54 protein-coding genes, 5 pseudogenes and 1 riboswitch (2 of these 60 only partly in view) are annotated in these 55,770 nt (G+C 58.7%); of the genes and pseudogenes, 28 read left to right on the top strand and 31 right to left on the bottom strand.

All coding sequences use genetic code 11. The features are described 5' to 3' along the window. The 4 genes in view from QZ862_RS05345 to QZ862_RS05330 are tightly spaced (at most 5 nt apart) and all read left to right on the top strand, a layout consistent with a single transcriptional unit that may run on beyond the window. Positions 1-1,345, top strand: the 3' portion of a protein-coding gene (locus QZ862_RS05345; protein ID WP_296097976.1) for an amidohydrolase family protein. 29 nt of this gene lie to the left of the window's left edge; only the last 1,345 of its 1,374 coding nucleotides appear in the window; the start codon falls outside the window, past its left edge; the stop codon is at positions 1,343-1,345. A 2-nt stretch (positions 1,346-1,347) separates the two neighbouring features. Further along, positions 1,348-2,274, top strand: a complete 927-nt coding sequence (locus QZ862_RS05340; RefSeq protein WP_296097974.1) for a dihydrodipicolinate synthase family protein — start codon at positions 1,348-1,350, stop codon at positions 2,272-2,274. Then, positions 2,274-3,032, top strand: a complete 759-nt coding sequence (locus QZ862_RS05335; protein ID WP_296097972.1) for an SDR family oxidoreductase — start codon at positions 2,274-2,276, stop codon at positions 3,030-3,032. Before QZ862_RS05340 ends, QZ862_RS05335 begins: the two co-directional genes overlap by 1 nt. A 5-nt stretch (positions 3,033-3,037) precedes the next feature. Beyond that, on the top strand, positions 3,038-4,195 hold the full coding sequence (locus tag QZ862_RS05330; protein WP_296097969.1) for a PatB family C-S lyase: 1,158 nt from the start codon (positions 3,038-3,040) through the stop codon (positions 4,193-4,195). A gap of 263 nt (positions 4,196-4,458) precedes the next feature. On the opposite strand, the gene QZ862_RS05325 is transcribed toward QZ862_RS05330, so the two are convergent. The 9 genes from QZ862_RS05325 to QZ862_RS05285 form a co-directional block, all read right to left on the bottom strand. Then, positions 4,459-5,220: an SDR family oxidoreductase gene (locus QZ862_RS05325; RefSeq protein ID WP_296022473.1), complete on the bottom strand. Its 762-nt coding sequence runs from the start codon at positions 5,218-5,220 to the stop codon at positions 4,459-4,461. A gap of 4 nt (positions 5,221-5,224) precedes the next feature. After that, positions 5,225-6,907, bottom strand: a complete 1,683-nt coding sequence (locus QZ862_RS05320) for an SMP-30/gluconolactonase/LRE family protein (RefSeq protein WP_296022476.1) — start codon at positions 6,905-6,907, stop codon at positions 5,225-5,227. Next, positions 6,904-7,887, bottom strand: a complete 984-nt coding sequence (locus QZ862_RS05315; RefSeq protein WP_296097967.1) for an NAD(P)-dependent oxidoreductase — start codon at positions 7,885-7,887, stop codon at positions 6,904-6,906. The genes QZ862_RS05320 and QZ862_RS05315 overlap by 4 nt, the downstream gene beginning before the upstream one ends. Further along, positions 7,884-8,966 (bottom strand): sn-glycerol-3-phosphate ABC transporter ATP-binding protein UgpC, encoded by a 1,083-nt coding sequence (ugpC, locus tag QZ862_RS05310; RefSeq protein WP_296097965.1) that lies wholly within the window; start codon positions 8,964-8,966, stop codon positions 7,884-7,886. Before ugpC ends, QZ862_RS05315 begins: the two co-directional genes overlap by 4 nt. Positions 8,967-8,968: 2 nt before the next feature. Further along, the gene (locus QZ862_RS05305) at positions 8,969-9,799 is read right to left on the bottom strand and encodes a carbohydrate ABC transporter permease (protein WP_062597666.1); all 831 of its coding nucleotides are present in this window, start codon (positions 9,797-9,799) and stop codon (positions 8,969-8,971) included. Positions 9,800-9,809: 10 nt separating this feature from the next. Beyond that, positions 9,810-10,736 carry a sugar ABC transporter permease gene (locus QZ862_RS05300; RefSeq protein ID WP_296022483.1) on the bottom strand — a complete coding sequence of 309 codons (927 nt, stop codon included), beginning with the start codon at positions 10,734-10,736 and terminating at the stop codon, positions 9,810-9,812. 70 nt (positions 10,737-10,806) lie between these two features. Continuing rightward, on the bottom strand, positions 10,807-12,078 hold the full coding sequence (locus QZ862_RS05295) for a sugar ABC transporter substrate-binding protein (protein WP_296097963.1): 1,272 nt from the start codon (positions 12,076-12,078) through the stop codon (positions 10,807-10,809). A 24-nt stretch (positions 12,079-12,102) separates the two neighbouring features. Beyond that, the gene (locus QZ862_RS05290; RefSeq protein ID WP_296097961.1) at positions 12,103-13,269 is read right to left on the bottom strand and encodes a mandelate racemase/muconate lactonizing enzyme family protein; all 1,167 of its coding nucleotides are present in this window, start codon (positions 13,267-13,269) and stop codon (positions 12,103-12,105) included. Next, positions 13,266-14,174, bottom strand: coding sequence for a dihydrodipicolinate synthase family protein (locus QZ862_RS05285; protein ID WP_296037347.1), 909 nt, complete (start codon positions 14,172-14,174; stop codon positions 13,266-13,268). Before QZ862_RS05285 ends, QZ862_RS05290 begins: the two co-directional genes overlap by 4 nt. 89 nt (positions 14,175-14,263) lie before the next feature. Between QZ862_RS05285 and QZ862_RS05280 the strand changes: the two genes are divergently transcribed. The 4 genes from QZ862_RS05280 to QZ862_RS05265 all read left to right on the top strand — a co-directional run bounded on the left by QZ862_RS05280 (position 14,264) and on the right by QZ862_RS05265 (position 18,395). Beyond that, positions 14,264-15,202: a 2-dehydro-3-deoxygalactonokinase gene (locus QZ862_RS05280; RefSeq protein WP_296097959.1), complete on the top strand. Its 939-nt coding sequence runs from the start codon at positions 14,264-14,266 to the stop codon at positions 15,200-15,202. 66 nt (positions 15,203-15,268) lie between these two features. Further along, entirely contained in the window at positions 15,269-15,895 is a 627-nt protein-coding gene (locus QZ862_RS05275) for a GDSL-type esterase/lipase family protein (RefSeq protein ID WP_296097957.1), read from the top strand. A gap of 1,662 nt (positions 15,896-17,557) precedes the next feature. Beyond that, positions 17,558-17,974, top strand: a complete 417-nt coding sequence (locus QZ862_RS05270) for a VOC family protein (RefSeq protein WP_296098107.1) — start codon at positions 17,558-17,560, stop codon at positions 17,972-17,974. Between the two features lie 178 nt (positions 17,975-18,152). Beyond that, positions 18,153-18,395 carry a WGR domain-containing protein gene (locus QZ862_RS05265; RefSeq protein WP_296037335.1) on the top strand — a complete coding sequence of 81 codons (243 nt, stop codon included), beginning with the start codon at positions 18,153-18,155 and terminating at the stop codon, positions 18,393-18,395. 81 nt (positions 18,396-18,476) lie between these two features. Here QZ862_RS05265 and QZ862_RS05260 read toward each other — a convergent pair whose 3' ends face one another. From QZ862_RS05260 to QZ862_RS05220, 9 genes are all read right to left on the bottom strand, one after another. Further along, positions 18,477-18,953 carry a DUF736 family protein gene (locus QZ862_RS05260; protein WP_296097956.1) on the bottom strand — a complete coding sequence of 159 codons (477 nt, stop codon included), beginning with the start codon at positions 18,951-18,953 and terminating at the stop codon, positions 18,477-18,479. Between the two features lie 511 nt (positions 18,954-19,464). Then, positions 19,465-19,737 (bottom strand): type II toxin-antitoxin system RelE/ParE family toxin, encoded by a 273-nt coding sequence (locus QZ862_RS05255; RefSeq protein ID WP_296037329.1) that lies wholly within the window; start codon positions 19,735-19,737, stop codon positions 19,465-19,467. Further along, on the bottom strand, positions 19,734-19,919 hold the full coding sequence (locus tag QZ862_RS05250) for a hypothetical protein (RefSeq protein WP_296097953.1): 186 nt from the start codon (positions 19,917-19,919) through the stop codon (positions 19,734-19,736). Before QZ862_RS05250 ends, QZ862_RS05255 begins: the two co-directional genes overlap by 4 nt. A gap of 113 nt (positions 19,920-20,032) precedes the next feature. Continuing rightward, positions 20,033-20,818, bottom strand: a complete 786-nt coding sequence (locus QZ862_RS05245) for a hypothetical protein (protein WP_296097952.1) — start codon at positions 20,816-20,818, stop codon at positions 20,033-20,035. Between the two features lie 78 nt (positions 20,819-20,896). Continuing rightward, a complete protein-coding gene (locus QZ862_RS05240) occupies positions 20,897-22,024 on the bottom strand; it encodes a site-specific integrase (RefSeq protein WP_296037321.1) in 1,128 nt (375 codons plus the stop codon). Continuing rightward, a complete protein-coding gene (locus QZ862_RS05235; RefSeq protein ID WP_296037319.1) occupies positions 22,021-22,269 on the bottom strand; it encodes a prevent-host-death family protein in 249 nt (82 codons plus the stop codon). The genes QZ862_RS05240 and QZ862_RS05235 overlap by 4 nt, the downstream gene beginning before the upstream one ends. A 9-nt stretch (positions 22,270-22,278) precedes the next feature. Further along, entirely contained in the window at positions 22,279-22,656 is a 378-nt protein-coding gene (locus QZ862_RS05230; protein WP_296037318.1) for a type II toxin-antitoxin system VapC family toxin, read from the bottom strand. Then, a complete protein-coding gene (locus QZ862_RS05225; protein WP_296037315.1) occupies positions 22,653-22,946 on the bottom strand; it encodes a type II toxin-antitoxin system prevent-host-death family antitoxin in 294 nt (97 codons plus the stop codon). Before QZ862_RS05225 ends, QZ862_RS05230 begins: the two co-directional genes overlap by 4 nt. 207 nt (positions 22,947-23,153) lie before the next feature. After that, entirely contained in the window at positions 23,154-24,287 is a 1,134-nt protein-coding gene (locus QZ862_RS05220; RefSeq protein ID WP_153312717.1) for a tyrosine-type recombinase/integrase, read from the bottom strand. A gap of 125 nt (positions 24,288-24,412) precedes the next feature. Here QZ862_RS05220 and QZ862_RS05215 point away from each other — a divergent pair, with 125 nt between their 5' ends. From QZ862_RS05215 to QZ862_RS05165, 11 genes and pseudogenes are all read left to right on the top strand, one after another. Further along, positions 24,413-25,366, top strand: coding sequence for a DUF1403 family protein (locus QZ862_RS05215; protein WP_296097950.1), 954 nt, complete (start codon positions 24,413-24,415; stop codon positions 25,364-25,366). A 2-nt stretch (positions 25,367-25,368) separates the two neighbouring features. Continuing rightward, entirely contained in the window at positions 25,369-26,055 is a 687-nt protein-coding gene (locus QZ862_RS05210; RefSeq protein ID WP_296097949.1) for an SMC-Scp complex subunit ScpB, read from the top strand. Between the two features lie 31 nt (positions 26,056-26,086). Beyond that, positions 26,087-26,200, top strand: a pseudogene (locus QZ862_RS05205) (cytochrome b); the annotation flags it as partial. Between the two features lie 72 nt (positions 26,201-26,272). Next, a riboswitch (Fluoride riboswitch) is annotated at positions 26,273-26,352 on the top strand. Between the two features lie 95 nt (positions 26,353-26,447). Further along, positions 26,448-28,265: a voltage-gated chloride channel family protein gene (locus tag QZ862_RS05200; RefSeq protein ID WP_075627910.1), complete on the top strand. Its 1,818-nt coding sequence runs from the start codon at positions 26,448-26,450 to the stop codon at positions 28,263-28,265. 10 nt (positions 28,266-28,275) lie between these two features. Then, positions 28,276-28,665, top strand: a complete 390-nt coding sequence (crcB, locus tag QZ862_RS05195) for a fluoride efflux transporter CrcB (protein ID WP_075627911.1) — start codon at positions 28,276-28,278, stop codon at positions 28,663-28,665. After that, positions 28,662-29,099: an EamA family transporter gene (locus QZ862_RS05190; protein WP_296097947.1), complete on the top strand. Its 438-nt coding sequence runs from the start codon at positions 28,662-28,664 to the stop codon at positions 29,097-29,099. The genes crcB and QZ862_RS05190 overlap by 4 nt, the downstream gene beginning before the upstream one ends. Before the next feature lie 10 nt (positions 29,100-29,109). Beyond that, entirely contained in the window at positions 29,110-29,301 is a 192-nt protein-coding gene (locus QZ862_RS05185) for a hypothetical protein (protein WP_075627913.1), read from the top strand. A gap of 15 nt (positions 29,302-29,316) precedes the next feature. Then, a complete protein-coding gene (locus QZ862_RS05180; protein WP_075627914.1) occupies positions 29,317-30,123 on the top strand; it encodes a universal stress protein in 807 nt (268 codons plus the stop codon). A gap of 176 nt (positions 30,124-30,299) precedes the next feature. After that, positions 30,300-30,722, top strand: coding sequence for a hypothetical protein (locus QZ862_RS05175; RefSeq protein ID WP_075627915.1), 423 nt, complete (start codon positions 30,300-30,302; stop codon positions 30,720-30,722). A gap of 57 nt (positions 30,723-30,779) precedes the next feature. Continuing rightward, positions 30,780-31,286 carry a sigma-70 family RNA polymerase sigma factor gene (locus QZ862_RS05170; protein WP_075627972.1) on the top strand — a complete coding sequence of 169 codons (507 nt, stop codon included), beginning with the start codon at positions 30,780-30,782 and terminating at the stop codon, positions 31,284-31,286. Continuing rightward, positions 31,286-32,062 carry an anti-sigma factor gene (locus QZ862_RS05165; RefSeq protein WP_236769786.1) on the top strand — a complete coding sequence of 259 codons (777 nt, stop codon included), beginning with the start codon at positions 31,286-31,288 and terminating at the stop codon, positions 32,060-32,062. The genes QZ862_RS05170 and QZ862_RS05165 overlap by 1 nt, the downstream gene beginning before the upstream one ends. 99 nt (positions 32,063-32,161) lie before the next feature. Here the strand turns inward: QZ862_RS05165 and QZ862_RS05160 are convergent, their stop codons facing one another. From QZ862_RS05160 to QZ862_RS05135, 6 genes are all read right to left on the bottom strand, one after another. After that, complete coding sequence (locus QZ862_RS05160; protein WP_296097944.1) at positions 32,162-33,538, bottom strand: YncE family protein; 1,377 nt, start codon at positions 33,536-33,538, stop codon at positions 32,162-32,164. Further along, a complete protein-coding gene (locus QZ862_RS05155; protein WP_075632868.1) occupies positions 33,535-33,936 on the bottom strand; it encodes a DUF305 domain-containing protein in 402 nt (133 codons plus the stop codon). The genes QZ862_RS05160 and QZ862_RS05155 overlap by 4 nt, the downstream gene beginning before the upstream one ends. Before the next feature lie 420 nt (positions 33,937-34,356). Continuing rightward, positions 34,357-34,977 carry a thioredoxin domain-containing protein gene (locus QZ862_RS05150; RefSeq protein WP_075632869.1) on the bottom strand — a complete coding sequence of 207 codons (621 nt, stop codon included), beginning with the start codon at positions 34,975-34,977 and terminating at the stop codon, positions 34,357-34,359. Between the two features lie 65 nt (positions 34,978-35,042). Further along, entirely contained in the window at positions 35,043-36,185 is a 1,143-nt protein-coding gene (locus tag QZ862_RS05145) for a TDT family transporter (RefSeq protein ID WP_078057769.1), read from the bottom strand. Positions 36,186-36,248: 63 nt separating this feature from the next. Continuing rightward, a complete protein-coding gene (locus QZ862_RS05140; RefSeq protein ID WP_075627920.1) occupies positions 36,249-36,875 on the bottom strand; it encodes a uracil-DNA glycosylase family protein in 627 nt (208 codons plus the stop codon). Between the two features lie 5 nt (positions 36,876-36,880). Beyond that, on the bottom strand, positions 36,881-37,759 hold the full coding sequence (locus tag QZ862_RS05135; RefSeq protein WP_075627921.1) for a LysR family transcriptional regulator: 879 nt from the start codon (positions 37,757-37,759) through the stop codon (positions 36,881-36,883). 126 nt (positions 37,760-37,885) lie between these two features. Between QZ862_RS05135 and QZ862_RS05130 the strand changes: the two genes are divergently transcribed. Together QZ862_RS05130 and QZ862_RS05125 are read left to right on the top strand one after the other, a co-directional pair. After that, on the top strand, positions 37,886-38,647 hold the full coding sequence (locus QZ862_RS05130; protein ID WP_075627922.1) for a substrate-binding domain-containing protein: 762 nt from the start codon (positions 37,886-37,888) through the stop codon (positions 38,645-38,647). A gap of 30 nt (positions 38,648-38,677) precedes the next feature. After that, a complete protein-coding gene (locus tag QZ862_RS05125) occupies positions 38,678-39,649 on the top strand; it encodes a malate dehydrogenase (RefSeq protein ID WP_296097941.1) in 972 nt (323 codons plus the stop codon). A 114-nt stretch (positions 39,650-39,763) separates the two neighbouring features. Here the strand turns inward: QZ862_RS05125 and QZ862_RS05120 are convergent, their stop codons facing one another. The 4 genes and pseudogenes from QZ862_RS05120 to QZ862_RS05110 all read right to left on the bottom strand — a co-directional run bounded on the left by QZ862_RS05120 (position 39,764) and on the right by QZ862_RS05110 (position 43,170). Beyond that, positions 39,764-40,045, bottom strand: a complete 282-nt coding sequence (locus QZ862_RS05120; RefSeq protein WP_236769788.1) for a hypothetical protein — start codon at positions 40,043-40,045, stop codon at positions 39,764-39,766. 123 nt (positions 40,046-40,168) lie between these two features. Continuing rightward, positions 40,169-40,600: pseudogene (locus QZ862_RS21300) on the bottom strand (TniQ family protein); the annotation flags it as partial. Positions 40,601-40,620: 20 nt separating this feature from the next. Next, positions 40,621-41,499: a TniB family NTP-binding protein gene (locus tag QZ862_RS05115; protein ID WP_075627925.1), complete on the bottom strand. Its 879-nt coding sequence runs from the start codon at positions 41,497-41,499 to the stop codon at positions 40,621-40,623. A 6-nt stretch (positions 41,500-41,505) separates the two neighbouring features. Beyond that, on the bottom strand, positions 41,506-43,170 hold the full coding sequence (locus QZ862_RS05110; protein ID WP_078057771.1) for a Mu transposase C-terminal domain-containing protein: 1,665 nt from the start codon (positions 43,168-43,170) through the stop codon (positions 41,506-41,508). 54 nt (positions 43,171-43,224) lie between these two features. Here QZ862_RS05110 and QZ862_RS05105 point away from each other — a divergent pair, with 54 nt between their 5' ends. After that, positions 43,225-44,340 (top strand): RHE_PE00001 family protein, encoded by a 1,116-nt coding sequence (locus QZ862_RS05105; RefSeq protein ID WP_296097939.1) that lies wholly within the window; start codon positions 43,225-43,227, stop codon positions 44,338-44,340. Between the two features lie 579 nt (positions 44,341-44,919). Continuing rightward, positions 44,920-45,264 (top strand): transposase, encoded by a 345-nt coding sequence (locus tag QZ862_RS05100; RefSeq protein ID WP_296097937.1) that lies wholly within the window; start codon positions 44,920-44,922, stop codon positions 45,262-45,264. Between the two features lie 52 nt (positions 45,265-45,316). On the opposite strand, the pseudogene QZ862_RS05095 reads toward QZ862_RS05100, so the two are convergent. Both QZ862_RS05095 and QZ862_RS05090 read right to left on the bottom strand, forming a co-directional pair. Continuing rightward, positions 45,317-46,243, bottom strand: a pseudogene (locus tag QZ862_RS05095) (ParB/RepB/Spo0J family partition protein); the annotation flags it as partial. Between the two features lie 364 nt (positions 46,244-46,607). Continuing rightward, a pseudogene (locus QZ862_RS05090) lies at positions 46,608-46,790 on the bottom strand (DNA polymerase Y family protein); the annotation flags it as partial. 469 nt (positions 46,791-47,259) lie between these two features. Between QZ862_RS05090 and QZ862_RS05085 the strand changes: the two are divergent. Genes QZ862_RS05085 through QZ862_RS05065 form a run of 5 tightly spaced genes read left to right on the top strand, consistent with a single transcriptional unit; the run spans position 47,260 to position 55,407 of the window. Beyond that, complete coding sequence (locus QZ862_RS05085; protein ID WP_296097935.1) at positions 47,260-48,270, top strand: ATP-binding protein; 1,011 nt, start codon at positions 47,260-47,262, stop codon at positions 48,268-48,270. Positions 48,271-48,323: 53 nt separating this feature from the next. Further along, entirely contained in the window at positions 48,324-50,876 is a 2,553-nt protein-coding gene (locus tag QZ862_RS05080; RefSeq protein ID WP_296097933.1) for a S8 family peptidase, read from the top strand. A 36-nt stretch (positions 50,877-50,912) separates the two neighbouring features. Beyond that, positions 50,913-52,697 (top strand): AAA family ATPase, encoded by a 1,785-nt coding sequence (locus QZ862_RS05075; protein ID WP_296097931.1) that lies wholly within the window; start codon positions 50,913-50,915, stop codon positions 52,695-52,697. Next, positions 52,684-54,501, top strand: coding sequence for an ATP-dependent helicase (locus QZ862_RS05070; protein ID WP_296097928.1), 1,818 nt, complete (start codon positions 52,684-52,686; stop codon positions 54,499-54,501). Before QZ862_RS05075 ends, QZ862_RS05070 begins: the two co-directional genes overlap by 14 nt. 3 nt (positions 54,502-54,504) lie before the next feature. After that, entirely contained in the window at positions 54,505-55,407 is a 903-nt protein-coding gene (locus tag QZ862_RS05065; protein WP_296097926.1) for a restriction endonuclease, read from the top strand. 280 nt (positions 55,408-55,687) lie between these two features. Here the strand turns inward: QZ862_RS05065 and QZ862_RS05060 are convergent. Then, positions 55,688-55,770, bottom strand: a pseudogene (locus QZ862_RS05060) (IS3 family transposase) (its annotated part continues 79 nt past the right edge of the window); the annotation flags it as partial.

The raw sequence follows: 55,770 nt of genomic DNA, 5'->3' as shown, positions 1-55,770 counted from the left end.
CGCAGTACTGCCTGAGGGCCCGCTAGACCATGCCTGGATCGGCATCGGCGACGGCAAGGTCCAAGCCATTGGAACCGGCGATGCTCCACCATCTGCCGAACTTCATGACGCGGGCGGCGACCTCATCATTCCCGGCGTTGTAGACGGCCAGACCCACGCATGCTCCTATGGCGGGCTTCCGGGCATTCGCTCCACGACGCGATCTGCAATCGCTGGCGGTATCACGACCATCGTGGATATGCCCTATGACAACCCTGCTCCCCTCAACACAGTCGAGCGCTTGAACGACAAGGTCGAGGCAATACGCGAACACGCGCATTCCCATGTCGCGCTATATGGAACGATTTTGCCGGAGCAAACCACCGACGACATCAAGCCTTTGATCGAAGCAGGTGTGGTTGCTTTCAAGATTTCGACATTCGAAAGCAGCCCGACCCGTTTCCCGCGGATCGCAGCACAGCAGATTCTTGCAACATTTCAGGCATTGTCCGACACGGTCATTCCGCTTGGCGTGCATAATGAGGACCAGGAAATCGTTCGTGCACACATCGCTCTGGCGAAAGCTGCCGGGCGAGACGGGATCGAGGCCCATTCGGAAAGCCGTCCGCCAGCTGCGGAACTGGCGGCAACTGCACAGTTTCTCGAGCTGGGGGCGTCTGCCGGTGCCCATGCCCACATCGTTCACCTGACAACGGCGCGTGGTTTTCAACTCGTCGACAACTATCTGGCAGATGGCTACGCGGCGACCGGTGAATTATGCGTGCATTATCTCTGGTTCGACCCGGACAAGGACGGCCCTGAGCTTGGCGCCAAGATGAAGGTGAATCCTCCTATTCGTCCAGGCCAGATAGATGCGCTATGGGACGAAATCATCGCTGGCCGCGTCGCCTTCGTCAGTTCAGATCATTCCAGTTGGCCAATCGACAATAAGTTCACACCCTCCATCTTCGACGCAGGCGCTGGCGTTCCAGGTCTCGAAACACTTCTTCCCGCCTTCTACACGGCGGCAGAAGCGCGGGGACTGGACGCGCCGCAAATGACGGTCGAACAGCTTTGCGAACGTCCTGCGCGCTTCTTCGGCCTTTGGCCAGAGAAAGGCGCGATCCGCGTCGGCGGCGATGCAGACCTTACTATCCTGTCGCGCGAAAAGACGATCTGGGATTCATCCAAGGCTCATGACGAACTGAACTGGAGCCCCTTCGATGGCCGTGAATTTTCGGTCAAAGTCGTGCGCACCTATCTTTCAGGCCAACTGGCCTTTGATGGTAACGACGTCCTCAATGAGCCTGGCTCGGGCCACTATGTCCGCCGTGGCCAATCCAACTGGTTTGAAGAGGATTCCTGACCATGCCCCTTATCAATTCTTCAACCAAAGGCGTCTTCGTCATTGCCGTTACCCCATTCAACGAGGACGGTTCGCTGGATCGTGCCAGCGTCGATCGAATGGTCGATTTCTATTATGAAAAAGACGCAGATGGTCTGACGATCCTTGGCATGATGGGTGAGGCGCCGAAGCTCACCCAGGCGGAGTCGTTAGAGGTCGCACGACAGACGATAAAGCGCTCCGCGGACAAAGCGGTCGTCGTCGGCGTGTCAGCCCCCGGTCTCGCTGCCATCGGCGAATTGACCAAGGCGGTCATGGATCTGGGTGCTGCGGGTGTCATGGTTGCGCCGCCGTCTTCGCTCAAAACGGATGAGCAGATCATCGGCTATTATCGCAACGTCGTGCAAACGGTTGGCGCCGATGTTCCGGTTGTGCTGCAGGATTTCCCGCTTTCGACCGGCATACAGATTTCATCCAAAACGCTTGGGGTCATTCTCGAGGCACATCCGAGCATTGTGATGGTGAAGCACGAAGACTGGCCGGGACTTCAAAAGATTACCGATCTTCGCCAGGCCGAAGCCAACGGACGCCGACGCACCTCTATTCTCTGCGGCAATGCCGGTGTCTTTCTCACCGAGGAAATGCAGCGAGGTGCAGACGGCGCGATGACCGGCTTCCCCTACCCCGAAATGATGGTCGGCGTCTGCCGTCTCAGCCAGGAGGGCAGGTTCGACGACGCCCAGGATCTGTTCGACGCCTACCTTCCGCTTATGCGCTACGAGCAGCAGCCGGGCCTTGGCCTTGCTGTGCGCAAATACATTCTGATGAAACGCGGCGCGATCGCAAGCGCCGCGCAGCGACGCCCGGGTTCTGCGCTGAGCAAGACCGCGATTGCGGAAGTTGAAAAGCTGATCGAGCGTCAGACGAAAAAACTGGAGTTGTTGAACTGATGGATCTCGGAATCTCTGGAAAAACCGCTCTCGTGCTCGGTGCAAGCCGCGGCCTCGGCGCCGCAATCGCCTCAAGCCTCGCTGCTGAAGGCGCGAAGGTCTATGCTGCCGCGCGTAACGCGGACAAAATAGAGAACTTGGAAAACGTGGTGCCTCTGACGGTAGATCTTTCAGACAAGGCATCCGTTGGTGCTCTGATCGAGAAGCTTCGCGCAGCCGGCGGCGTTGACATTCTGGTCAACAACAGCGGTGGCCCGAAAGCCGGTCCCGCCCTTGGTCAGAGCGCCGATCACTGGGTATCTGCATTCGAGATGATGGCCACATCGATCTTCACAATTACCGATGCGATGCTTGAGGGCATGATTGAGCGTAAATGGGGCCGCATCATCACCATCGGTTCATCCGGGGTGGAGCAGCCCATTGCTAACCTCGCGCTATCCAACGGCGTTCGCGCAGCCGTCGCAGGTTGGTCGAAGACGCTCGCATCCGAAGTGGGTCAACACGGTGTCACCGTCAACATGATCTTACCCGGACGCATCGACACAGATCGTGTTCGCGAACTCGACGGCATCAAGGCGAAGAACACTGGCGCCGATATCGAAGCGGTGCAAAATGCATCGAAGAAAGACATTCCGATCGGTCGTTACGGCAAGCCTGAAGAATTCGCGGCAGTCTCAACATTCCTTGCCAGCACAAAAGCCAGTTATGTGACAGGCTCCTCCATCCGTGTCGATGGCGGGATGATCAAGGGGATTTAGTGACGATGACCGATTTCGATTTGGTGCATGACCGTCTAGGCACCGGCAGCTCCAAGTGGAGTAAATATCCCGCCGATGTTTTGCCCATGTGGGTTGCGGACATGGATTTTCCAGCAGCGCCGGAGATCATTGAAGCCATTACGCACAGGCTGCAACATCCAATCCTCGGATATGGTGTTGCGAAGGACGAATTGCGCACTGCCATCGTTGAAGACCTTGAAACCAAATATCAATGGACAGTCGCTCCCGAAGAGATAGTTTTCCTTCCAGGTGTAGAGCCTGGTTTCAACATGGCGATGAAGGCGTTTCTGGAGCCTCGCGATGGGATCACTGTGCAGACGCCAGTCTATCGCCCTATCCTCAGCGCTCCCAGTCACTGGGGCCTCATGCGTCGCGATGCAGCTCTGACCCCCGGTGTGTTCGGCTGGGAGTTGGAGCTAGAGCCCTTCAAAACTGAGCTTGGAAAGTCAAAGGCATTCCTCCTTTGTAATCCACAAAATCCCACTGGCAAGGTATTCAGCCGAGAAGAACTCACATCAATGGCTGATGCATGCCGGGAACAAAACGTCTTGGTCATTTCTGATGAAATTCACTGCGAACTTCTCTTCGATGGCCGCCACCACATTCCATTTGCCTCACTGTCGGATGACGCTGCCCAGCGTACCGTCACGCTCATGGCTGCAAGCAAAACCTACAATATTGCCGGTCTGAAAACCGCCTTCGCCATTATAAAAAATAGGCGGATGCGCGAGACCTTTTCAGCCTCACGGCTTGGTATGGTGGACAGCGTCAATATTATCGGACTTGAAGCAACGCTTGCGGCCTACACGCAAGCTGGTGAGTGGAAGACTGCGATGCTTCGATATCTCGAATCTAACCGAGACTTCCTGTCGGATGAGATCAACCGCCGCTTCCCATCGATCAATGTGATCAAGGCCGAAGGCACGTTTCTTGCCTGGCTGGACTGCACTGCCCTTAAGCTGGAATCTGATCCACAAACCTATTTTCTCGTGAATGGCAAAGTCGGCTTTAGCGCCGGTTCCGAATTTGGTCCCGATTATGCCAATTTTATTCGGCTGAATTTCGCCTGCCCACGCGCAATTCTGGTAGAGGGCTTGGATCGTATCGAGAGAGCGTTGAAAGCTACCAACAGTCGACCCTAACGCCGAGACACTTATCCGGAGGGGACTTCTCCCTCGTTTGGTCCAGCAAGCCAAGCACCGACCGCTGCTCATGGTGCTCGACCTCAGCGAGACGGTCGTCATCCGCTACACACCTCTAAAAAAACCAGCCTGCAAGTTCGTCGCAACATATGCGACAATCATGAGATCGGCGGAAGGCATCGACGCGAAGCAGCGTCGGCTTTTGGCAAGGCCAAATAGCGTCCATTTCGTAAAGGTTCACGCTCAGTGTTGCCGGCAATCAGTCAATATCCCCCGGTTAGGAGTATGCTCTCCCCGGTCATAAAACTGCACGCCTGAGAGGAAAGGAAGATGGCGGCGCCGACTAGTTCCTCCGCCTGTCCTGCACGGCCCATCCAGTTCAGCGTCCGCACGTAATTTTCCCAGCCTTCCGGATCCTCGTCACGACGGTGGGCGTTGCGGTCGGTGTCGATAAGACCAGGGGCAAGTGTGTTGAGCAAGACATTATCACGCGCGTAATCACGCGCCTGGCTTTGAATCAGATTATGCTGCGCAGCCTTTGTCGCTGCGTAGGCGGTAACGATACCTTTTGGTCGAACTTGATTGACCGAACCAATAGAAACCACCCTGCCCCATTTGCGAGCCGCCATACGCGGGAGAACGGCTTGCAGCATCTCCACTGTCGAGCCCAGATTGACCGCCAGCTGAAAGGCAAGATCTTCGGACGTCAGTTCTGAGAGCACGGCGTTGATCTGCGCGCTGGCATTGATCACTAGAATATCGATAGGAGCAATTGCTTCGGCCCGCTCAACCAGATCACGACCGGCACCGGGCTCGGAGAGGTCGCCTGCCAGTTCATGCACTGCACCGCCGCTTGCGGCGATCTGGCGTTGCACGGCTTCAGCAGCTCCTGGCTTCACGCCATGGAGGATGACGCGAGCGCCCGCTCCCGCCAACCCCTGCGCAATGGCGGCGCCGATGCCGCGGCTCGAACCCGTGACGAGTGCCGTACGGCCTTTCAGTCCAAAGACACTTTCGAGCTGCATCTATTTATCCTTTGAAGACAAATATGCCGGCGCCGGTGGTTCCGGGGCGGCAGGAGAATAGTCCGCCGGAGAGCGGCGCGTCGGCAAGCGTGGACGCCGGCAGGCGCGTACGTGCACTTGTGATGAAAAGTGTCGACAAATCTGGCCCGCCGAAAGCGATGCTGGTTGGGCGTGGAACCGGCATATCGATCACCTGATCCAGCTTCCCGCTAGGAAGGTACCGGCGCACCGACCAGCCGTCCCAAATCGCGCACCAGACGCCTCCCTCTGCATCGACAGCAAGACCGTCGGGCCGACCGTCAGCGACAGGGATGCGCGCGAACTCGCGACGGTTCGACAGCGACCCGGTCAATGGGTTGCAGTCGTAGGCATGTATCAGACCAGGGACAGTGTCAACGAAGTAGAACGTCCCCCCATCGGGGCTCCAACCGAGGCCGTTGGAAACTACGATTCCGCTCTCCTTTGGTTCGAAAGCCCCATCGGAATTAATACGATAGAGCGCACCCGTAGGCTTCGATGCATCGATGCGCATCGATCCGACCCATATTGCCCCATCGGGCCCGCATTTGGCGTCGTTCAGACGATTGTCGGCAATGTCCGCCTCCGGGCTGACAAATGGTGTCAGCCGTCCGGAAGCGAAATCGAGCCACTCTAAGCCGTCCTGCGACGCCACGAGCAATCGTCCTCCATTGACCGGGATGACCGCACTGACAAGCTTCCCGGTCTCACAGGTTTCGTTGCGCCCAGTGGCCGGATCAAAGCGGTGCACGGCCGGATGGAGAATATCCACCCAGTACAGGGCTTGTTCCGCTTCGTGCCAGGCTGGGCTCTCCCCCAGCTGGGCACCCCAGGGTAGCGTGCAACTGAGCTCAGCGTTAGGGCGACCCGTTGCTGAACGCGGGCGTGGTCGTGAGCTGATTGCCACTGCCCCGGCTGCGCCTGTGATCCGCCGAGCAGCGGCAATCAGTTCGCGACCAGTGGGATGAATATTGGAGGGATCGAGCCGCGATGACGGCCCCAATGCGACGAGCACGCCCATCGGGGTATTGTCGCGGCCCATAACAGGGGCAGCCACCGAATTTACTCCGGGTAGATGCTCCTCATAAGAAATTGAATACCCTCGCGCCCGCGTCAATGTGAGATCGGCCTGTAGCGCCTCAAGGGTGGTGATGGTTTTGGCTGTCTGCAAGTCGAGCGCCAAGCGATCCAGCAGGGTACGACCAACTGCAGGATCCTGGAAGGCGAGTAGCGCCTTGCCGGGCGCCGTGCAATGAAGCGGAACGCGACGCCCCACTTCGACGCGCACCGAAAGACCATTCGGCGAGCGCTCCGCGAGATACTGCGTCATCGTGCCGTCAAGCTTGCAGAGCGCCACCGTCTCCCCGAGTTCGGCCGCGAGACGCTCGAGTTCCGGCGTTGCCGCAGAGACGAGATCGAAGCTCTCCCAGACCTTGTGGGACATTTCCAGAAAGCGCTGGCCGAGAACATAGGTGCCACGTGCCTCATCCTGGCGGACGAGACCATAAGCGATGAGCGTGCGTAGGATTCGCGCAAAGGTCGGCTTTGGCAGACCAGACGCGCGCAACAGATCCGCAAACCTTAACGGCTCCGGCGCGTCGGCAACCATGTCAAGCAGCGTCAGTCCCTTGGACAGCGCTGCCGTGCCACCCGGCGTCTCCGGTTTCATTGCCCCTGCCCCATCGCGCCTCGCCGCCGCCTTGCGGCCGCCGCGTCGTCCAGCATCCGGTCCATCGTCCATTGCGCTTCAAACCCCAAGGTGTTTCTGATCCGCTCGTTGGACGTATGGTAATAGACGCCGTCGCCGGGAAAATCGACTGTTACGATGGGAAGGCCGGTCAGCGACGAAATCTTCGGCAGAAGCTCCGCAAAATCGGCCGGTTCATCGGCACCCAGATTGAAGGTGCCACCTGCGGCCTTCGGATGGTCGAGAGCGAGCAGGATGCCCGCCACCATGTCACGTGTATCGGTCATATGCATGCGGAACGGTCGGCCGTTTTCATTTCGCGCGAGTATATGCGATGGCTCACCGATATCGTGAGATTGCAGCAAGTCGGCGATGGCTGTGTTTCCAAAACTCAATTGCTGGCGAATACGCGGGCGCAGGAAAAACCGAGGACCGGAAAAGAAACTCTCCTCATCTAGCAGTTCCCCTGCATCCTGCGTGTGAGAGAAACGCAGGATAACGGTTTCCATGCGGCCCAGCCGCTGATGAAAGTGGACCAGCTCTTCTCCCAGCAGCTTCGTAAGACCATAGGGCGAATTTGGCCGAAGCGGGTGATCTTCGGTAATTGGTAGGAACTCCGGACGGTTTTCCGGGTAAACCTCACCGGAAGAAGCAAAGATGAACCGCCGCACTCCAGCCAATGAGGCCGCGTCCAGAAGCCGACGTGTGCCCTCGACATTGACAGCGAACATGCTGTCGCGATCAGCGGCCAACCAGGACATGAAGGCTCCTAGATGCAGGACATCGCTCACGCCGTCCATGGCTTTGAAAATAGCCTCGGCATCTTCGAGCGAACCAACAATTTCCTCGCCCCCGGTTCCAGACGGCCTCAAATCAAGGCCGCGAACGATGCGGCCCCGTGAGCGCAATGCCACTACCACGGCGCGCCCGACACGGCCTGCCGATCCGGTGACAAGGATCATAGCCGTACTCCGGTCTTCGCGTCGAAGAAGTAAAGCTGAGCAGGATCGAAACCAAGCCTTAGGGCCTCATTGCCAGGAAGATTGCCGGTGTGCGAGACGCGCGCTATCAGCCCCTTCGACTTACCGTCCTCTCCATCGGCTATCCTTGCGGCTTCGTCGTCGAAGTAAACGTACTTCTCCGACCCCAAACTTTCCACCAGTGTCGGGCGGACGGTGAAAGTCACGGGCGCGTCGCCCAGGGTCAGGTGCTCAGGTCGCAGACCGACAACCACATTGCCCTCACGGGCCTTCGCAGATGGCATGGTGATTGTTTGACCAAACAGTTTTAGCGCACCGTTGTGTAGCTCCGCATTCAGAAAATTCATACCCGGCGAGCCGATGAAACCGGCAACGAAGAGATTGGCCGGATTGTTGAAAAGCTCGTCCGGCCCAGCGATCTGCTGAATGACGCCGCCCTGCATGATAACCACGCGGTCCGCCATGGTCATGGCTTCCACCTGATCATGTGTGACGTAAACTGTGGTGACGCCGATGCGTTTGTGCAAAGCGCCGATTTCGGCACGCATGTGGACACGTAGCTTTGCGTCGAGGTTGGACAAGGGCTCATCCATTAGGAAGGCCTGCGGCTGGCGCACGATAGCGCGACCAAGAGCGACGCGCTGACGCTGCCCCCCGGAGAGGTCCTTGGGCTTACGATCAAGATAGGGCGTTACTTCCAGAATGCGCGCCGCATCGTCTACACGGCGGTCGAGCTCAGCCTTATCGGTGCCGCGCATCTTCAGACCGAAGCCAATATTCTGGCGCACGGTCAGATGCGGGTAAAGTGCATAGTTTTGGAATACCATGGCAATATCGCGGTCTCCGGGCGCAAGATCCGTGACCTCGTTATCACCGATAAAAATTTGTCCCTCGCTGGCCGGCTCGAGACCAGCAAGGATTTTCAGCATTGTCGACTTGCCGCAGCCCGATGGCCCGACCAGCACCACGAACTCTCCGTTCTCGATTTCGAGCGAGAACGGCCTGAGCACATTAAGGGCACCATAAGACTTGCTGACGTTGCGAATGGAAATATTGGCCATGCTTATTTCTCCGCGCCAGCGGTCAGGCCGCCGACCAAATAACGTTCAAGGAACAGGTAGATTGCGATGATCGGCAGCGCGATGAACACGGATGCGGCGGAAATGTCATTCCAGTAGGTGACGTATTCGCCTTGCATCGTGGTGATGCCGAGATTAGCCGTCCAATTGTCCGGCGAGTTGACGAGAAAGGTGCGGGCATAGGCATAGTCGGCCCAACTCAGCACGAAGGCATAGAGTGCGGTGGCGGCCAGACCGGGCGTTGCGATGGGAAGCACAACGCGCACCATCGCGCCAACTGGTGAACAGCCGTCGACCATGGCGGCCTGTTCCAGTTCTTTAGGAATCGTATCGAAATAGCCTTTTAGCATCCATGTGGCGAACGGAATGATCATAGTCGAATGCGCCAGCACCAGCGTCCACAGGCTACCGATCAGGCCGAAGCTGGAGAAGATCGAAAACAGCGGTATGACCAGCAAGGTTGCGGGCAACATCTTCGCCGTCAGAACGAAGAGACCCATAGTCGCGCCGCCCCTCATGGAATAACGCGATAGCGCGTAACCGGCGCTGACCGAAACCAGCATCGACAGCGCCACAGAACCGATGGCCGCCAGCATCGAATTCCAGAGCCAGAGCAGGATAGGTTTTGCGGCCCAGACACGGGCGAATATGTCCCACTGCGCGTCTTCCGGCCAGAAGGTCGGCGGCAGTCGGTATAGCTCATCAGTGGTGGATAGCGCCGTGACGAGAAGCCAGTAGACCGGGAAGAGGATCATGACCAGCGTGAAGATGACGGTCGCGTAGAGAGCAAGGCTCTGTAAAAATGTCCGTTTCATCAAAGCCCCCTCAATAGATCGATTTCGAACGCCGGCCGAGCATCAACAGGCTCGCGACGATGCAGATCACCAGCGTCAACACGCCGACAGCGGCGGCGCGGCCGAAATTGTGATACTGGAAGGCCTGGTCATAGGTCATGATGGACAGCGTCTGCGTCGAACGCAGCGGCCCGCCACCGGTCAGAACCTTGATAATCGAAAAGTCGCGGAACACCCACAGCAGCGTCAGCACCAGCGTCACGCCTAGGACCGGCATCAACAGCGGCATTGTGATCCAGCGGAACCGCTGCCACACACTCGCGCCATCTACCTTGGCGGCCGCGTAATAATCAGCGGGAATGGATTGTAGACCGGCAAGGCACATGATCGACACGAAGGGAAAGCCCTTCCACACCATGGTAATGGCAACGGCCCAAAAGGCCGCCGTGGAACTACTGACCCAAGGTATCATCTGGTCGGTAAAACCGAGCTTGATCGACAGCCAGCCGAACAGGCCAAAGGACGTGTCGAACATCCACGCAAAGATGACAACCGCAATGATCTCCGGCACGGCCCAAGGCAGTGCCATTCCCAGCCGCGCAACGGCTCGCCCCTTGAAGCGATTGTTGGCGAGAAGCGCCGTGCTCAGACCAACGGCAACGCTGCCTGCGGTGACGACAATCACCAGCTTCAGTGTTACCCAACACGCCAACCAGAATTCCGGCGACGAAAACAGCCAATTATAATTGGCAAGGGAGAATGGACGGCCAGCCCCGCCGAGCCGCGGTATCTTGACCTGCTGAAACGACAGGTCGATGGCCAGAACGAGCGGCCAGACGATGATGGCGGCAACCATCAGGACCGCGGGCGCGATCAGAATATAGCCGAGGAGATGTTGTCGGCTAGGACGCGCAAGATCGAAAAACTTGCGACGCCCAGCCTGAACGGGTTCGGTCATGGATGGTCCTCCTGCCGGATGCGAATGGTGGCCAACAGCCCTTCAAATGGGCAATGGCAAAACGACGGGATTAACCCTTAATGGCTTCGGCCTTGGCCTGCATGGTTTTGGCCACTTCTGCCGGATCGAGATCCTGAATGATCATCCTCTGGCTTTCTTCCATCACCATCTTGCTAAACTCATTGTAGAAGAGCTCAAGTCCAGTCGGGATGCGGTCGATCCCCGCATCGGATGCGGCCTTCATCGTCTCGATCAGCACAGGAAAATGTGGGATGGTCTTCTCCACACCCGAGACGTCGGCAGTCGGGCTTGGCGGCGTATTCCCGCCGAGGGTGGCGTAGCTGCGCTGGAATTCTGGTGACATCGTCAACTTGATAAAATCCCATACAAGGGCTTTCTGGTCGTCGGGGATATCAGCCGGCATGGCCAGCACGTTGGATGAACCGCCGAGCGGCGGGTGAAGCGGCGGAGCGACATAAACGATGTCAGCCTTGGCCGAACCCTTTTCGGTTGTACCGTAGAGCCACGGTCCATCGAGGCGCATCGCCATTTTGCCATCGGCAAAAAGCTTGCGCACGTCGCTGGCGCTCATATCCACTGGGCTGACGCCGCTCTTCATCACGGTTTTCCAGCGTGAAAGACCCTCGACCATTTGTGGCGTGTCGATGGTGATGTTGCCATCCTTGTCCGTCCAGTAGGCTCCGGCGTCGAGGATGTAGTTCAGCATCTCTGTCAGATATTGGCCCGGACCGCCCTTGGTTTCATGGCCAGTGCCGAACTGATCGACAATGCCGTCGCCGTTCAGATCTTTCGTTGTCGCTTTCGCAGCGGCCAGGAACTCATCATAGGTCTTCGGAACCGCGACGCCCGCCTCATCTAGAATCTTTTTATTGTAAGCCATCACGAACCCGAAATAGTTGGTCATGATGCAGACGGTTTCTCCATTCCATTCGCATTTTTGCTGTCCGGCCCAACCCTTCATGTCGATGCCGTCCTTCTTCAGCCAAGGATCGAGAGGCTCGAGCCACCCGCTATCGGCAAACATCTGAAACTCGAAAGACGCCAGATGCACGATTTGCGGTGGCTGATTGGCCGCAAAAAGCGTCGTCATCGTATCTGCGTAGGAACTACGCTCAGTTTTGGTGAACTCGATTTTCACGCCCGGATGCTGATTCTCGAAGGCGGCGATGGCGGAACGCCACCATTCGCCGGTACCGGCATCGTCGGTTTGCCAAGAGATGAATTTCAGCACCGTATCAGCCATGGCAGGCGCAAATGCGCCCATTGTCATCAGCATCGCGGTCGCTGTGCCAAGCGCCAGCTTCTTTATTCCTTTGGTCATGGGTTCCTCCTCCAGAAAACCAGTTCAGATACGTTCAATAAGTGCGAGTGCCGCCTCCGACGGCTTGACGCCAAGTCCCGGTCCGGAAGGCAGGTAGTAGCTGCCTTCGCGGCAATCCATGTCGCCAGCAAGCAGGCGGCGGTTGGGCTCGAATATCGAGTGCTGAAACTCGTGACCCTTCAGGGTCGCCAATGTTGACGACGCCTGCAGGCTGGCGGCGAGGAAGATGCCCGCACCAACGGTTGCGTGTGGGATGACATCGATGCCATGCTCGGCCGCAAGAGCGCCAATACGGACGAAATTGGTGATGCCCTTGTGTCCCATCTCCGGCTGCACGATGGAGATGCGGCAGCGCTCGACCCGGGCGCGCATGTCCCAATGGGTGCGCCATTCCTCGCCAACGGCAATCGGAACGTCTGTTCCCTTCGAAACCAATTCCAGTCCGCCTATGTCTTCGGTCCAGACCGGGGCTTCGGCAAACCAGGGGTCGAAAGGTTTCATTTCGGCAATGAGCTCCAGCGCTCGTTCCGGCGTCTGGTTCCAGTGCATGTCGGCGGCAATCTTTGCCTTTGGGCCGAGGACCTGCCGAAGGTTGGCGATTTCGGCCGCCGGGCCATCGTCAGCCACCGGTGTGGCGAATTTGAAAGCATCAAAACCACGATCCTGCCAGTATTTCGCAAGGTCGCCCCGCGCCTTCAATGTCTTTTCAGGCAAACCGGAAACATAGGCAGGGAAGCTTTCCACACCTCCGCCAAGAAGCTCGCGAACCGATTTCCCAGCTTCCTGCCCGGCGATGTCCCAAAGCGCAATGTCGAGTGCGGCAAGCGCATCGACGTAAAATCCTCCGGTATAACCGCGTGCCCGCATCATATCGTATAGGTCGTCATAGATCGCAGCTGGATCGGACGCATCGCGCCCAATGACGAAACCGGCCAGAAGATCGTTGATCAAAGCGGCCACCGCGCCGGGCGCTACGATACCGTAGGTCTCTCCCCAACCTACAATGCCGGACTTTGTCGTCATGCGGACCAACACGCTCCGGTCAAACGTAGGATATACGGTTCGGTTACCCTTGCGAACGATGTAACCATTGGGATTGACCACCTCCCCTTCCCGGAGCGCGCCGAGATAAGGAACCTTTCGCGGCTGCGTCAGCGTGAAAACTTCGATGGATGCGACGGGGCTATTCATGCGGCCTCCGGTGTAACAAGACCGAGTTCGACCAGATTAGCGTCAATATCGGTAATGGCTGCCGCATCAAGTTCGGGTGTTGGAGCGCGCACGCTGAGGCTATCGATCACGCCGCGACGGGCCAGCACGTATTTTGTCAGTCGCATACGGTAGACCGCCTGCAACACCAGAAGCGGCAAAGTGCGGACATAAATCCTGCGAGCCTCTTCCTGCCGCCCGGCAACAAGCGCCCGGTCGATGGCCACATGTTCCTCGGCGATCTCAAGCGCAGGCATCGCGGCCGTAGCACCTCGGGCATATTCGTCGAGAATGTAGCGAGCGCCACCGCCACCGATAACACCCTGAAGCGTCGACGGGGCATTTGCGATGATGTGGCTGATAGCTGGACCGGCGGGAAGGGTTTCTTCCTTAACGTACGTGACCTGCGGCAAGGCATTTACAATCTCCACGATCGCCTCAGGCGAGAGGTCTGAGCCGCGAGGTGCAGGTGCGTTTTGCAAGATGATTTGTACGTCAGGGAGTGCCTCAATGACTTTGCCGAGGAAGTCTATCAATGCCGATGCATCCGTGCCGACCGATTTAGGGGGTTGGACCATGAGGTACCGGATGCCAAGCGACGATGCAGCACTTCCATGCTCAACGACCTCGCGCCAGTCGGCCGCACTCGCGCCTGCCACCACCGGAACCCTTTCGGCCACCGCATCGACGACGATTTTCAGCAACGTGGCGCGCTCCACCGCATTGAGGGTCTCCACTTCACTTGCAAAACCAGGGAACACGACACCGTCCACGCCTTTATCCAGCGCGAAGGCCACGAGGCGCTTCATACCCACCTCGTCAACATTGCCATCGTCCAAAAATGGAGTCGGCAAAACGGGCAATATCCCTCTTAGGCCAGCAACCATGATCTACCTCCATATTAGGTATCATATATTGATACCTTGATTTCACTAATTGACACTACATATCCTCGCGCTTTATGACAAGCCCCAAGATGAACGAAAGAAGAGGGCGCGACATGGCGGCGGAAACAGCGACATCAATTATCGTGGATTGGGGAACGACCTCTTTGAGGGCAGCCCTCGTCGGAGAAGGCGGCCAAGAACTTGATAATCTTGAGACCGGCAGCGGCATATCGAGTCTCGTTGAAGGCCAACACGAGGCCGCGCTCATGGACGCACTTACGCCCTGGTTCTCAAGCCATGGGGCCTTGCCGGTCGCCGCATTGGGGATGATTACGAGCCGAAACGGTTGGGTCGAGGTTGCCTATGTACCGTGCCCCGCGGGTCCCAGTGAACTTGCTGCCGGCGCCATTCGAAGATCGCTACCAAACGGCTCCGATCTCTTCTTCTTACCCGGTCTCAATGACCCAGCCCGAATGCCCTTTCCCGATGTGATGCGAGGTGAAGAAACCCTGATCGTGGGCTATGGTCTAGAAGAGGACTCAACGCTCATCATACCCGGCACCCACAGCAAATGGGCGCGCGTGAAGGAGCAACGGATCGATGGCTTCCAGACATTCGTGACAGGTGAGATCTTCAACTTGCTCATCAATCATTCCTTCATCGCCCGAGGATCTACGCAGCCGCCAGTCGACGATCCGGATGCCTTTCGCTGGGGCCTGACAGAGGCCAAGCAATCCGGGGCCATGCTGTCGCTGATGTTTTCGGCGAGAACTGGTGGGCTTGCTGGCCGGCTTTCGCCGGAGCAGCTGCGCTCTTATGTGCATGGGCTGGTCATAGGGCAGGAATTTCGGCAAGCCCGCGAGGCAGGATGGTTCACGGAGGGAGATGATGGAAGAATCGTCGGAAATGACGGGCTAAACGATCTTTATCTTATTGCCGCAGAGGTTTTCGGGCTCAAAACTTCGGTCGCCGCAGATGACACTCTGGCGAAAGGAGCGCTGGCTATCCTTGCGCAAACGCCATCGTGACCTCGATAATTTGCTGGTTGGCAGCTCTCGCCGTCATTCTCCCAAACCAGAGGTTCCGAGGCTACGATGTACGACTTCCCAGCTAGTATAGGCACCAGTCGCCACGAAAACGATATTGTGGCTATTCTCGCCCGCCTGCAACGTATAGGTCTTCCAGCCAACCCGATAGCCTTGTATGGCTCCTCGTCGTTCCGGATATGGAGCTCTGTCACAGAGGACCTTGGCTCCCTGGATATCGTCAATCTCGGGTTTGGCGGCGGGACATACCTTTCTGCCAGCCACTACTTGGACAAGCTTCTTGTCCCACTGAATCCAACCCAGGTGCTACTGTATTTCGGAGAGAACGATATAGCCAGCGACGGCCTTAAGGCTGAAACAACGCTTCAGCACCTACAGGATTTGCGTTACCGTATATCCCAAGCGTTGCCACTTGCCGAGGTAACCGTGCTGGCGATCAAGCCAAGTCCAGCGCGCTGGATCTATCGCCATGAGTTCGGCCTCTTTAACGAGCAGGCTCAAGACTGGTGTCATAATTGCGAGCAAACAACCTGGCTAGACCCGAACGCCGGTCTCCTCGGAGAAAATGGGTTGCCAATGTTCCGCTATTACTTGCCGGATCTGGTTCATCTGAATACGGCAGGGTACGCGGTTTGGTCTGAGGCCCTCAAAAAATCTCATAGCTTGCTGAACTGAGGTCAGCCGACCCATCCACAATCTAGTCTTGGACAGGGATGGATCTGCAGTGTGCGGCACGGCCAGGATTGGTCTTCACTACCTGCGCCTGCACATTTTCTACGGGGGAGTGGTCCTGCGGCGTCGAGCGGCCAACGACGGGATGCCGCCGGATTAGGTTTTCATTTTATCGATGTTCCTAAGAGCTTCCCAATTATCTCCAAAGCCCAGGCCCTTTATCATCACCAGAATCTCACAGAAGAGAACGACGAAGCCTGCGCAGATCCCTGCCTCAAACCCGTCGAGCGATGCGATACAATGATCTCTGCGGGTGTGGTAGTTGGTCCATTATCCATTTGCACCAAAGATAGACCCCTTTCGTTCGCTGCTTGCCGCTCAGGCTCAACTCTAGAAATACAATCGAGCCAAGGGTCAGATTGAACGCATGCCGCTGCAACCACATACGGGGCTTCTTACATCCCGCTCGCATTTAACGTCGCCTGGCATTAAGGAGTAGTCGCGATAGTTCTAAGGTAATATTCGCCACTGGGAGGGAGCCTTCTACCTCGCTCCAATAAAACCGCTCATAATAGCTGCCTCTCATCGGGATGGTTTTACTGCAGCGCGCACCCGTCATTGGGTCGGTCAGTATGAACCTCAAGCCGTGCAAGCAGGAGACTTTCTTGCAAACCTTGTCAGCTGACAAGGTAGCGAGCTGTCGGGATATCACCTCGGGTCCCCTAAACCTTGTCACCTGACAAGGTTTACCCTCAGATGCTGCGAACCCGCCTACCCTGCACAGCGAATTATGCAAGCAGCTCCCCCGCTTCTATTGAAACCATCCGTGCTCAATCAATCGCGAAATTGCCCGCAACGACTATCCAGACAGTAGATCACGCCGGGACTGGCTCCTGTGACAACCAACCTACCTGGAGGCCGACTTCAGATTTTGACACCACGGAACACGAAGCGCACAAAAGCGCACCACGCAGATCCAATTTGACCGATGTAGGCAAACCTAGATCGCTCAACCTGACTACCAAGCGAATTAATCGGTCCAAATTGAAATCGATATTCGCAAAACCTAGAGCACTGGTTAATGCGACGAGCACAGTTGGCGACCCTTTGGCGAACGTCGCAGAGCCCTTCCTTCAATCAACCATCGCATTCCAACCCGCAAGGACGCGAGCGTTTGAAACATTTTGTAAAATTCGAAAACCGATTCGCATTTCTTCCATAACCCCTGCATCCGTCGTTTTGCGAGTGACCCTTCGCCACCTCATTGCGCGACCTTACAAGACGACCCCTCCACTCAAGATATTTTGCATTCTAGCTTTCCACTGCATCTTCGATTTTAGAATTTCTTGGCAATCGGGCCAAAACCGGCGAGACACTCCCCTCCCCAGCCCTCCACCGCCACTTGGATTTGAGAACCGCATCTAATGGGAATTGAGCCCTTGCGCTAATGTGGCGCCAGGTCGCCAAATCACGCGGCTGCTTTGCGCCACAAGCGGTCGTGCTTGACGATGGAGCCACAGGAAGCTAGCTTTGTTCTATCTAAAACAGGTTACGCTCGGGAAGGTTGGCCCGACCCCCACGGCGTGGGTCCTTCCGCGCTGATCTAGCGGCCCAAGACTACGACAGCATGAGCATGGTGTTCGTGCCGATAGTAGGAGTATGGGTATCAAAGCTAGAATATCAGTGCTGACGCTGGGCGTGTCCAACCTGGAAAAATCAATTTCATTCTACCGCGATGGTCTCGGGCTGCCGACTGAAGGGATCATTGGACAAGAGTTCAAACATGGCACGGTTGCGTTCTTTGATCTGGGTGGAGGTCTAAAGCTGGCGCTGAGCGACGTTGCTCACGACACTGGGTTGCTCTTACAGCCGCCTAGCTCCACGTCCTTCACCATTGGCCACAATGTGTCAACGATGGAGGAGGTCGAGGAGGTGATGGCTGCCGCTGAGCGGGCCGGAGCCGAGATCGTGAAGCGCCCCGTGCCCACTTTCTACGGCGGCTACGCTGGCTACTTCCGTGATCCCGACGGACATTTGTGGGATGTGGTTTGGAATCCTCATCTGCTCCCCCCAGCAGACTGAGCTTTTTGAACGGTGCGCCAACACCGGAAGGTGGACGCGTGACCTGCTTCGGCTTGTCCGCTTCGGGCCAAAGGCTGCCCAACTAGCAGCATTTCCATCACCTTCATGAATCGTCGCGAGCCGTCCGATTCAAAACTCTCATTGGACATACGTCTACAATGCGATGACAATCGCTAGCATGACGCCGATGCCCCGCCAATTCTACGCCGAACGTGTCGACCCAGCACGCAACATGGCGCGGTTCTACGCACTTAAGGTATCGGCGGATCTGTTCGGCGCGATGTGGCTCGAGCGTCGATGGGGCCGGATCGGGAGCCGCGGCCAGATCAAGGTCGAGCTTGTCGATGACGGCGGTGATTCATCGAAGCGCATCGAGGCCATTGCGCGTCAGAAGACGCGGCGGGGCTACCAGCCAAAGTAATGCCTGCCAGCATGGCGGACCGTTTTCCAACCCTGGACGGCAGGAGATGCCCCCGGCTTTTTTGGCGGGGGCGCTTTGATGTCAGTCCCAAGGAATGACTGCCATCAGATCCTCGTCGTCCTGTCCGGGGTAGCGGCCGAGATTGGCATTGAGCTTGCCGTAGCCGGTGTTGACGGAGAGTGTGAAGTAGTCGCCGCCGTTCTGGTTCTGCTTCTTCCAGATGCCGCCGATCTCGACGCGGCGGCCGCGCGGGGTCTTGGCGAAGAGGCGGTAGACCGGGGCCTTGGCGTTGGTGCTGTCGAACTCCTCTCCGAAGATGTCGAGGTCGTAGGCGACAGAGGCGATATTGCCGATAAGCGTGTTGTTGTCATTGAAGCGGATGAAGTTGACGAGATCGGTCATGGCAGTGTCTGCTTGGTTTGCGTTGCCGATGGTCACGACAAGGCGGACGGAAGACAGGCTGATTGCACCCGCAGGGGCGTAGCGAAAGCGGAGCGCCGCAGGTAGCAAGGAATTTGTTTCGCGAGGAATGGCGGTCGTCAGAGGAAATTCGTTCACGGCTGTGGTTGCTGTCAGGCTGGCCGGCCGCAGTGACCCAGCACTGAGGCAACACATACCAGGGAGATACGCAATAGCCCTCGATCACATCTCATCTGATGTCGTGACGACACGCTCCGGCAATATCGCCTCGGTCGCCTATGAGGTGTTGGGCGGTGGACAGGAGAGGTTGGCATCGAGGCCACGAGCTCAAATGTCCTCAAGCCGTCTCGCCCACGCTAACTGCGTGCTCGTTGAACCGGCGGCTTTTGCGGAGTGAAGGCCTGACAAATCCATTACGCGACCTGTTACGACATCGCGCTCACGTCACTGTCTTTGCTCTCAGCTTGCAGTACGGTGAGAGAGATGTGGCTGCTCTGTCGCGGAGGCGACCAGGCACGCTCTGCCACTCAGAAGTTAGTGGCATTCTCTGCCGTCAACAGATCCCAGATAATGGGCGGGCAGGGGAGTGCGAGGGGAAGGGCCGAAGGGGGTTCCCCTCGCCCCGAAGCTTCCGCTCTTCAAACTTCAATCACGCGAACCGCAGTGGCTTCCTGCTTGTGTGAGCGATGGTAATAATTTCAACGGCTTCGGGTGTGAGCCAAGGCAGACCGGAAACAATAAGCGCTCTTGAGGTTCCGCCATCCCATTTCGGTGCGATCTCAGGAAAGTCGACCAAAGTCTCCGCACTTTGCCGTATACGGATAATCACCCGCAAGGCTGTATTCAGGTCGGCATCAAGAGCTATATGGGCCTGAATTTCGCGCAACCCTCTGGCGGCGCGTGGAGAAATAATCAGTTTCATTCGAGACCGAGGTCCTGCCAAACCTCAGCAGCCGGAAGACCTTTACCGGCGTCGAGTTCCGCAACGCCCTCATTGATTTCTTCTGCCAGCCACGCGGCATAACCGGACTCCGGCTTGTCCTCTGGCTTCGCAGGTTTAATCCAGCGTTCGATTTCGGTGTTCTTCTCGATGCGCGTAGTCATTTCGTCTCCTTAAAAAGATATACTCGATTGGCTCTCATCATGCAATTCAGACGGATGCTGACGAGGGAAACCCCGCCGCACCGGGGAGACGCTGCGGCGGGCGACGGCTGACGTTACTCAGCCGCCTCGGGGAACTGCATTAGTTTATCTTCCAGCTGATCGACCTCGCCAGCGTCATCGGCTACACCGTGCGCCTCGTCGTCGCTGTCATCATCGACGCTCAACCGCTCAGCAACAATCGCCGCTGCCTTTGCTGGAAGGATGGGGGAGGGGAGCCATGCGGTGCCTTTGGTCTGGGCTTCGGCATAGGCTGCTGCCTCTGCCTTCTTCATCCGACCGACGCCACTTGCGAAGTTCGGTCCCTTGATGTCCACCAGCGCCGCTTCGATTCCATCGCGGGTGAGGTGGTTGAAGTAGCTCTCCGCCGTCGCCTCGAAATAGTTCGTCATGTCGAGGTCGAGCGCATCCGCCAGCATCTCGGCATGGGCACGCTGCGTCTTGCGAAAGTCGTATTTGTCCTTCACCGCATCGATGGAATGAGCTGATGCGAAGGCCAGAAGTTCGACAAGCTCGTGCTGATCGCGCTCAAGGCACCATTCGAAGATATCGGCGGGATTGCTAGGAACATGATCGCCAAAGCGCTCGGCCAGTTCGGCAAGGCCAGCGATTGCCAGATTGCTTGCCGGTGCCTTCATGCTGGCTTCAACCGATTTGCTGGTCAAGACGATATCGAGGCAGGAATGATCGCGGGAATGCGTCAGGACGGTCTGCAACAGGAGCGCATGCACCACACTCGCCAGGGCGACGTGATGATTGTTGGCAAATTCCAGCCGCAGGGCTGCTGTGCGCTGCACCGTCAGGTCTTCGACAAGCGATGCGAAGTGGAGGACGGTATGCACTTACACTACTCGGGCGCCGCGCATACTCCAAGACTCACGACTGGCGAGTATGTAGTAAACAGCTGCTGTGGCTTTCTGTCACAGCATCCGAGCTGCGCGACCATTTCGCCGTGTCGAACTGTTGTAATAACTTGATGCCTGCTGCACGGATCGATGCCGCGACTGCTCCATGGCTTCTGGCAGAGGAATGCCACGATTGGCGGCCTCGGTAAGATACCCTGATCGCAGCCCATGCGCGGAAAACTCTGCGGGGTCGAGACCAGCAAGCGCCGCGCGGTGCTTGACGACGTCATTGACCGACTTTGGATCGAGCGGTCGAGGAGACAAGTTTCCCCAACGATCAATTTTACGAAAGATCGATCCTGACTTGATGCTGGCTGCCTCCATCCAGGCATTAAGCGCTTCGACCGGTCGACCCGTGAGGTAGACGATCTCATCGTGATCAGCGCCAGAGGTTTTGGTACGGCCGAGATGGATGGATAGCGAGGCGAGGGGAGGGCCATCCGGCAGCTCGATCGACTGCTCCTCTGTCAGTTGTTCTTTGCGCAGTCCTGCAATTTCACTGCGTCTGCGGCCACCTGATGCGAATGCCACCATGAGAATAGCCGTGTCGCGGAGATCGCGCAGACTGTTACTACCGCATGAGGCAAGAAGCTTCGCCAGCACATCACCCGTCACGGCTTTTGCGCTCTTGCGCTTTCGTGGTCGCGGTGTCGCGCGAACCGCCAAGCGAATGGCTTGCTTCAGGGCAGGGGAGGCGAACTCGCCGGTGACACCGCGCCATTTGGTAAGAGTTGACCAGGACGCAAGACGCCGGCGCACGGTGTCCGGCGCATGCGGACCAAGTGACTTGAGAAACCCCTGATCACGCAGCAACCGATCGACATGTTGCGGCATGCCGTGGTCGGAATTTTCGACCCGGCGCTCCGGGTCCCACAGATGATGGGCAACGAACTTCAGGAGAAGTGCTTCCGGCGCGGGCCAGGGAAGGCTGTTTCCAGTCGACGCGAGGCACCACGCCTGCAGGTACGCCAGGTCCGACGTCAGTGCGCGAAGCGTGTTCTCACCCATTCCTTCATCGACAAGATGCTTGAGCGTTTCGATATCCTGATCGGTCAGGAGCTCAGCGAGTTCGTCGCGCCGTTCCATCGGGAGGACTGCGGCAATCGTGTCAAGTTGATGAGCACGGCTGACAAGACCATTCATTTGGGCAGCCCGTTTTCATCATAAAAATCGGAGTGGTCGGAGGTTGCCCCAACCGGCACGCTTTTGCGACCTTCTGCTGCTAAATCCAGGGATTTCTGAAAAGCGTCCACATTTTGGTGGATTGGTGTTAGCCTCGCCAAGGGTCTTTCGTCGCGGCAAATTACGATCTCATCGCCTAGGAGTGCCAGCTCAATCAATTCCTCAAGCCGCTCCGTCGCCTCCGTTACCTCGACAAGAATTTTCATTGCTCTCTCCTACCAGACCCGCTCGTGCAGGACCGCATCGAAGACGACGTCTGTTGAGACCAGTGCGCAGTGCTCCAGTCTGGTTTGCGCAGCAAGTATCCGGTCCCAAGGGTCGCGATGCTCCCAGTCGAACGCAGCTGCCAATTCTGCATGCACGTCGTTGATGGCAAGGGTTTGCAAGCCGCTGGCGGTGACAGCGGCACGCAATTCCTGGGGTTTGAGATCGAGCTTCTTCAGCCGCATCTTGTTGTCGAGTTCATAGAAAGAAACGGCGCTGACAAGCACGGTGTTGCTCTTGTCCTCGATGAGGGCGCGTGCATGCGATGAAAGGCGAGCACTGCCGATCGTCCACCAATAGACGGCATGGCTGTCGAGCAGGAGCTTCACGGGCCCTTCCCGCCATCGACCGGCTTACCGTGAAAGATCCCGATGTCATCATTCCAGTCACCGGCGTCGATTGCGGCCTGCTCGGCATCGTGCTCATTAAAGAGGTCGTCCGGAAGTCCCCGCTGCGCCAGCAGCCCAAAAGGTCGCTTACCGGATCGATCTGCGGGACCGACACGGGCATAGACCTCATTGCCGCGCATGATGATGATCTCTTCACCGTGGTTGGCCCTTTCAAGAACCTCGGCAAAGTTCTTGCGCGCCTCGCTGATCTTGTAGTGCGTCTGGGGCATCGTCGGCTCCGATTTCAAGGTTAACGTCACGATACCACGCTGGAAACAAGTGTACAATCGATATGTACATATAACTGCCGATAAGAGGTACTTATCGGGGGTCAGCGGCTGTGGCTTTTAGCTCCCGATTTCAATTGAAGCGCTAAGCGAGGAATTCGGCACTGAAATCTCCGCTTACGATTTCACGCGGAGGAGGGGAGGGGGCAGCTAAAGCCCTGATGCCTTGGTCAAATTCACGCGGAAGCGATCACGTCGTCTCTGATATCGGCGGGTCATCTCTGCGGACGCGTGCCCCAGTTGCTTCTGGACGTACCGCTCATCGACTTCGGCAGAAGAGGCGAGGCCAGCACGAAGGGAGTGACCGGAGAACTTAAACGCACGCTCGATCTCGCTGAGATCACCGCGAACGCCGGCCGCCAACGCAGCCCGCTTCACCAGCCGGGCTACCTCCTTGTCATTCAGCCGTTCTGGCCCAACTGCTTTGCCTTGTCCCGTCACGCGACGGAAGAGGGGACCGTGCGCAAGCTTGGCGAACTTGACCCACATCTCGATCGCGGCGACCGGGCAGGTCGCGTCAGACGAGCCGCGACCCACCTCAACCTCTCGCCATCCGGTTTTGCCGCGCAATGTGACGAGCATCCCCTTGTCGAGGATTTCGATCCAGCCGCGCCCGTCTTCGGTCTGGCCTGCCTTCAGATCAAGGCCAACGATCTCGGAGCGACGAAGACCACCGGCAAAGCCGACCAGCAACATAGCGCGGTCGCGCAGGCCGCGCAGAGAACCGCGGTCGAGCGTCTCGACCATGCCGATGATGTCTTCGGCCATGACAGCTTCCTTCTGGACCGGCGGCCGGGCATGGCTGTTGCGGATGCCGGCCATCACCGTCGCAATGTGACGGTCCCTACGATCGAGGGCGAGCCCCCGCTGCGCATAATTCCATGACAGGGACGAAAGGCGGCGCTCGATTGTGGAAACGGAATTGGCCTTGGCTCCTCTCTCGGCCGTCCCGGAGGCGCAGGCGGTGATATAGAGCCCAACTGTTTGCGGGTGCGGGGGGAGCGGAGAAAGATTGGACCGCCGGCACCAAGCAGCAAAATGCTTCCAGTCGGCGGCGTAGGCTTTGCGCGTATTGGCGGAACTGGCGGCTTCAACATAACCCCGGGCGCGATCAGCAAGGCTTGCAAGATGGGCGGGCGTCTGGTCCTGAACGGTGAGAGAGGGGAGGGGGCTTTCGCCCGACACCTCCGGAGCAGAAACATCGCGCTCAGGCGCCGTGGTGAGAGACGGCGCTGAGGTCTCCTCGACATGAATTTCGGTGTTCTGCTCGATGATTTGGGCCATTCTCTATATAAGGAGCAAGACGTCCGATAATGCAATATTATCGGACGTTTTATCTTCGCGACAGGCTGTGCGGTTTATTAGGAAAAAACTAGCAAAAACCGCACATCTGATTTATGCTGCTGCGCATGTATTCGATCACATCTGCGTCCTCTGCCACCTCCACATGGCCCGGCCACCTCCCAAGCTGGGCGCTGGCGCGTGGCCGTGACATTGACGAGCGGGATGCTGCTTTCGCCGCAGGTATCGCGCTGAAATCACTCGACGATTTGATCCGTTCGAATACACCATGGATAGGCTGCTGGCGTGATCGTCTTGCTCTCAAGTCAGCCGCCGTCGCGGCCAGGATGCTCGGTCGCAACGAGGAAGAGCCCGCGCTGCGGGACGCCGTTTTGTTGACGCCCGCGGACGGTGATCCCGGTCCTGCCGGGAAGCTGTTTTTGGCCACACGAATGCTATCCCGCCGGATCGGCATGCCGGGCACATCGTTTATAAAGGAATTGGCCACGCTTCTATCGATCCGGTGGGACGACAATCTTGCCTCGGTCCCTGATCTCGTTGATTCTGCCATCCAGTCCGGGCGTTCGGCACCTTTCGCGGTGGCGGACCTTATAATGGCGATTTCTACGGCTCGCCCGGACGCAGAAGTGTTAGCACTTGGTCTGGGCGAGATGGTGCTGGCTCAGAAGCTGAACTGGTCTCAACCAGTTCCCCTGGTGCTACCCGAGCGCTTTGGCCCAGCTTTCCGCACCATCGGTGGCCGGGGTCGCGTCAAGCCGGGTGAGTCAACCTATTCGAAAGCGATCTGCATGGCGATTGTCGATGGCGCCGAACTGGCACTTCGTTCCGCTGTGGAGATCGATCGCCGCGCTAGCCGTTTGTTGGCCATCGCAGCCAAAGTCAGGACCAGAGGAGCTGAACCGGTCATCCGTCGGCTGTTGAACGAAGACGCTGTATCCGCTTCGGCAGCCGGGGCCAGCCTGTCACGATGGGCGGCAAGCCGGCTGTTCGAGCGGCTCGAAGGCTTTGAGGCGATACGCGAGCTCTCGGGCCGGTCCTCCTTCCGAATATTTGGATTGTGACAATGGCAGGAGCGCGCGCAGCCAAACCCCGCCGTAAAGCCGAGGAACGCAAGCAGGAGATCCTGTATGATCGCGAGCTCCTGGACTTGCCGTCGGAAATGCGCTGGCGGGAATGGATGATGCGGGTCGAGGCGGTCATCTTTGCGTCCTCCGAGCCGGTCAGCCGCGAGACTCTGGCGCGGGTGGTCGGCAAAGACTGCAGCATCGACCTGCTGATCGACGACCTGGTCGGAGAGCTGCGAGATCGCCCTTATGAACTGGTCTCGGTCGCAGGCGGGTGGCAACACCGGAGCCGACCAAGGTTTGCCGAGACGATCCGTGCTTCGTCCGCGCCTCCGCGAGGCGGTGTGGCAGCGTTGTCTGAATCTGAGGCGATGGTGCTGATGGCTGTCGGATATTACCAGCCAATCACGCGCGGTGAGTTGTCAAAGATATTTGGCAAGGACGTCAGCCGCGATACGATCGGCGGTTTGCGTGGAGCAGGTTTTATCGGCTCCGGCCCACGGAGCCCCACTCCGGGCGCCCCATATACCTATGTCACGACGCCATATTTCCTCTCGGCCTTTGGCATGGAGACATTGCGGGACCTGCCAAATATCGAGGCGCTGGAAGACGCTGGTCTCTTAAGTAAGCAGGGTGGCTCGGTGGATACTGACCCGGCCATCGGGGACGACATGTTGGAAGATTGACAGCTTTCGGCTTGGTACCGCATTGCGCACTTCACAGGTATTGAAGGCGATCCTGCGGGCGACGATCGCTGCGCACGCCGTTGGTGCTTTGGCACAGCATTTTTATTTCCGGACAGATGTCCTGCGTCGCATGACAAGCGGCTAGCATCTGATCCGCGCCTTTCCGGCTGCCGCTGCAGCTTCGGCCATGTTGACGCGGCACCAGACTTCATCTACTCAAGTTTCCGGTAATGGATTCTGCCTGGCCATGGTGGCCGAACCGCTTCGCAGGATGAAGCTGATGACTCCTACTCAACTTGCCGCAGCCGGCAGAGGGGTAGAGTTGTGTCAGATTACCAACTATCGAATTCGATCGTCGTTGTGGCGTGCGCTTTTTCTGGAGCGCTCGCGTGATGATCCGTCAGTTTTCCAGCCTGCGCCTTCAGCAAATCCAGAGCATCGGCAAATGGGTTGCGGTCACCGTCCCGATGGCGATGATTGTCGGGTCCCTTGTCGCCTTTTTCCTCTGGAGCCTCGATCGCGCCACGGAACTGCGCTTCGCCTATCCCTGGCTGATCTTTCTGATGCCGATCGCCGGTTTTGCCATGGTCTGGGCCTACGGGCGCTTCGGCGGGACGGCTGAGGCCGGCAACAATCTTATCGTCGACCAGATCCATGAGCCAGGTGGCGGCGTGCCGCTACGCATGGCGCCCTTCGTCCTCGTCTCGACTGTACTCACCCATCTTGTCGGAGGGTCGGCCGGACGCGAAGGAACGGCGGTTCAGCTGGGCGGTAGTATCGCCAGCGCCTTAGCCAAACTGTTCAAGCTATCAACCGCCGACATCCGCATCCTGCTGATGGCAGGTATCGCGGCAGGGTTTGGGGCAGTCTTCGGAACGCCGATCGCCGGCGCGATCTTTGCGCTGGAGGTGCTGACCATCGGGCGCATGCAATATGAGGCCCTTCTGCCTGCTCTGATGGCGGCCATCTTGGCCGACTGGACCTGTCATGCCTGGGGAATCGGTCATATCCAGTATCATATCGCCTATCTGTCCAATTTCGATATCGGCGGCGCCTTCAATCTCGACGGTTGGCTACTGGCGAAAGTCTCTCTGGCAGGGGTGATATTCGGGTTGGTCGCCCATCTCTTTGCCGAGGCCAGCCACGATCTGTCGGCCCTCTTGAAAAAGGTGATCAGGTACGCGCCGCTAAGGCCCGTCCTCGCAGGGCTGGTCCTGATCGGCCTGACCTATCTTCTTGGAACTCGAGCCTATCTCGGCTTGGGGGTCTGGTCGCCTGATCCGGCGGACCCGACCATTCTCGGCTTCTTCCGCCCTGATCACGTCGATTACTGGAGCTGGTTGTGGAAGGCACTGTTCACGATCATCACACTCTCGGCCGGCTTCAAGGGTGGTGAGGTGACGCCGCTGTTTTTCATCGGTGCAGGGCTTGGCAGTGCGCTCGGCGGGCTTCTCGGCGCCCCGGTCGATTTGATGGCGGGACTTGGCTTCGTCGCCGTCTTTGCTGGCGCAACGAACACGCCACTTGCCTGCATGGTCATGGGGATTGAACTCTTCGGGGCCACCCATGGCGTCTATATCGCCACCGCCTGCTTTCTCGCCTACCTCTTCAGCGGCCATTCGAGCATCTATTTGTCTCAGCGTATCGGCGTCGTCAAATCGGCTGGTTCGGACCTGCCGACCGGTGTTCCGGTGCGCGCGATCCGCACGAAGGGCGGCAGAACGCCCGCGCCTGTGGCAACGCATGCAAATTCCCTCTCCATTCACTCCAATCTGACCGAAAGGCCTATCGTCATGACCCACACCGTCTCCTCACGCGAATTCGGCATGGTGCGCATCTATCTTCGCCCTGGGGAGAAAGTGAAGGCGGCTAAGCGCTGGTTCGGCAGCAAGCCGCTCTATCGTGAACTTGTGATCCAGGCGAAAGCGGCAGGGATCATCAATGCGGTCGCTCATCACACGACGTTCGGATACAGCAACCACGGCAAGATGCAGTCAGAAGGTGTGGAGATCCAGAACCCCAATCTCACCATGTGCGTCGAACTGATCGCGCCGAAGCAGGATCTCGAGACCTTCTGCCGGACGCACGGTGAGTTGCTATGCCGCAAGGTGGTCATCTACAAGCATATCGAGCAGTGGGAAGTCCTGGGTGAAGAGATTGCGGCGCAAGACGCGCTGTCGGGTCGCTTGTCGTCATCCAGCACGTTCTGAGGAAGCGATCATGGGATTTGTCATCGTATTTCTGGATGCAGGCGTCGGTGGTGCCGTCCGCCATGGTGTGAACCTTATAGTGGCCCATCTGCTCGGACTTGGTTTTCCATGGGCAACCTTATCGATCAATATCATCGGGTCATTGCTGATGGGTATCCTGACGGAGATTTTTGTCATGCGAACCGGGCTGCCGCAGGAACTGCGGTTGTTTCTGACAACCGGCATTCTTGGCGGTTTTACGACCTTCTCGACGTTTTCGCTGGATGCTGTAGGGCTTTGGGAAAGGGGAGAGACTAGCGCCGCCATCCTCTACGCCAGCGCTTCTGTCATCCTGGCATTCATTGCAGTGTTCGCTGGCATGGCGCTGGTGCGTGGTATGGTTGGAGGTCAAACGGCATGAAAAGTATTCTTCTTGGCTGGCCCTTCTGGGCGCTATTGTCGGCTGGCTTTGCGGCAATGACGGCTATCTTCGCAAAAGTCGGGGTCGAAAACGTCAATTCCGATTTCGCGACTTTCATTCGCACGATCGTCATTCTGGCCGCCGCCGGGATGATGGTCGATGTCACCGGAAACTGGCAATCGCCGGGTACGGTGTCCGGCCGTAGCTGGAGTTTCCTTGTTCTATCGGGCCTGGCAACCGGCGCGTCGTGGATCTGCTATTTCCGGGCGTTGAAACTCGGTGATGCCGCACGCGTTGCGCCGATCGACAAGCTCAGTGTCGTCTTTGTCGCAATCTTTGCCGTACTCTTTCTGGGGGAGCGTCTGTCGCTCCCCAATTGGCTTGGCGTCTGCCTGATTGCCTGCGGCGCTGTCCTCGTCGCTTACCGCGCCTAGAGCAGACCAGATGTCGAACCCACTCCGTCTCCCCATCTGGCAGGTCTGGTACGCGTGGCACGCAGTTCTACCAGAGGATGATCGTATATTCTGGCTGGAAGTCGTGTGGAGGCGATGGGAGCCGACGGATGGGCGATGGCGGTATCGCTCATTTCGAACACGAGACGAACGGGACGCAGAAGCTGCGTCGCAGGAAATCTGAATCAGGAGGAACACCATGCACGTTGTTGCGCTCATCCCACATCCTAAAACAGCCCTTTCCAGCCTGCTGATCGCCGACGCTGCATCAGCGGTCGAACCGGGATCAACAATCACGGCGCTCCATGTTTGCGTCGATCCCGCCAAGATCGGAGGCAGTGTAGAGGAAGTCGACATGCAGGAAATGCGGATCCGCGATGAGGGCACGGCCTCTCAGCGACGGAACGAGGTCAGAAAGATCTTCGAGGAGTGGTCGGCAGGGCGTGAACCGTCGCCGGCTGGCGCCAAGGTCGAGTGGGTGGAAGCTGATGGTGGAGAAGAAGACGGTGTCCGCAATCATCTCGGATCGGCCGATCTGGTGACCATCGCCCGCCCGCAATCGATGGACGGCGGCGACGCCCTGCATGCGGCGCTCTTCGATCATCATAGGCTGGTGGTTTTTACGCCGGATACTAACGGAACTGCGGTTTCTTTCGGCCGCTCGATTGCCATTTTCTGGAGGGACGATGACGAAATACGTTCTTGCCTTCAAAAGGCCAGAGCTTGGCTCCGCGCTGCTGATACATTGGTAATTCTCGCAGCACACGAGAACGAAGTCCCAGAGGCGGTTGGGTTCATTCAGTCACTGCATGTCAGCGGGACAGGGCGGCTGCAGACCTCCGTGGCGAAAAACGCCGACGAATTTCTGGAAAAGGCCAATAGGGGCGGTGCCGATACACTTTTGATGGGCGCCTACCGTCATGGCGCATTTCTTGAGGCCGTCTTTGGCGGGGCCACGAAGACAGTGATGGACCACACAAGTTTGCCCGCTTTTCTTAGCCATTAGGCCCAAATACGACGCATCTTCATGTGGAACTTCGCCCAAGGAATCCGTTCTACAAGCAAAAAAGAGTTCCATATCCTTGAGCGCAGTGAAAGAGTGAAAAATTATTTTGCTGCCGGGTGGAATAACGCGTGATTGCCAGCGTCTCTCTGCTGTCATTTCAACAAGGAGATCACACTATGCGCAAAACAGTTCTGATGGCTCTGCCGCTCGCTTTTCTCATGTCTACCGGTGCAGCCCTTGCTGGCCCTGCCATGGACATGGCCAAGACCCGTATCGAAGCGATTGCCAAGGGCGATGTCGCGACAATCACCAAAGACTACGGCAAGGATCCTTCCCTTGCCTGGATTGGTGGTCCGCTCGACGGCAGTTATGCGTCGGAAAAGGCGATTGCGGAAGTCTGGGCCAAATTCTCGACGGCACAGGGCGAACAGACCGCCACAGTCGGTGAACTCTGGGAGGCAGCCAATCCCAAGGGCGCGACCGTTGCCGCGAATGTTGTCTTTGCCGGCAAGAACAAGGTTCCCGTTCTTTACATCATGACCTATCGTGACGGAAAACTTGTCGACGAAATCTGGCAGGTCAACCCGCCTGCAAAGTAAGGCGACGGGTGGCCATGCCGGCTTCGCCGGTGTGGCCACCGATCCGAAGGGCTGATGATGTCGACAATGGCGATGCGACTGGAGGCTGAAATACCGGCATTGCGACGCTATGCCTTCGCGCTTCTGCGTGATCACAACCGCGCCGACGATCTCGTGCAGGATTGCCTTGAGCGTGCGATATCGCGCTGGTATCTGCGCCGGACTGATGGTGACCTGCGGGCATGGCTGTTTACCATCATGCGAAACCTGCACATCTCGGCTGGACGCCAATCCCAGCGCCGGGGTCCACACCACGACCTCGATACCGTTATGCTCCCCGGATCGCCAGCCGATCAGGATCATGGCATTGCCGTGCGCGATATACTCGAAGCGCTCGATAGGCTTTCCGACGATCAAAAATCGCTTCTGCTTCTGGTTGGCGTCGAGGATCTGTCCTATGAGCAGGCTGCTGCCGTCATTGGTGTGCCGGTAGGAACCGTGATGTCGCGGCTGTCGCGCGCCAGGCAGAAATTCCGATCTATCCTAGACAACAAGACGCCCGTGACCTTGCGAAGGGTAAAATGATGAACACCGGTTCGCCGATCGGCGAAGATGATCTTCAGGCTTACATTGACGGAAAGCTGCCGCCTGACCGTCAGGCGCTTGTCGACGCCTATCTTGCTGGTCATCCTGAAGTGAGCGCAAGGGTCACGCAACAGCTTGCGGACCGGGAAGCTTTGCGTGTGCGGCTGTCTGAAAAATTCGCAGAGCCCATTCCAGCGCGGCTGCGCATCGCCAACCTTCAGTCCAACGCAGCTTTGCGAAGACAAGGCTGGTATCGCTCCGCCATGACCGCTTGCATCTTCCTGGGAATAGGCCTGGCCGGTGGCTGGTGGCTAAAGCCTGAAGGCGTGCAAATCAACGCAGCGCGATTGTCCGAGGCGGGTTTTGCCGCGAATGCATCTGACGCCTATCGGACCTTCGTGGTCGAAGTAGCCCATCCGGTCGAAGTTGGAGCGGATGACGAGGCACATCTGGTCACATGGCTGTCGAAGCGATCCGGCCGGGCACTGACGCCACCGAACCTTTCGGCATTCGGGTATAAGCTGCTCGGCGGACGCGTCCTTCCGGGCGGTGGCGCTGCGGCTGCACAACTCATGTACGAGGATGACAAAGGCGAGAGGCTGGCCGTTTATCTACGCGCCGGCCAATCAGCGCAGACAGCGTTCACGTTTGAAGAGAAAAACGGCGTGTCCAGTTTTGTCTGGGTGGATCAGGGGTTCGATTTCGCGGTATCCGCCTCGGTCGATCGGGCAAAGCTCCTTCCGATCGCAACTGCGATCTATCAAGGAATGATTTGAATCCGGTCAATCTCAGTGCGGTGTCAAAAATGACTGCGGCATTGTAAGAACGCCGCAGTCAACTTGTTTTGGGGTTGCCCGTAACAGGTAGCCAAACTGTTAGTTGCTCTGCAAGACCGCATTTGCTAGCGGTTCTGTTCCCTCAACGAGGATAACCTTAGGTGTCTTGGAGGCTTCGCCCGGTTTAACGATGGAGCGGGTCGGACTGGTGGCAGATGCCATCGCGGCACCTTTGGCATCTGTCTTGAACGCCACGATCGGTTCCGGCTGACCTTCGAACAACAGCGCATAAGCCGTGTCCGGCTTCAATTTCGAAACGCTGAGATCTACGATATCGATCAGGCCAAGATTGCGCGAGACGACCATTCCGCCGCCTTGCGCATCTGCGGCAGGCTTCAGCATAAGTGTGATGTTCTCCGGCATGTCCTTGCGTGGTTCAAGGTTTTGGCGGCCATCGCCTGTCGGGACCGCATCCGGAACGTAGATCAGCGCTTGTGGGGCCTGGCCTGAGGGGATATGGGCGATCTTCTCATTCTTCTGAGTGTCGATCACGTCCACCGCGTCGCCATTTTCGAGGCCAACAAAGACGCGGCTGCCGTCGCCCGAACCCCAGACACCGTGCGGCAAGGCACCGACGGGAATGGTGGCTATCAGCTTGGCCTCGTCGTTCAGCGTGTAGACTTTTACGACGTTCTCGCCGCCGATGGTCACATAAGCCAATGTTCCGGCGGATGTTTTGGCGAACGCCAGATGGTTGGTGATCGGACCGCTATCGATCACGCCCTTGACTTTCAATGTCTTGGTATCAATCCGCGTCACCTTGCCGACATCCTTGTGGGTTAGCCAGGCTTCCTTTCCATCTGGTGTCACCTGAATGAACGGTGAGAATGGGGAGACCACCGGAATGGATGCGAGCAGCTTTTTCGACGCGACATCGAACACCTGAACGACCGAATTGAAGCTGTTGGCCACAAAGGCGCGCTTGCCGTCTGGCGTAAAGATCGTCATGCCGGGACCGCTCTCGGTCTTGATGCGATCGGTCTCCTTGAATGTCTTCGCATCAATGACCGAAAGGTAATCCTCGCCACGCACGGTTGCCCAGACGTGTTTGCCATCCGGCGTGAAGAAGGCCTCGTGCGGGTTGCGGCCGATATAGGCGACACCTTTGATCTTGTTTGTCGCGGTATCGATGAAGGTCACGGAATTGGTCACCGTCGAGACGGCGACGATGGTACGGTGATCCGGCGAGAAGCCAAGGCCGTGGACGTTGACCTCACCCTTGTAAAGCGGGCTCAAGACATTCGGGCGTGGGTCGCCGAGCTTGATCAGGCCGAGAAGCGTGTTGGTCGATGGATCGATGACAGATACGGTGTTGCTGTTCTGGTCAGCAGCATAGACCCGGTCCTTGGATTCGGGCAGGGCAAAGGCTGGCGTGCTCGCCATCAGGGCGATCAGCAGGGCTGCGGAACGTGTCATTTCGAAGTCTCCGGGTTGGCGGCGACGGAGCCGCGCTGTTGTGTGAGCATCGAATTCATCAACTGAATTTCGTAAGCCTGCTCTGTAATGATCGACTGGGCGAGGTTTCGGATCTGCGGATCTTTGGTGGTGAGCAACACAGCCTTGGCCATGTCGATGGCGCCCTGGTGATGCGGGATCATTTGCGCCAGAAAATCGTGGTCTGGATTGCCTGTTTCGGGGACCGCCATCATGCCGGCATGCATTTTGTCCATGGCGACCTTCATGCTTTTGGAGAACGCAGTGGAAGTGCCGCTATCTTCCATGCTCATCGCCGGATGGTGGTCGTGGGACTGCTCAGCAGATGCACTTCCCACAAAGACGAAACTGGCAACAAGTATGAAACTGTAGACGCGCATGGCAAAATCCTTTTGGCTTGAGTGGATAAGAACGCTGTGGGTCGCCGTTTATTCCATTGCTCATCCGTATTTGTTCTCACGTCGGCGTGAGCGGTTGGCACGCGCGGTACTTGCCGGTCTGCGCTAAGAATTATGGAAGGCGTATCTTGACACGAAGCGTGCCGAAATACTGCTTGCTCATATGCCGCCAAGAGGATCACGCGCGGCGGATCCAATCTGCCTGTGAACGATGTCTGAGGGCGATACCCGCAGCGGATTACGGTATGGAGAATGAACAGTCGGTTGGAACAGGGCGAAAAAGCACACATTCTAAGCCGTTCGACGACGGCGCCCAGTCGTCCGTCTTTTCAGAGGAAAACCAGCCTGGTCGATCGTAGGAAAACTTCCCACAGGGAATTCCGCCACTCTCAGATTTTGGTTTCACTCCAGGCTGGCGGTGGCTTTCATGACTGCTTTGGCGACCTCGTTGAAACTCATTTCAATCCGAACCTGGTGGCCGTTGACGAAAAACGATGGCGTGCCGGCGACTCCGAATTTTTTGTTCGCTTCGGTTGTCGCAGCATTGAGCTTGTCGAGATAGGCCTGATCGGCGACAGCGCGATCGAAACCCGCGCGGTCGATGCCCATGCTAGCGGCGATCTCGCGCAATGCATCCTCGGCATTGGCGGCGCCGGCAATCTCATCGAATTTCGTCATGAAGGACGATACCGTCTCGTCGAATTTGTCTCGGCCCCGCGCATTCGCCAGCATGAAGATAACGGCATCCACCGAGTTTCGCACGAAGGGCCGGTAAGCGATCTTCAACTTACCCGATGCGACATATGTATCATGCAGTTTCGGCAGGTCTCGTTCATGGAAGTCGATGCAGTGGCTGCAGGTTGGGGAGGAATAGACGACAAGCGTCACTGGAGCGGTCTTCTCGCCAACGAAGCTGTCTTGGAATACGGCCGGGTTCATCAAATCCTGCACGGGTTCGGCCTTGGCCGATGTCACGCATCCCAAAGCAATGCCGACGATCACGGCCATCATACGAAACGTCATGTCTTCTCCTGTTCGGTTACGAGAAAAAACACTCCGGCATGAGCAATGCCGGAGTGTTTCGATCATCAGTCGGCCTTGAGGCAGGGCGAGACGAAGAGCGAGCGGTCAAGAGTGCCCTTTATCGTCTTGGCCGCGACCAGCAGCCACATGCAGACAAGTGCAGTAACAAGAACCGCGCCAAAGATCGCGATAGACGACATCGGCACCATCGTTGAGAGACGAAGTGTGGCGACGGCAAACACGCCAAGCGGGAAGGTATAGCCCCACCAGCCGATATTGAATGGCAGGCCCTCGCGAAGGTAGCGCAGGGTGATCAGGACAGCAGTCGCCAGCCACCAGATGCCGTAGCCCCACAGGAGGATCGCGCCGAGGAAGCTGGCACCACCGAAGGCCGGAGCAACGCTCGCCAATCCATTCGCCGACAACACGGCGGGTCCGGTCTGGCTCATGACGAGAAGACCAAGGGCACCGGTTCCGATCGGGCCGAGAGCCAGCCAGCTCGAGGCGGCCATGTTGACATGCGGAAGCTTGTGGACCGCCATGCGCAGGAAAAGGATCACGAGCACGCTCATGGCCAGCGGAACCGAGCAGGCCCATAGGACCAGGCTGGTCATCAGCACCGTCAACTGCGTTTGAGCGTCGGCGATGTGGGGCAAAAGCAGGCCACCGCTGACGGCCGCCACCTCGCTCGCCACGATCGGCAGCAGCCAGACCGCTGTCATTTGGTCAATCGAGTGGGATTGGCGCGTAAACATCATGAATGGGATTGCAAGACCGCAGGCCAGCGACAGTGTGACGTCGATCCACCAGAGCGTCGTTGCGATTGCCACCGCCGTGTCGCCGATATGCGGGATGCCATAGATCAGGAAGCCATTTATAATCGTGGCCAGTCCCATCGGGATGCAGCCAAAAAACATCGACACGACAGAATGCGAGAAGACGCGGCTTGCCTCATGAAAATAGAGCAGCCAGCGTGCCGTGTAGAGCGTTGTGCAGGTGGCAAATAGCAGGATATTGAAGAGCCAAAGCGCCTGACCCATCGCGAAAAGCCACGGATGCCCAGGAAACTGTGCGAGAGCGACCGAAAGGATGCCGGTGCCCATCGTGGTCGCGAACCAATTTGGCGTAAAATTTCGTATGACGTAGCCCTGCATAGGAACGTCCGGGGCTGGCGTGACCGGCCTCTTGAAGGCAACAACCTTGTGCATCGAATTTCTCCTGATCGTTGAGGAGAAAATACGAGGGTACATCGATCAGTTCCAACGCATAGTTCAGGATATTTCGATCGCCGTTTTCGATTGATCGAGTTTTGCGGCGGCAGCTTCGAAAGCCGCGTGAAGGCGGTCGCGCAGCGTCGGCGAGGTATTGATCAGCGTCGGGCTCGGATGGGGGCAGAGTATCACCTCAATGCCGGCATCCACCAGTACCCCTTCAGCACCGCTCGCCACCGCGCCCGCCAGGATGGCGACACGTAGGTTCGGCAGCAGCGGCAGAAGGCCTGCAAGTCCCATGATGCCCTCGCGCCGCTCGCTGGCCACGATCGAGCCTCGGGTTGCGCGGACCCACGGGACTGTATTCCACAGAACGATGTCTCGGCGCGATATCCCTGCGCCAGTCAGCGCCGTGCGCAGGTTCTTCGCCGTGCCGGTCGGGTTATCGATCGAAACGAAACGCCGGCCGCGTTCGACCGGACTTGGTCCAGGCGTCTCCAAAAGGATCAGCAGTCTTGCGCTGATACCGCCATCGTATGGATCGAAGTTCGGCATATCCCGGTCGGAGTTGAGCTGAAGGTGCTCCCGGAAGGCGTTCAATGGCTGCATATGCGCGCTGTCAAGCGCGGCCAACCGCTTCTCGCGTCGATGCTCGTGCCAGAGCGTATCAGGTCCGCGATAGGTCATCGTGTCTATTCCGACAACAGGGCTTCGAACGCATCGGCCGCCTTGGAGCGATACCGCTCCTTATGCCGGAGCAGGAAGAATGGCCGCGGAAGCGGAGAAGCATTGGCCTCGACCAGCAGGCCGCTGTTGAGTTCGGTCTGGGCAGCACTTCGCGATGTCAGTGTTGCCCCCATGCCGGCCTCGACTGCGCCGAGCACGGCCTCGTTTCCGGGCAGGACAATTGCAACGTTCAACGCCTGCAGCTTCAATTTCTCTTTCGTCATCATCGTCTCGAAGGCGAGCCGTGTTCCCGATCCGGGTTCGCGAAGAACCCATGTCGCGTCTTCAAAATCGGCTTTTCCGAGCTTTTTGCCTTTGGTCCATGGATGAGTTGGCGACACGACGAGGATCATCTCATCCGTGGCGATCATGCGCGACGACAAGGCCGGTCTGTCGACCGCGCCCTCTACAACGCCGAGCTCAACCCGCCCTGCCTCAACCGCGTCGCCTACCGCCTCGGTATTGCCGATCCTGACGTCGAGACCGAGACCAGGATAGCGTGTGTGAAACTTCGCTAGCCTGGAGGGCAGCCAATAGGCACCAACAGTCTGGCTCGCCATAATCGACAATTCCCCGCGCAAAAGTCCGGCAAGGTCGCTTAGCGCAGACTCGGCGGCTTTCGCTTCAGCCAAGACCTGAAGTGCATGCTCGAGAAAGATCGTTCCGGTTTGGTTTAGGACGATAGAACGACCGATCCGGTCGAACAAAGCCACGCCGTGCCGTTCCTCAAGCGCGATGACCGCAGCACTGACGGCCGACTGCGTCATATTCATCGCTTTGGCAGCCTTGGTGATGTGCTGTTGGCGGGCGACTTCGGCGAAGATGCGCAATTGGTCGAGGGTCATGAGGATAGCAACCTTGAATCTGCTCCGAGTTATAATCGATTTATCCGAATGTTCGTAGCAAAATTATGCGATGGAACTGATGCAGAATGGCGCTAGTTTTCTCTTACCAGATACGGAGGAAATACCATGCTGAAATCCATCATCACCGGCGCGGTGATGCTTGTCGCCACGACAGCACCAACGCTTGCCGCCGATATCCACGTCTATGGTCCCGGTGGACCACTCCCTGCCATGAAGGAGGCGGCAGCCGCCTTCGAGAAAAGCTCCGGCAACACGGTGATCGTTACCGCCGGCCCAACGCCGCAATGGATCGGCAAGGCTAAAGACAATGCCGACCTGATCTTCAGCGGCTCAGAGACGATGATGTCGGATTTCGTGAAGGCGATGGACGGCCAGATCAAGGACGCCGATGTCGTACCGCTCTACGTGCGTCCTTCCGCTATCCTGGTGCGTCCGGGGAACCCGGAGAAGATCACCGGCCTCGCTGATCTGTTCAAGCCCGGCCACAAAGTGCTTGTCGTCAATGGTGCCGGGCAGAACGGTCTTTGGGAAGACATGGCCGGACGAACCGGCGACATTGAAAAGGTGAAAGCTCTTCGCGCCAATATCAAGACCTTTGCCGCCAACAGTGCCGAAGCCAAAAAAGCCTGGACCGAGGACAAGTCCTTCGATGCCTGGATCATCTGGAATATCTGGCAGGTCGCCAATCCAAAACTCGCAGATGTCGTCGAGGTCGAACCGGACTATCGCATCTACCGAGACACCGGGATCGTGCTGACCGAGCGCGGAGGCAAGAATGCCGACGCCAAAGCGTTTTCGCAATTCCTTCAGGGCCCTGAGGCCAAGGCGATTTTTGCCAAGGCCGGCTGGACCACGCCCTCGAAATAACCCTATACCGTCTCAGGAAAGATAACGACCATGCAATCCACTCCCAAAAAGATCGCTGTGACCGGTGCTGCCGGCCAGATCTGCTATTCCCTGCTGTTTCGGCTGGCGAATGGTGACCTTTATGGCAAGTCGCAGCCGATCGAACTTCGACTTCTCGATCTGCCTCAAGCCCAGGACGCCGTACGCGGCGTCGTCATGGAACTGGAAGACTGCGCCTTTCCGCTGCTGCACAACATCGTCATGACGGATGATCCCCGCCAGGCGTTCGAAGGTGTCGATGCGGCGTTCCTCGTCGGCTCCAGACCGCGATCAAAGGGTATGGAACGGCGGGACCTGCTTGCTGCGAATGCAGAGATCTTCAAGGTGCAGGGCAGGGCGATCAACGAAGTCGCCGGACGCCGGGCCAAAATTTTGGTGGTTGGCAACCCTGCCAACACCAACGCTTCCATCCTGATCGCCAATGCTCCGGACTTTAACCCAAGGCAGCTCAGCTCGATGATCCGGCTTGATCACAACAGGGCGTTGACCCAACTGGCGCGCAAGGCCGCCTGTGGCGTCGGCGACATCGACAAGCTCGTTGTGTGGGGCAATCACTCGCCGACCATGTTTGCCGACTGGACCTATGCAACGGCTGCCGGAAGGCCCTTATCCGAGACCATCGCCGACGACCATTGGTACAAGGAGGTGCTGATCCCTGAGATCGCAAGGCGTGGCACCGCCATCATAGAGGCGCGCGGCGCGTCGTCCGCGGCATCCGCCGCCAATGCAGCGATCGATCAGATGCGTGATTGGATGCATGGCACGGATGGGCGCTGGACATCGATGGCTGTTATATCGCAGGGGCAGTATGGCATACCGGAGGGTCTGGTGTGTGGCGTACCTGTGATGTGCGAGGACGGTGATTATAGCGTCGTTGAAGGTCTCGATCTGGACGGGTTTCAGAAGAGTAAGCTGGACAAAACGATAGAAGAGCTTGTCGGAGAGCGCGACGCCTTATCCTGATATGGTGGGATGGGGAGGCTGGCACAGAACCTGTGCGGAGATTGCACGCCTGTTCTCCGCAAAATTTCTGAGAATAGGCGCCAGCCTCCGAAGAGGCGAATGCCGCCACGACGATCAGCGAGCTGCAGCTTGACGGGCTGGTTCAATTTTATCTTTCATAATCCGCTTCGACCGCCGAATGGGAAGGACGAAGCCCTCATCCAGATAGGCGTCGTCGGGGATGAAGCGCTCGAACAAGCGTATCCGGCTGGAAACCGACATAGTCGGTAGAACTGCGATCAAATCTTGTCGCCAAGGCCATTTCGGCGGATTGTTCGTCGCCAGGATGTTCGCCACTGTACCGATAGAACGATTGATTATCTGTTCAAAGTATTGCGCTTCAATGGTCACCGGCACCTTGGATGCCCGCCGCAGGTCATAAGCGCAAGAGGTGCAGACATGCTGGCCGACAAGCCGTGGCTGAGCGAAGGCAGTAATTCCGCGGTGGCACGATGGGCAACGGTCGCGTAATCCGCACCTGTGGATAAAGCAGGAGATTCTAGTCGAGTGTCGCCATCCCCTCCGAAAATATGGGGGCTGATCAGAATCGAGGCACGCAGGACAGAATTGCAGCCACGTCGAAGCAGCACGACGGGCTTTGATGACCAGTGGTAGCGGCATGTGTCTGTAATCACATGGCTGCAAGGCCATTGACGACAATCGGTCTCTCGGAATTCCAGATCCCTCCGAGAGCTGGTCCAAGACATCGTCCTGAAGTTTTAAATCGAACCTGGCAGACCACATTCTGTGGCGCAGTCCAAGAACGCGCGCAAAATCTCGCGGTGCTACGCCATTGGCAGAAGCGATCCGATGTAACCAGCTCGACAGGAGTTCGTCGGCGTGTGGTTCTACTTTAACCGGCCACCGTTCATACACAACGTCCCGGTAGCGCTCCTGCGGAATGACCACCATCAGTGACGGCCCAAGCAGGCTCAAAGAAGCGCCTCACGAATGGGCCCATGCCGTCTTTTGGACAGCGGAATGTACCGCAGGTTATCGATGGAGGATCTGGTGATACGTTCGTCTCCCTCCTGGATTGCTGCAATCGCGGCCTTGGTCAGGATCGCGACGATCTCTCCGATCAGCCCCTCGGAAAGACCAAGAATGTGTCGGGCCTTTCGCTCCGCCGACAGATCCGAGCTGCGTGCGAGGGGCAAGGCGGCCTCGAGACTGTCCAACAATGACAGGTAGGCCTCATCGTACGACCAGCGCGGAATCGGAAAGAGTTCGAACCGACTCGCCATCTCGCTGGTTGCACATATGTAGTCGTAAACCGTGACCTCTCCGACCAGAACCGGCGAGATATCGTATTGCCGACCAATGCGACGCAGAAATGCGAAGACTGCTTCAACGTCACGCGGCCGGCCCCTAAGCGCGTTGTGGAATTCGTCAAAGATTAGGACCTTCGGCCTGAGCGCCGCAAGGAGATGGTCGAGCTGCTCCGCTTTGCGTCCGACAGTCCACACATCGCCGCCCGGCGCGTTGAGCGCGTGGAGAATGCTGGCGTAAAAATGGCCAAGTCCTGCACCTTCCCGGGTCTGGACGATCCAGACCTTCTGGTCTGCGGAGGCCTTCAGGCAATCCACGGCAAATCGTTCGACGATCATCGTCTTGCCATTGGCGTAAGGCCCGACAATCATCAGCCCTTGCGTGCGCAGTGAAGGAGGGCGTGACAACAAATCCGATAGCCGCTGATGGCTTTCGATCGCAGCTTGATGCCCGATCCACCTCGGAGCTCGGATATACGCGATCCGCTCCTCAATGGTGCGGTCGAGATAGGGGCGAACATGTTCGAAGAGGTGATCTTCCATAGCCGACTACCAGTCTTCGACCTGTAGTCGGGCCTTTGGCCGCTCTTGCTGGATCGTTTGTATCGGAACTGATTCCGATGTTTCAGCCATTCGTTTTTCCGCGGGCGCGGCATAAATGCCCCGCGCCGCATTGCGCAGCCGGCGCTTTGAAAGCCCGGCGGTGTTTGCAATCGTGGTCATTTCCCGGCGCAGCGAGACGATCTCGACGCTGGATCGGCCGCTCAAGTCGCGCCTCCGTGCCCTTTCGGCCCGATGCTCCCACAGTGTGATACTGGCGACCACGCCATCTCGCCGCTCCACTGCCCGAAACACTTGTGTTTCGGGGTCGCGAACAAAGATCTGGCTTATATTGCGGGGATCGTATCGCACTTCGAGCTTACTGAGCCGATCTCGTTCCGGCACCAGCCTGCCAATCCAACTCGAATAGTAGTGCAGCGCGAACAGACTGATCCCTTGAGGCGACAATTGCCTCTGACCGGCCGGCAAGAAGGAGAGCAGCACATGGTGCTGGTCGTCGATGATATGAGGGTGGCCTGACGCACGCTGCTCCCACTCCTTGACGGGAATGTTCAGCGTTTTCGGATTTTGATGGCGATTATGATCCAGGATCGCCAGGACCACGCACCGCTCCAATTCGGAAAATGAGAGGCGGGCACGGTGTTCGGCAGGATATTCGTCACGAGCTGCCACGGAACGTTTCGTGGTGCCCGGTAATGTTGCCAACACACCGTTCAGCTTTCCTAGAAGCCGTTCCACGACGCCGCCGTGGTGAACCCGAGCGCGATCCCGATATCGAATGCGGATCCCGTATTCGTCGCAGCCTCGCTGAAAAGCATGCCCCTTGAACTCCATCGCCGAGTCGGCCACAAGCAGCCGGGGCCTTCCATACATTGGCCAGTCATGGCGAATATCGCGCGATGCGAGCCAGCCATCCTTGGGGCAAATCGCCTGCGCAAGGCAAAGCGCCACCGACAGCACCGAGGGTTTTTCCAGCGATAGGCAAAAGCCCAGGATGGCACGGGTGGCAACGTCGGTCACCAGTGTCAGATACGCCCGCCCGACGAAAACCCCGGCCCCATCGATGACCTCGACGAAATTTACATCCGTCGGCGTGTGGTCGATCTGGCAGACATCTAATGGGTTTGTTGCATGGATGTATCCAGGCCGTGGCTTCAGCCGCAACAAATGTTTCGGATTGGCCGAGCGCTTCCTCGCGATCGTTTCGGCTGAAAACAATTCAGGGATCCTGCGCGCGACAGTGACATACGATGGCTGGGACAGGCCTGCCTCCTCGCAGCGCGCGCGGATTTCGGCGACGACCGGAGCCAATGGCGGCGCTTCGAGGGTGAGCCACTGCTCCTGCAAAGTTCTCGCAACGATAGCTTCGACGTCCGCCGAGATCCGCTTTCGCCGGGGGCCGGATGTGCGCGGCAGGAGCGCGGTCACCGTTCTGTCGGTTCGATATCGGGCCAAGAGATTGTATATTTGTCGGGACGACAGCCTCAATTCCGCAGCAGCGCGGTCAATGGCCGATTTGCGCGAACCGTATCCTTCCAGGATGCGATCCAGTTGGTCCGCGAGCCTGCGCGCAGCCGCCCAATCGGCTTCAGTAGATTCACGGGCAGGTGTCGATCGGCAATATTGAAATGGATTTGGCACATCTGGCCTCATCGAAATCGTTAGCGATAATCGTTCCTACCAATAACGCCTAACTCTAACAGCCTAATGACGATTTCCAGTTTGAAACCTCAAAGTAAAAGCCACACCGCCGTCGCGCTTGCCCGCCTCGACGAGCGCATTGCCCGCTCCCCCGTCGGTGAGGGCTTTCTCGAGCGCGCGCATTTCCTCGACGCGCATGCCTCGCTCTGGGTCGATGGCGAACTCGTTCATCTCGAAGACCTCGTCCTGCATGATGGGCTTCGAGATATCCGCGCCCCCACCCACGAACTCAACATCGCCCGCGACATCCTGAAAACACGCCGCCGCATTGCCGCCCATCCACCCGCCTGGGCTCTCTCGGCCCAAGGCCTCGCCTCCCTTCGCGGGCGGGCGTGGCCCGCGGCATCATCGGGAGGAGACGGGGAGGGGGTGCCAGATGGGAATGTTGAGGTGGGCGGCACTGGGGCTGGGCTAGGGGAGGCCGAAGATCCTGATGCCGACGGTCTGAGTGATGCGTTTGCCGCGATCGATGCGGTGCTCGCCCGGTCCGGGGCCGCGATCGAGGAGGCGAAGGCGCCGGGGCGTGTCAAAGCGGCTCCAGACAAGAATCCGTTCGTTTACGACCTTGACTGGGATGAGGACGAGCGGCTGGCGGAGTGGCAGGCCGTGCTGGCGCGCGCCCAGGATCTGCCGCCGGTTCTGCAGGCAACCGTCGCCCTCGATGCCTGGAATGAGATCGCTGTGCTCCAGCATGCGCCCTGGCTCGGCAGGCTGCTGGCCGCCTCAATCCTTCGTGAGGGCGGCATTACCAATGGCGTGCATCTCGCGGCGATTAATCTCGGGCTGAAGGCCATCCCCGTCGATCGGCGCCGGCATCGAGATCGGGAGACGCGGTTGCTCGCGATCGCAAGGGCGCTAACAATCTCCGCCGAGACGGGGCTGAAAGAACATGACCGGTTGGTGCTCGCGCGGCAGATGATGATGCGCAAGCTGGAGGGGCGGCGAACGTCGTCCAGGCTGCCGGAGCTTGTTGAGCTCGTCATGGCGCGGCCGCTGATTTCCGCCGGCATGGTGGCGAAGACGCTTGAGGTCACGCCGCAAGGGGCGAGGCGCTTCGTGCAGGAATTGGGTTTGAGGGAGATGACGGGGAGGGGGAGGTTTCGGGCGTGGGGGATACTTTAGTTCGCAGGCGCTGGCGTACCCCCTCGGCGGGGCTTTGCGAAGCCGTATTCAGGACAGAGTCTATCGCCGCTTTTTGGGCGGATAAGGCTCTCTAGCAATTGCATCCCAGTCGGCAACGTCCGCGACCCGTATTCTGGCCGTCACATCGCTGTTACGATCGACCAAAACTTCGAGGACATGCCCTCCATAGCATAGCCTACTATACATAGCGACGTTTTTGAATTCGCGTTGCAGCAGAGCATACTCGCCATATGGTGTGACATTCCCGAAGCCGGCAGAGTCGTAGTCGCCGAGGTCTAATTCGCCGCGGTTCGCTTATACCGACGAGACCCAATTTGGTGTCTCGATCAGACATGTGATCAGGGCCCCGACAACAGTGTTAAAGCGATTTTCCAGCTCTATATCACCAGCCTCCCGTAGGTAGTCGTCGAACTCCTGTGCGCGCGCCATGATCGAGTTGTAAGCGGCAAGGAGACCCCATCTGGCGCTGCGGATGCTGGGCAGGGTATTTCGGACATACGAATTCTCTGAATGTGATGATCTATGTCTAAACCTGCGGCTAGCCTTGGATTGATGCGGATGATCGAGGCGGTGCCTGATTGTCTTGAGGGCTCGCCGCGACAGTTGCGGCGTTTCTGGTCTGACGAGTTCAAGGCCACAGCGGTTGAGCAGGCCTGTCAGCCCGGCGTGAACATGTCGGCAATCGCGCGGCAGATCGGGATCCTGCCGTCTCAACTCTACCGGTGGCGCAGAGAACTGTTGGGCAGTGATGAGCCTGGGCAAGCAGCAGTGGTAGCCGATCCGCAGATCGGCGGATCTGACCACGACTCCGTCGTTGAGATCATGATTGGCAATATCGTCGTGCGGGCCGACCGGCATGTCGAAGAAGCGCATCTGCAGCGTGTCATCCGCGCGGTTCGCTAAGCATGATCCCCGCAGGTGTAAAGGTCTTCCTCGCCAGCCATCCCATCGACTTCAGGCGCTCAAGCTCGTCCTGCGCCGCATCGTAAGCCGTGGCGTCTTCCTCGGAAAGCTCCACCGAATGCCGATAGACCCGGCGCATCCCGTGGGCGTGGGAGAAGTCGAGATCGGCGGCGGTCCACTTCCAGCCCTCGGCCTGCTGCACTTGCGCCGCGATCCCTTCCAGCTTTCCGATGGCAAGCCGTTCCAGCAAGGCGGGGTCTTCAAAGAACCCTCCACGATCTTCGGTGAACAGGTCGCGGATGATGGTGCCGCCTGCCTCGGTATAGGCTTGCGCGCCGACCAAGACCGCGCCGCGATCCGTCGCCGCCACGTTTATCTTAATCAGGTTGCGCCGGATGATGGACGGATCGCGGTTGCAGGACAGGTTCTCAAAGACGTGTTCCTGCCGCGTGTGGTCGTCGGTGATGGCGAAGGCCATCAACTGGTCCAAGGTCAGGCCGCCATCTCGATAGACCTGCAACAGCTTGGGGCTGACAGCGCCGAGACGCATACGCTGCTTGACGACATGCGCGGTGACGCCAAACCGGGCGGCGATTTCCTCCGCGCCCCATCCCCGGTCCTCGAAAAGCTCGCGGAAGCGCTCGAACTGGTCAGCGGGGTGGAGGTCTTCGCGCGTGACGTTCTCGTCAAGGCTGATCTCGGCGGCATCGTTCGCCGTATCGATGACGCAGCGGATGGGTCCGGTCTTCTTGATCTGCTTGCGCTTCACGCGCAGCATCTGCGCCAGCCTGCGGCCTTCCCCGATGCTGACGAGATAGAAGCCGATCGGCTCGCCTTCGCCATTCGTTTCAGGCTCCCCCACTAGATTTTGCAGGATGCCCTTGGCGGCGATGCTCGCCGCCATCGCTTCGATAGACGCCTCGCTGTGCGGGGTCTTGCGGGCATTGTTGGGGTGCTTCTTGAGCTTGTTGAGCGGGATGAAAACGGTCGTGCCGTGTTCACCCTTCGGTCACGCTCGGCCGGGTGATTGAGGTGTGGTCGTTCGTCAGCGAAAGTTGCGGTTCTTCAATATGTGCGCGGCATCGGAGAGCAGCGCCAAGCTTTCAAAACCAACCCGCCGATTACTTCGGCGACGAGGTAGGTCGAGGTGAGCGCAAGCGCCCACCCCAACATTTCGCGTTCGCGCCGGCAGTGTGATCGTGACTGTAGCCGGCACCTTGATGGTCATGCGCCGTGGGGCATCTCCTCATATTGGCCTGCCGGACGTTCGTTGCGATCAGCAGCGCGTTGCCCAAACCGGGCATAGAGAGTGGGAAGAACAAACAAGGTCAGCAGCGTCGCCGACCGTCGGGCGGATCGGGCCCCACGATGGGCGCATACCGAAGGAGCCATACGGCGAGACGCTCAAGGGCCTCGGCGTCGGCAGCGGGATCAGCGTCCTGCACGATGAGGTCAGGCACGAGGACCTGCGCCTTGGTTACAGGCATGCCGGCGCGCAGGCCGGCGTCTGCGCCGCGGTATCTCATGCAACGCGCCAAGAGCGAGGCCGCCGCCTGGGAGCCGCGAGCCGACTTCGGCAATCCCGAAAGGGAGAACCGATTTCTCGCGCCGGCTCCGGCCTTCGATCTTTTCGATCTGCGCGTGCAATGACTCTATGGCGGGCTCGAGCCGCAAGCTTCCTGTTGACCTCCGGGATCGGATTCGGCATCATGTTCCTTATTTGTTCTAATTTTAATCGAGAGAGTCAAGGCCCAGTCGTGACGTCACCCACGGAACCTCCTAGCGCCAAAAATGTCTGTCGCCCGGCCGCTCGGCGGGCCGACTGCCGCAGCTTCGCGTCCCACCGGGCAAAAGAATGGTTAGGAACCTCTATGGTAGAGAGGAATCGATGGCACTTTGGTACGGATTCCGATAGCGTTAGCGAAGCAAGCGGAAGCCAAAAGCGTCTGAGCAGGCGACAATATAGCGAGGCCCAACCGAAGAAAGGAGGCGAGCATGTCCACTAAGCAAATTCTCGCCCTCCTGAACTCGCATATCGACGGGGATGAGGACCAGCTCCTGTCGATCGCCTTGCAGATCGCCGCCCAAGAGGCTCGTCAGGGCCGTCCCGAAGACGCCGAGAAGCTGAAACGACTCGTCCAAAAAGCGCGTGACCAGCGGGGCACAGGCAAGCCTGCCGGTGGCCAAACTCCGATCCCGCTCGCCCGGCCGCGCGGCGAATTGCAGGGCCTCGTCGAGAGCGCTTATCCCAAGGTTGCGCTCTCGAGCATGGTGCTCTCCGACGAGATCGCCAGGCGGCTAAGGCGCGTTGTCCGGCAGCAACAGGAGCGTGCGACGCTACGCGAGCACGGACAGACGCCCGCCACGCACATGCTCCTCGTCGGCCCGCCGGGGACGGGCAAGACGATGACAGCCTCGGCTCTGGCCGGCGAATTGCGGCTTCCGCTGTTCACTGTACGGCTTGAATCGCTTTTCAGCCGATTTTTTGGCGAGACCGCCGGCAAGCTGCGCCTGTTGTTCGACCAGATTGCGCAGACGCGTGGCGTCTATCTCCTTGACGAGTTCGACGCGATCGGTTCTCGCCGAGGCGACCCTAACGATGTTGGCGAAATACGCCGGGTTCTGAATTCGGTGCTGGCCTTCATGGAGGAGCCTAATTCAACCGACAGTCTCGTGCTGGCTGCGACAAACCATGTCGAGATTCTGGATGAAGCCCTGGCGCGTCGTTTCGACGAAGTGATCGAATACACACTGCCGGACACGGCCTCTGCGCGGGCGATCATTGAACGCCGGCTAGGTAAGTTCAAGTTCGCGTCGAAGGCGTGGGCTGGCATTGAAAGCGTGCTCGAAGGGCTGAGCCAGGGCGAACTGGTCCGCGCGGCCGATGCGGTCGTCAGGGACGCCATTCTGGAAGGCGCATCGAAGGTGTCGCCTGGTGCCTTGTACGACGCGCTTGAAAATCGACAGACTTTGAAGGGCAAGTTCCGTCGCCAATCCGGCCGTTAGGCAGGCTCCGCCGATCTGATCGAAATGGAACACGTATGAAGAAGTAGGAGCCTATGGCGGAGCCTGATAATTTCGACACGAGAGACCGCGCGCATATCTCGATCGACGTCTTTCGTGAAACAGCAGCCTACACTTTCCCCTCACGCAATCAGGAACGCAAACCCCTCCGGGGTGACTACGCGGCGCATGCGACGCAACTCCTCGATCAGCTCACCGTGGCGCTGGGGACGGTTCCGGCTGCCGCCGTTGACCCGCGGCTGTCCGTACAGGGGCTGAAATCAGGCACTGTTGTGGAGGTCACGACGCTGCCGCCGGCAGAGGGCTCTCGGACCAAGGCGGTGAAGGTGCCCGCGGCGCTGGAATTTCCCACCCAGGACGTGGTGATCCTGCGATCGGAGCGTAACGCGGATCGCACCGAAAGCGCGTTGGTGTTCGTGCCGGACGATGCACGCACCTTCCTACGCAATCGCATCACTGACTATGGCCGCGATCCGGGCAACCAGAGACGCCCCGATGTCGAGCGGTTCGAGGTGATCGAGGAAGTCAGGGCCGTGGAAGCCGTATCGCTGTTCACCGGCGCCGTGGACCTGGCTGCACCGGACATCCTGTGGTGGGAGCTGTGGGTTCGCCAACCGATCGCGCTGGCCGATCGCCTGGCGGCGGCGGCCCGCAATGCGAACATCGATGTGCACGATGATCGCCTGATATTTCCCGATACCACCGTCGTTTTCCTTCATGCCGCCGCTGCGGAAGTAGCAGCGTTCGCGGCGCGCGTGCCAGGCGCCATCACCGAAATTCGCCGCGCGACAGGAACGATCGAGCCATTTCTCGACCGCGGCGAGACCGGTCTTGGACAGCATGATTGGGTGGCCGAGTTGGCGCAGCGCGTGAACCCGCCGTCTGCTGATGCTCCCGTGGTCTGTACGCTCGACACGGGTGTCATGGCGGCCCATCCATTGATTGCGCCTGGTCTGCGCGGCGCTTGGGCTTACGATCCTGCCTGGGGCGCGGACGACCATCACCCGCATGGCGGTCACGGCACTCCGCTTGCCGGACTCGTCCTCTACGGCGACTTCGAACCTTTGATGAACGATGCGCGTCCTGTCGAGCTCACCCACGGCGCGGAATCCATGAAACTGCTGCCGCCCGGCGGTTTTCCGCCAACAAAGCCGCCCAGCTATGGGGTGGTGACACAAGGCGCTGTTAGCTCGGTCGAGATTGAGCGGCCAGATGCGGTGCGAAGCTTTTGCATCGCGACGTCCGCCACCGATTTTCCACCGAGCCGGCCATCGACTTGGAGCGGTGCAATTGACCAGATTGCAGCCGGTGCCATGCCAGGCGAGGCTGATGACGCGGTCCCGGCGGCCGAACGCCCCAAGAGACTGATCGTTGTCGCCACCGGGAACGTCTCGGGTGGCATGGCGGTGGACGTTTTGCCTTCGCAGCCCTTGGAAGACCCATCACAGAGCTGGAACGCCCTGACCATCGGCGGCTTTACACGCAAGGAGCAGCCGCCGGCTCCGCCGCCCGTCTTGCAGGCCGCGGTCCCGGCCAATCACCGCAGCCCGTTCAGTCGCGGGTCACAGTCGCTCCCCGACGACCTGACGCCTATAAAGCCGGAAGTGTTGTTCGAGGCCGGCAATATGATGTCGGACGCAACCGGCTTCTGCGGCTGGGACCCGGCGGTCTCCCTCCTGTCGGCCGGCTCCGATGTCGCGGCTGAACCGCTCGTCCCGTTCTGGGCAACGAGCGCTGCCGCCGGCATGGCCGGAAACTTCATCGGTCGCCTTCAAGCGGCTCGGCCCGACCTGTGGGCAGAGACGCATCGCGCGCTGACCGTGGATTCGGCCCGATGGCCCGAGCCGATACGGAAAAAGTTCATCGGCACCGGAGCCCACTGGAAGACCGGGAAAGCGGCCACCAAGGGCAAGAAGCAGGAGATGCTTCGCGAGTTCGGATACGGCGTGCCAGACATCGACCGAGCGATCCTGTCAGCGCGCAACGACGCCACGCTTGTCGCGCAGGCTGAGATTCAGCCCTTCGAGATCGGTGCGGACGGCCGGACGGGCGTGTTCAACGAGATGCATTTCTACGATCTGCCTTGGCCAAAAGCCGCGTTGGAGCAGCTCGAAAACGAGATTGTCACGATGAAGGTGACGTTGTCGTATTTCGTAGAGCCGAACTTGGCGGGCAAGGCGGCAACCCGACCTGACACATATCGTTCCTTCGGGTTGCGGTTTGACATGAAGAAGCGCACCGAGACGGCAGCTCGGTTTCGTAGCCGGATTTCCGCGAGTCAGGCCAAGGACGGCACTGAAGCAGATGGCGAGGCCAGTTGCTGGCTTCTAGGGCCAAAAGCTATCCAGGCGGGATCGCTGCATTGCGACCTGTGGCGCGGCAGGGCGATCGAACTGGCAGGGCACGACGCCATCGCGGTCTATCCGGTTGGGGGGTGGTGGAAGTCGCACGTCGGCCAAAAGCGCGTGGCTGACAAAGCGCGATACGCTCTGGTCATTTCAATCTCCGCGCCCGGTCAGGAAATCGATCTCTACACCGAGATTAGTACACTGGTCGAGAATAAGGAGATCGAGGTTCTACTCGGTTAGCACGTCGATGCAGAAACGAGGCGGGGGGGAATAATCGTGCGGATTTCGCGCATAAAAATAAGCAATTTCGCGAACTTTTCAGAGATTGATCTCGAGACGGGCGAAAATATCGTCATTGTCGGGGAGAACAAGGTCGGCAAGAGCAATTTCATTCGCGCTCTACAACTCATTCTCGACCCTGGTCTGTCTGAACGCGACCGTCAGCTCGGTCTGGAGCATTTTTGGGATGGCTTAGGCGAAGACAAGCTTGGCGAAACGATTGAGATCGCCGTCGAGCTGACAGACTTCACCGACGATGCGCGACTGATGGCGCATCTAAATGACTGCGTGGTCGACCCCGGGCCGCCGATGGTCGCGCGGCTTACCTACCGCTTTCAACCCAAGGCGAATCTCGGACGAGATCCAGAGAGCCTAGCGGACTATGAATACATCATCTTTGGCGGCGACGATCCCGAGATGTCGATTGCGCCGTCGCTACGGCGGATGCTGCCGCTCGACGTGCAGGTTGCTTTGCGCGACGCGGAGAAAGATCTGGCAAGCTGGCGCAACTCGCCGCTGAGGCCTTTGATCGAAGAGCTTTCGACATCCCTGGATGCGGATGCGCGTGCTGAGATTCAGGAGCAGGTTAACGAGGCGCAGGCCGAATTGGAGGGCCATGCCGAAGTCCTCGCCACGGCAGAGCGGATCAGCGAACGGCTTATTGCCATCGCGGGCGAGCAGCATGCCGTTCCGCTAACGCTCGGTCTTTCGCCGACCCGGATCGATGCGTTGCTACGCAGTCTGCGCCTCCTGATCGACAATGGTGCGCGTGGCATCGCCGACGCCAGCCTCGGCACGGCCAATCTGATTTTCATGGCGCTAAAAAGTCTCGAACTCGATCGGCTCGTCACCGACGGTGAACGAGACCACACATTCTTCGTCGTCGAAGAGCCCGAGGCGCACTTACATCCACACGTCCAGCGTCTCGTCTACCGTTATTTCCTCGGCACGGGTGCAGAAGAGGAGGAGGATACGCCACCGCTGACGACGATCCTCACGACGCATTCCCCCCACATCGCCAGCGTCACGCCGATCCGCTCGATCGTCCTCCTTCGCCATGACGCGGAGACGAATGCTACGATCGCCGTCTCGACTGCCACAGCGCCGTTCACCGAGCGCGACGAAGCGGACCTTCAGCGCTACATCGATGTGAGCCGCGGCGAGATCTTCTTCGCGCGCGGTGTTATCCTTGTCGAGGGCGACGCGGAGCGCTTTCTGGTGCCGGCTTTTGCCGAGGCGCTCGGCATACCGCTCGACATGCTCGGCATCACGGTTTGTTCGGTCAGCGGCACGAACTTCACGCCCTACGTGAAGCTGCTAGGCCCGGCCGGCCTGAACATCCCGCACGTGATCCTGACGGACCGCGACCCCAACGGTGAGAGCCATCCGCGCGTTCGACGGCGGCTCATCAATGTGCTGCAACTGCGGGAGCAAGGTGTCACTTACAGGCGTCTTGATGCGGACGCTGTGATCGCGCGCGCCGAGCCGTTTGGCTACTTCGTCAACAGCAACACGCTGGAACCGGAGCTGTTCACCGGCGGGCTTGCCGAGGCCATGCAGGAGGTCATCGAAGAAGAATTGAGCATCGGCGACGGCACCCGCGAGGAGCTGCAAGGATGGGTGGATGACCCAGACACGCTCGACGAGGATTCGCTGATCGCGCTCATTGAACGGGTCGGCAAGGGACGCTTTGCCCAGGCGCTCGCGGGCCACGCCGATGAAAATACATGTCCGGACTACATCCGGCAGGCGCTGGAGTACATCCGCGATGCCGTTGCGTAGTGTCAGCGCTGCATACCTCGCCCAAGCAGGTGATCTTGCTGGCAACCCGGGTCAGCAAGCAGCCTACGACTCGACTGGCAACTGTGTCGTGCTGGCAGGCCCCGGCAGCGGCAAGACTAAGACGCTGGTACTTAAGCTGGCGAGGATCATGGCCGAGGATGTGCGCGCGCCACGCGGCGCCGCGTGCATCACCTATAGTCAGGAATGCGCTCGCGAACTGACGCGTCGGCTCGAGCGATTGGGCCTTCGCGAGGCTTCCAATCTCTTCATCGGCACCGTTCACGGTTTCTGTTTGCGCCATCTCCTCATGCCGTATGGTCGGCTTGCCGATTTGCCGGTGCCTTTCCCTCTCACGGTGGCCACGACTCGGCAGAGCGACCGTGCCATGAAGCGGGTGGGCGATAGGCTGTTTGGTGTCGGTCACCCGAATAAGACGATGGACCTTGGGCGGCATAGGCGATCGGTTCTCGATCGAGCCTCGGTTGCCTGGACGAGCGAGGCGGAGCTCGCTGCGTGGGCAGAAGGATACGAGGCCGAGCTGCGGCGGATGGGCCTTATCGACTTTGATGATCTCGTCGTCTTCGGGCAGCGGCTCGTCTCGGAACACGATTGGGTGCTTCCTCTGCTGCAAGCGAAATTTCCCGTCCTCGCCGTCGACGAATATCAGGACCTCGGCGTGGCACTACACCGCATCGTCAAGCGCGTAGCCTTCGACGGGGGCGTTCGGCTCTTTGCGGTCGGAGATCCTGACCAATCGATCTACGGCTTTACCGGCGCCGATGGAGCGCTCCTGCAGGAGCTTGCCGAGCGTGACGACGTTGAGCGGGTGCAGCTCCAGCTAAACTATCGTTCGGCGTCGCGGATCGTCAGCACTTCTGAGATGGCGCTAGGCGAACCGCGCGGCTACCAGTCAAACGATCCGGACCGGCAGGCGGTTATTGAGTTCACGCAATGCGCGGGCGGTCTCGAAGGGCAGGCCGCGCATGCGATCGAAGATATAATTCCGGCGGCGCTCGCGGCGAAGCCAGGACGAGCCCTTGGCGATATTGCCATCCTTTATCGTGACTACCGGGCGGGCGACGTTGTGGCTGAAGCGGTCGCCGCCGCAGGTCTCGACTTTGTCCGCGTCGATACTGCCGCCCCTTACCGGAAGGTCGCTCTTACGAGCTGGATCGAAGATTGTGCTGCATGGTGCGCGGGCGGCTGGCGCGAGGCCCACCCGCAATTGCGCGGTCTTCTGGATCGTTGGTTGGGCTTCCATCGCACGCGAGTACCGGAAGCCCAGGCGCGTGATGAAGCGCAGCGGCTTACGCAGCTTCTCTGGTCACTTCGCGTCGAGCAGGGGATCGCTCGGGATTTCGTGGCGGCGCTCCGCGTCGGGATGCTCGATGCGCTAATGGCTGGCGAGCCCAGCCTTGCCGACCAGGGCGAGCAGGTGGATCGCATGACGTCGGCCCTAGCTGTCGGAGGCGCGCTTGCCGATCTCGATTTGGCAAGTTTGGGCGGTCGTGATGGCTCACCATTGCACCTGAATCTCCTGACGCTTCACTCCGCAAAGGGGTGCGAATATGACGTCGTGATCATGGTCGGACTGGATCTCGGCAGCCTGCCGTGGCGCAATGAGTTGCCCGCTGCTCGGCGGGAGAGCCGCCGGCTCTTCTACGTCGGTCTCACGCGCGCTCGAGACGAGATTCACATGCTTTATTCCGGCTACGTCGATACGCCCCGCGGGAGAATGCGCTGGGGGCGCTCTCCCTTCCTCGATGAGCTCGAAGCGCGCATGGAGGAGGCGGAGAACGAGTAGGCTATGATATCATTCAGTGAAGCTCAGGCGATTGAGGACCTGGCAGATCTCCTCTACGATTTTCTTCCCGGTAGCGGAAACACCAAAACAGCATTTCCGCTTGCCGCCGCACAGGCTGGTGTTGGCGACTTATGGGTCCCTGGGAGCAAGCGACCTGCCATTGTTCAGCTCCTGACCGCGACGCTGGAGAGGCGAAGGTCACACTTTACGAAATTGATCGTGGCGATCGTTCGCCAAGCGATGACCTACCGGCGTGGGAAGGGCAATCCCCTCAGTCGTGAAGAGATCGATCGTCTCAACAGTCTTTTACCCGGGGTGCAATTCAAGATCCCTGAGCTACTTGATCCAAGCTTCCTAAGCAGCTTTGGTTCGCCCAAGGCGGCAGAACCAGCGCCGCAGGCGTCGACCCTGAATGCTGAAGAGGCGCAGGAGCTGGCCGCCCACCTGATCGAGATCACCAAGCTCGACCCTCAAGCACGTGGTCTACGTTTCGAGGGCTTTCTGAACGATTTGTTCGCAGGCTTCGGGCTGGCGCCGCGCGGCTCCTTTCGGCTCGTAGGCGAACAAATCGATGGAAGCTTCAGGCTTCACGGTCAAACCTACTTGGTTGAAGCCAAATGGCATGGGCCTCAAATCGGCTTCGCCGACCTGATGACCTTTTCCGGTAAGGTCAGTGGGAAAGCGTCCTGGGCGCGCGGCCTGTTCGTGAGCAATTCTGGCTTCACAGCCGACGGGTTGGAAGCGTTCTCTCGTGGACGCCAGACCAACCTGGTATGTGCGGACGGACTTGACCTGTATGAGGTGCTGTCGCGCAAGGTGTCACTGATAACGGTTTTGGAAGCCAAGGAGCGCCGTGCGGCCGAGACGAACCGGGCGTTCGTTGCTGTGCGGGACCTTAATCTTTAGCGGCGATTGAGCTACGATGCGGAGACGCTTCTAAAGCGTCATGGGCGATAGATGGCGGAAGGTGCATTTCTCGGGGACGGCCTAAAAAGCCAATGATTTCAGCAGCGTGATTTTCTGACGGGTTAGCTTACGGTATAGCGAAACGTGAAAAATTTATTTCCTCATGATTTCAGAGCGTTATGCATGCAGGAAATAATCGAGTGGGAGAAGTCAATCGCTTCCGCCGAAGCCTAGATGCTCATCGCCCTGAATAGCCCCGAGTTTCGTAGACACCCTCGAGTTAGATTTTCTGCTGTTTCTCGAACTCGACGGGGGACAGCATTCCGTTTCTGACATGCTTCCGTTTCGGGTTGTAGAACATTT

Source organism: uncultured Agrobacterium sp., from assembly GCA_913777615.1.
GTDB lineage: Bacteria > Pseudomonadota > Alphaproteobacteria > Rhizobiales > Rhizobiaceae > Agrobacterium.
The sequence above is the reverse complement of the archived record's forward strand: the minus strand, read 5'-3'. Positions and strand labels throughout refer to the sequence as shown.

What these genes read in the sequence shown, in the direction of transcription:
- QZ862_RS05105 (WP_296097939.1), top strand. Translation starts at nt 43,225, where the DNA reads ATGACGATTTCCAGTTTGAAACCTCAAAGTAAAAGCCACACCGCCGTC.
- QZ862_RS05325 (WP_296022473.1), bottom strand. Translation starts at nt 5,220, where the DNA reads ATGCAGCTCGAAAGTGTCTTTGGACTGAAAGGCCGTACGGCACTCGTC.
- QZ862_RS05295 (WP_296097963.1), bottom strand. Translation starts at nt 12,078, where the DNA reads ATGACCAAAGGAATAAAGAAGCTGGCGCTTGGCACAGCGACCGCGATG.
- QZ862_RS05300 (WP_296022483.1), bottom strand. Translation starts at nt 10,736, where the DNA reads ATGACCGAACCCGTTCAGGCTGGGCGTCGCAAGTTTTTCGATCTTGCG.
- QZ862_RS05065 (WP_296097926.1), top strand. Translation starts at nt 54,505, where the DNA reads ATGATATCATTCAGTGAAGCTCAGGCGATTGAGGACCTGGCAGATCTC.
- QZ862_RS05200 (WP_075627910.1), top strand. Translation starts at nt 26,448, where the DNA reads ATGATCCGTCAGTTTTCCAGCCTGCGCCTTCAGCAAATCCAGAGCATC.
- ugpC (WP_296097965.1), bottom strand. Translation starts at nt 8,966, where the DNA reads ATGGCCAATATTTCCATTCGCAACGTCAGCAAGTCTTATGGTGCCCTT.
- QZ862_RS05335 (WP_296097972.1), top strand. Translation starts at nt 2,274, where the DNA reads ATGGATCTCGGAATCTCTGGAAAAACCGCTCTCGTGCTCGGTGCAAGC.
- QZ862_RS05210 (WP_296097949.1), top strand. Translation starts at nt 25,369, where the DNA reads ATGGCAGGAGCGCGCGCAGCCAAACCCCGCCGTAAAGCCGAGGAACGC.
- QZ862_RS05150 (WP_075632869.1), bottom strand. Translation starts at nt 34,977, where the DNA reads ATGACGTTTCGTATGATGGCCGTGATCGTCGGCATTGCTTTGGGATGC.
- QZ862_RS05175 (WP_075627915.1), top strand. Translation starts at nt 30,300, where the DNA reads ATGCGCAAAACAGTTCTGATGGCTCTGCCGCTCGCTTTTCTCATGTCT.
- QZ862_RS05080 (WP_296097933.1), top strand. Translation starts at nt 48,324, where the DNA reads ATGGCGGAGCCTGATAATTTCGACACGAGAGACCGCGCGCATATCTCG.
- QZ862_RS05225 (WP_296037315.1), bottom strand. Translation starts at nt 22,946, where the DNA reads ATGCCCCAGACGCACTACAAGATCAGCGAGGCGCGCAAGAACTTTGCC.
- QZ862_RS05280 (WP_296097959.1), top strand. Translation starts at nt 14,264, where the DNA reads ATGAACGAAAGAAGAGGGCGCGACATGGCGGCGGAAACAGCGACATCA.
- QZ862_RS05115 (WP_075627925.1), bottom strand. Translation starts at nt 41,499, where the DNA reads ATGGAAGATCACCTCTTCGAACATGTTCGCCCCTATCTCGACCGCACC.
- QZ862_RS05140 (WP_075627920.1), bottom strand. Translation starts at nt 36,875, where the DNA reads ATGACCTATCGCGGACCTGATACGCTCTGGCACGAGCATCGACGCGAG.
- QZ862_RS05125 (WP_296097941.1), top strand. Translation starts at nt 38,678, where the DNA reads ATGCAATCCACTCCCAAAAAGATCGCTGTGACCGGTGCTGCCGGCCAG.
- QZ862_RS05340 (WP_296097974.1), top strand. Translation starts at nt 1,348, where the DNA reads ATGCCCCTTATCAATTCTTCAACCAAAGGCGTCTTCGTCATTGCCGTT.
- QZ862_RS05315 (WP_296097967.1), bottom strand. Translation starts at nt 7,887, where the DNA reads ATGATCCTTGTCACCGGATCGGCAGGCCGTGTCGGGCGCGCCGTGGTA.
- crcB (WP_075627911.1), top strand. Translation starts at nt 28,276, where the DNA reads ATGGGATTTGTCATCGTATTTCTGGATGCAGGCGTCGGTGGTGCCGTC.
- QZ862_RS05160 (WP_296097944.1), bottom strand. Translation starts at nt 33,538, where the DNA reads ATGACACGTTCCGCAGCCCTGCTGATCGCCCTGATGGCGAGCACGCCA.
- QZ862_RS05185 (WP_075627913.1), top strand. Translation starts at nt 29,110, where the DNA reads ATGTCGAACCCACTCCGTCTCCCCATCTGGCAGGTCTGGTACGCGTGG.
- QZ862_RS05170 (WP_075627972.1), top strand. Translation starts at nt 30,780, where the DNA reads ATGTCGACAATGGCGATGCGACTGGAGGCTGAAATACCGGCATTGCGA.
- QZ862_RS05130 (WP_075627922.1), top strand. Translation starts at nt 37,886, where the DNA reads ATGCTGAAATCCATCATCACCGGCGCGGTGATGCTTGTCGCCACGACA.
- QZ862_RS05155 (WP_075632868.1), bottom strand. Translation starts at nt 33,936, where the DNA reads ATGCGCGTCTACAGTTTCATACTTGTTGCCAGTTTCGTCTTTGTGGGA.
- QZ862_RS05330 (WP_296097969.1), top strand. Translation starts at nt 3,038, where the DNA reads ATGACCGATTTCGATTTGGTGCATGACCGTCTAGGCACCGGCAGCTCC.
- QZ862_RS05255 (WP_296037329.1), bottom strand. Translation starts at nt 19,737, where the DNA reads ATGAAACTGATTATTTCTCCACGCGCCGCCAGAGGGTTGCGCGAAATT.
- QZ862_RS05320 (WP_296022476.1), bottom strand. Translation starts at nt 6,907, where the DNA reads ATGAAACCGGAGACGCCGGGTGGCACGGCAGCGCTGTCCAAGGGACTG.
- QZ862_RS05235 (WP_296037319.1), bottom strand. Translation starts at nt 22,269, where the DNA reads ATGAAAATTCTTGTCGAGGTAACGGAGGCGACGGAGCGGCTTGAGGAA.
- QZ862_RS05305 (WP_062597666.1), bottom strand. Translation starts at nt 9,799, where the DNA reads ATGAAACGGACATTTTTACAGAGCCTTGCTCTCTACGCGACCGTCATC.
- QZ862_RS05285 (WP_296037347.1), bottom strand. Translation starts at nt 14,174, where the DNA reads ATGGTTGCTGGCCTAAGAGGGATATTGCCCGTTTTGCCGACTCCATTT.
- QZ862_RS05145 (WP_078057769.1), bottom strand. Translation starts at nt 36,185, where the DNA reads ATGCACAAGGTTGTTGCCTTCAAGAGGCCGGTCACGCCAGCCCCGGAC.
- QZ862_RS05215 (WP_296097950.1), top strand. Translation starts at nt 24,413, where the DNA reads ATGTATTCGATCACATCTGCGTCCTCTGCCACCTCCACATGGCCCGGC.
- QZ862_RS05085 (WP_296097935.1), top strand. Translation starts at nt 47,260, where the DNA reads ATGTCCACTAAGCAAATTCTCGCCCTCCTGAACTCGCATATCGACGGG.
- QZ862_RS05190 (WP_296097947.1), top strand. Translation starts at nt 28,662, where the DNA reads ATGAAAAGTATTCTTCTTGGCTGGCCCTTCTGGGCGCTATTGTCGGCT.
- QZ862_RS05070 (WP_296097928.1), top strand. Translation starts at nt 52,684, where the DNA reads ATGCCGTTGCGTAGTGTCAGCGCTGCATACCTCGCCCAAGCAGGTGAT.
- QZ862_RS05240 (WP_296037321.1), bottom strand. Translation starts at nt 22,024, where the DNA reads ATGAATGGTCTTGTCAGCCGTGCTCATCAACTTGACACGATTGCCGCA.
- QZ862_RS05220 (WP_153312717.1), bottom strand. Translation starts at nt 24,287, where the DNA reads ATGGCCCAAATCATCGAGCAGAACACCGAAATTCATGTCGAGGAGACC.
- QZ862_RS05100 (WP_296097937.1), top strand. Translation starts at nt 44,920, where the DNA reads ATGATCGAGGCGGTGCCTGATTGTCTTGAGGGCTCGCCGCGACAGTTG.
- QZ862_RS05110 (WP_078057771.1), bottom strand. Translation starts at nt 43,170, where the DNA reads ATGAGGCCAGATGTGCCAAATCCATTTCAATATTGCCGATCGACACCT.
- QZ862_RS05275 (WP_296097957.1), top strand. Translation starts at nt 15,269, where the DNA reads ATGTACGACTTCCCAGCTAGTATAGGCACCAGTCGCCACGAAAACGAT.
- QZ862_RS05290 (WP_296097961.1), bottom strand. Translation starts at nt 13,269, where the DNA reads ATGAATAGCCCCGTCGCATCCATCGAAGTTTTCACGCTGACGCAGCCG.
- QZ862_RS05180 (WP_075627914.1), top strand. Translation starts at nt 29,317, where the DNA reads ATGCACGTTGTTGCGCTCATCCCACATCCTAAAACAGCCCTTTCCAGC.
- QZ862_RS05250 (WP_296097953.1), bottom strand. Translation starts at nt 19,919, where the DNA reads ATGACTACGCGCATCGAGAAGAACACCGAAATCGAACGCTGGATTAAA.
- QZ862_RS05135 (WP_075627921.1), bottom strand. Translation starts at nt 37,759, where the DNA reads ATGACCCTCGACCAATTGCGCATCTTCGCCGAAGTCGCCCGCCAACAG.
- QZ862_RS05165 (WP_236769786.1), top strand. Translation starts at nt 31,286, where the DNA reads ATGAACACCGGTTCGCCGATCGGCGAAGATGATCTTCAGGCTTACATT.
- QZ862_RS05265 (WP_296037335.1), top strand. Translation starts at nt 18,153, where the DNA reads ATGACGCCGATGCCCCGCCAATTCTACGCCGAACGTGTCGACCCAGCA.